This window comes from Kitasatospora sp. NPDC028055 (genome assembly GCF_040637885.1).
In the GTDB taxonomy this organism is placed as follows: Bacteria; Actinomycetota; Actinomycetes; order Streptomycetales; family Streptomycetaceae; genus Kitasatospora.
In genome coordinates this window covers 1-44,854 of sequence record NZ_JBEZXE010000061.1, presented here as the reverse complement: position 1 = coordinate 44,854, position 44,854 = coordinate 1, and the positions used below count along the sequence as shown (strand labels likewise).

The following is a 44,854-nucleotide window of genomic DNA, read 5'->3' as shown; positions in this document are numbered from 1 at the left end:
ACCTCGCCGCGTTGTCGTCGGTCGCCAATGCGCTGCATTGGGCTCCCTCCTCCGCCTTGCGATGCACGCACCCCAACGCCGCCCCGCCCGCCCTCCGGGCGAACGACGGGAGTTCGAAGACAGGCCTCAGGCCCAGGAGAGGTGCTCGCGGTTGTGGGCGAGCAGCCGGTCCGTGAGCCGGTCGGCGAGTTCGATCTGGCCGACCAGCGGGTGGGCGAGCAGGGCGTCGAAGGCCCGGTCGCGGCCGCCGCGCAGGGCGGCGTCGAGGGCGAGGTGCTCGTACGAGGTGACGGCGGCGATCAGCCCGGCGAACAGCGGCTCGACCGGTCGCTGCGGCAGCGGCCGCACGCCGCGGGCGTCCACCTCGGCGGGCACCTCGATGACGGCGTCGTCCGGCAGGAACGGCAGCACGCCGTCGTTACGGGTGTTGACGACCTGGACGGAGGTCCCGCCGCCGGTGCCGAGCAGGGCGGCGATCAGCTGGACGGCGGCCTCCGAGTAGAAGGCCCCGCCGCGCTGCCCGAGCAGCTCCGGCTTGGTGTCGAGGGCCGGGTCGGCGTACAGCTCCAGCAACTGCCGTTCGATCTCGGCGACCTGGGCGGCCCGTGAGCCCTGCGCCCTGAGCTCCTCGACCACCGCGTCGTGCTGGTAGAAGTAGCGCAGGTAGTAGGAGGGCACCACGCCGAGCCGCTGCACGAAGGCCTGCGGCAGGTGCAGGTCCTCGGCGATCTCCTTGCCGAAGTCCCGCAGCAGCTCCGGCAGCACCTCGCGGCCGCCGGCGGCGCCCGGGCCGTCCAGCAGGGTGACCCCGCGCTCCCAGGTGAGGTGGTTGAGCCCGACGTGGTCCAGCCGGACCAGCTCCGGGTCCACCCCCAGGTGCCCGGCGAACTTGCGCTGGAAGCCGATGGCGACGTTGCACAGCCCGACGGCCTTGTGCCCGGCGCTCTGCAGGGCCCGGGTGACGATGCCGACCGGGTTGGTGAAGTCGACGATCCAGGCGTCCGGGTTGGCCCGGCGGACCTGCTCGGCGATGTCCAGGACGACCGGCACGGTGCGCAGCGCCTTGGCCAGCCCGCCCGCGCCGGTGGTCTCCTGGCCGACGCAGCCGCACTCCAGCGGCCAGGTCTCGTCCCGGTTCCGCGCGGCCTGGCCGCCGACCCGCAGCTGCAGCAGGACGGCGTCGGCGTCGGCGACGCCTGCCGTCAGGTCGGTGGTGACGGTGACGGTGGCGGAGTGCCCCTGCTTGGCGAAGATCCGCCGGGCCAGCCCGCCGATCAGCTCCAGCCGCTCGGCGGCCGGGTCGATCAGGACCAGTTCGCCGATCGGCAGGGTGTCGCGCAGCCGGGCGAAGCCGTCGATCAGCTCCGGGGTGTACGTCGACCCGCCGCCGACGATTGCCAACTTGAGTGCGGACATCAGCCCTTGACCCCTGTCAGTGTCACGCCTTCGATGAAGGCCTTCTGTGCGAAGAAGAAGAGGACGATCACCGGCGCCATCACCAGCAGGGTGGCGGCCATGGTGAGGTTCCAGTTGGTGTGGTGGGCGGCCTTGAACGACTCCAGGCCGTAACTGAGCGTCCAGGCGTCGTGGTTGTTGCTGGCGTAGATCTGCGGGCCGAAGTAGTCGTTCCAGCAGTAGAAGAACTGGAACAGGGCGACGGCGGCGATGGCCGGTTTGGCCATCGGCAGCACGACGCGCAGCAGGGTGCGCAGGTCGCCGCAGCCGTCGATCCGGGCGGCCTCCAGGTACTCCTTGGGGATGGTCAGCAGGAACTGGCGCAGCAGGAAGATGGAGAAGGCGTCGCCGAAGGCCATCGGGATGATCAGCGGCCAGAGCGAGCCGCCCAGGCCCAGCTGCTTGGCCCAGAACAGGTACATCGGGATGACGGTGACCTGCGGCGGCAGCATCATCATCGCGATGACGGCCATCAGGGCCAGGTTGCGGCCGCGGAAGCGGAACTTGGCGAGCGCGTAGGCGACCGGCAGGCTGGAGACGACGGTCAGCAGGGTGCCGGCGCCGGCGTACACCAGGGTGTTGCGCCACCAGGTGAGGAAGCCGGGGGTGTTCCAGACCTTGGCGTAGTTGCCCCAGTTCCAGGAGGTGGGCCAGTAGTCGGTGGTGAGCGCCTGCTGGTCGTTCATCACCGAGGTGAGGAGGACGAAGACGAAGGGCAGCAGGAAGAACAGTGCGGCGGCGATCGCCAGCGAGTGCACGGCGACCCAGTTGAGCAGGGCGCGGCGCCGGGCGGCCCGGGCCGCGGCGGTGCCCGCGGCGCTGCGGGTGGTCGGCTTGGTCAGGGTGGAGCTGAGAGTCATGTCGGAGTCCTCATCCGTCCGCTAGTCGTCGCTCGCCATGAAGCCGGACCGGCGGCGGAGCAGGACCGAGGTGACGGCCATCGAGATGGCGAACAGCACCAGGGCGACGACGCAGGCCGCGCCGTAGTTGAAGCGCTGGAAGCCGAGGTTGTAGACCATCTGCGGCAGGGTCCAGGTGGAGCCCTGGGGGAACCCGGGCTCGAACTGCTGGCCGGAGTTGCCGGCGATGCCGCTGGCGACCTTCCCGGCGACGTACGCCTGGGTGTAGTACTGCATGGTCTGGATGACCCCGGTGACCACCGCGAACATGATGATCGGGGAGATGTTCGGCAGCGTGACGTACCGGAACCGCTGGAACGGGCCGGCGCCGTCCAGTTCGGCCGCCTCGTACTGCTCCTTGGGGACGTCCAGCAGCGAGGCCATGAAGATGACCATCAGGTCGCCGATGCCCCACATGGCGAGCAGGGTGAGCGCGGGCTTGGACCAGTTCGGGTCGGCGAACCAGCCGGGCTGCGGCAGGCCGAGTTCGCCGAGCAGGTGGTTGAGCGGGCCGGTGCCGGGGTTGAGCAGGAAGGCGAAGGCCACGGTGGCGGCCACCGGCGGGGCCAGGTACGGCAGGTAGAAGGCGGTGCGGAAGAAGCCGGCGCCGGTCTTCACCTTGGTGATCAGCATGCCGATGCCGAGGCCGAAGGCGACCCGCAGGGTGACCATCACCAGCACGAGCCACAGGGTGTTGCGCAGGCCCTGCCAGAAGGTCGGCAGCTGGTTGAGGACGTAGTCCCAGTTCTTGAGGCCGTTGAAGGTCGGCGTGCCGAAGCCGTTGTACTGGGTGAAGGAGAAGTAGGCGGTGGAGACGAGCGGGTAGACGAAGAAGACGCTGAACCCGATCAGCCAGGGGGAGAGGAAGGCCAGGGTGCGGGCCGCCTCCCGGCGGCGCTTCCGGCGCAGCAGGTGCTGCGTGGAGGGCGCCGCCGGGTCGGCCGTCCCGGCCCCCTTGCGGGTGCCGAACGCGAGTGACATGGGGAGCTCCGTGGACCGTTCCCGTTACTTCGCCTGGGCGATGTCGGTGTCGATCTGCTTGGCGGTGGCGGCGAGGCCCGCCTTGAGGTCGGTCTGCTTGCCGGACTCGTAGTCGTAGCCCAGGTTCTGCAGCGAGACGATGTAGCCACCGCCGTTGACGCTGGCCGGGGTGGTGCCCGAGTTGGGGTTCTTGGCGACGTCCAGGAAGGTCTTGAAGTTCGGGTCGCTGACCAGCTTCGGCGAGTTCAGCGCGTCGAAGGTGCTCGGCACGTTGTGGATCGCGTTGGCGAAGTTGACCACGGCGTCGGTGTCGGTGGTCAGGAACTTCACGAACTCCCAGGCCGCGGCCTGCTTCCTGCTGGTGCTGGCGATGCCGACGATGGTGCCGGTCTGGTAGCCGCGGCCGTAGGTGTCGGCCTGGTCGTCCGGCACCGGGAAGGGCGCGGTGGCCCAGTCGAAGTCGGGCTTGTTCTCGGCGAGCGAGGCGGTCCGCCACTCACCGTCGATGGCCATCGCGACCTGGCCGGTGTGGAAGGGGTTCTTGGCGCTGAACTCCTCGCCGAAGGTGGCGCGGTACCGGTCCAGCTTGGTGTAGCCGCCGAGCTGGTCGACCATGCCCTTCTGCCAGTCGAGCATCGCGGCGACCTTGGGGTCGGCGGCGAGGTTCGACTTGCCGTCGGCGCCGAAGTAGGTGGCGCCGTACTGGCCGAGGAAGTGCTCGGTGGTGGACTCGTAGCCGTGGTACAGCGGCATGAAGCCGAGCTGCTTGTACGAGTCGCCGTCGGCGATCGTCAGCGCCTTGGCGTCGGCGGCGAACTCGCTGAAGGTCTTCGGCGGGGCGGAGATGCCGGCCGCGGCGAAGGCCTTCTTGTTGTAGTACAGGCCGTACGCGTCGCCGAGCAGCGGCAGCGAGCACTGGTTGCCCTGGAACTGGGTGTAGTTGAGCATCGCGGCCGGGAAGGTCTTGGCCGCGTCGATGCCGCTCTTCTGCAGCTGGGGCTTGAGGTCGACGAACGCCTTGGTCGAGCAGAACATGCCGACGTTGTTGGTGGTGAAGGAGGACACCACGTCCGGCGCGTCGTCCCCGCCGGCCCGCAGGGCCTGGCTGACCTTGTCGTCCGCGACGTTGCCGACCGGCTTGACGTGGATGTTGGGGTGGGCCTTCTCGAAGGCGGCGATGGTGTCGTTGATCGCCTTCACCTCGTTGTCCTGGCTCCAGCCGTGCCAGAAGGTGATGGTGACGTCCTTGCCGCTGGCGGAGTCGTCGGTGCCGCCGGACTCGCTGGAACCGGTGCAGGCGGAGGCGAGCAGGGCCAGGACGGCGCTGCCGGCGACGGCGGCGACGGTGCGGCGGCCTCTGCGGGAGGTGGTGGCGTGCACTTCGAGGTCCTCCTGGGGGTGCGCGGGCAGGCGTCATTGCCTCTGGGCCCGCGTAGGGGTTGGGGGAGAGGTGGGTGCAGGGCGTCTCAGGGAGCGGGGGAGCGCTAGTGGGTGGAGAAGACCGCCTCACGGGCGTCCGTGAGGGCGCGTTGCAGGGCGCCGAGCAGGACGGGCGAGCCGGACAGGGCACTGCTGCGGATCTCCGGCCGGGCGGGGCAGACCCGGGCCAGTTCGTCCTCGACGAGCGCGCGCAGGCGTTCGCCGCCCGCGCTCGGCACCGCGCCGGAGAGGACCACCAGCTGGGGGTCGACCACGGCGACGATCACGGACAGCCCGACGGCGAGCCGCCCGGCCAGTTCGGTGAGGAAGGCGTCGCCGGCACCCGGGGTCTCCAGGGCCTTGGCGACCGACTCCTCGGCGGTGGGCGCGCCGAGTCCGTGCTCGCGGGCCAGGGTCCGGACGGCGACCGCCCCGACCTGGTCCTGGAAGCCGCCGAACTTGCGGCGGCGGGCGTCCCACTCGACCGGTGAGCCGGGCACCGGCATGTAGCCGACCTCCCCGGCGCCGCCGGTGAAGCCGCGGTGCAGCCGTCCGGCGATCACGACCGCGGCGCCGACCCCCGACTCGGCCCAGAGCAGGACGAAGTCCTCGAAGCCGGCTGCCGCGCCGGAGGCCTGCTCGGCGACCGCGGCCAGGTTCACGTCGTTCTCGATCGACACCGGCGCACCGATCGCCCCGGTCAGCTCCTCGACCAGCCGGGGCGAGTGCCAGCCGGGCAGGTGGGAGGCGTAGCGCAGCTTGCCGGTGACCGGGTCGGGGGCGCCGCCGACACCGATCGCGACGGTGCGCAGGCACCCCTCGGGCAGCCCGGCGGCCCGCACCGCCTCGGCGACGGCGGCCGCCACTCTCGGCACGGTCTCGGCGGCCGGGACGCCTCTGGTCGACACGGTGTGCTCGGCCAGCGTGCCGCCGGTGATATCGGCGATCGCGACCCTGATCCCACTGTTGGTGACGTCCAGCCCGGCGACGTACCCGGCGGCCGGATTTACCTGGTACAGCTGGGCGTTGGGCCCCGGCCCACCCTCGGTGGTCCCGACCGGCACTACCAGCCCGGCCGCCTCCAGCCGGGCCAGCAGCTGCGAGGCGGTCGGCTTGGACAACCCGGTCAACGCGCCGATCTGGGTCCGGGACAACGGCCCGTTCTCCAGCAGCAGTTCCAGCGCGGCCCGGTCGTTGATGGCCCGCAGGAGGCTCGGAGTGCCGGCGAGGGGCGCCTTGGCAGTGCTCTTGGTCATGCCCGGAATCCTCCCCTCCCGACCGATCGACGTGAACTGTTAGGAAACTTTCCAGTCGCTTGGCACAGGACCGTACGGTCCCCGTCAGCGGAGTGTCAATGCCCCCTACCCCCTCGGATGCCGAAGCGTTACCGGTCGGCCCGCACGAAAGACGGGCGCGGCGACCTCCTCAGATGAGGAGGTCGCCGCCCCAAGGCCCAGCAGGCCACGTCCTGACGCCCGTCGCCGCTTCGGCACGGCCGAAGCGGCGACGGCATTTCCGAACCCTGTCCCTTGCGGCCCACTCGCGCCCGCTCCTCCTCGACAGGCGCGAGAGGAGGCCGGAGGTCAGGCGGCTTCGGCCCGGTCCAAACCGGCTGCGCCCGGTTGCGCGAGCCAGACCAGCTGCGAGGTGATCCCCGGTCGCCCGGCGAAGTGGCGCAAGGCTCGTTCGGGAGACGCGAGGGTCATCCGCGCCCGCCCGTCGATGCCGATCACGTGTGTCGGCCCGTCTCGGTCGACGAGCCCCCAGGCCACGACCCACCCGTCGGCATCTGCGAGGCCCGATCCGCACACCTGGACGACGGCGAACAGCCGGGGTGCGGTGTCGAGCACGAGCTCGCACAGCTCCTGGTCGAAGGTCGGGCCAGCCACCAGCCCAGGCGTGACCGGGTAGGGGTTTTGCGAGGGCGTAGCGGTCATGGAAGTCTCCTACGTAAACGGGAGTTGGACGCCGCGCTGCCGACACCACGGGTAGCGATCGTCCCTGACGCAGGATCAAAAGTAGCCAGTCGGTAGTATGTAGTCCACTGCATCTGAGGAATCCATATCACCGCCACTCCAATGGGTGACGGTACCGACGATGGCGATCGAGAGTGAGGAGGCAGCGAGTGCCGCCCAGCAAGATTCCGCCGAGCATCCGGCAGCGGCGACTCGGCGCGGAGCTGCGTCGGCTGCGCGAGCAAGCAGGGCTGTCGGTCACACGAGCCGGGGAATTGCATGGCACCCCGCAGTCCCGGATCAGCAACATCGAGTCCGGGGGATACCCGGTGAGCGCGGACCGGGTACGGGCCCTGGCGCGTCTTTACGGCTGCGCGGACGAAGCCCTGATCGACGCCCTGGCCCGCATGACCGGTGGCCGCACGCGGGGCTGGTGGGAGGAGTACCGCGAGATCCTTCCGGCCGGAGCGCTCGACCTGGCCGAACTCGAACACCACGCACAGTCGATGCGGATCGCCTCAGCTATTCACATCCCCGGACTTCTTCAGACCCCGGAACACGCTCGCGCGCTCTTCCGGGATGTTGTCCCCTCCTTCTCGCCGCCGGAAGTGGAACACCTCGTCTCCCACCGCATCAAACGGCAGGCGGTGCTCTACGGCCAGCAGCCGATCCCGCTGTCGGCCGTTGTTCACGAGGCTGCCTTGCGAATGGGCTTCGGCGGTCCGAAGGTTTCCCGGGAGCAGCTGGAATGCCTGCTGACTGCCAGCGAGCAACCTCACATCGACCTGAGGGTGATCCCGTTCGGTACCGGCAGCTACCCGAGCTCCGGCGCCGGGATCGTGTACTTCAACGCCGAGGTCGCGCGATTGGACAGTGTTCAGGTGGACGGAGACAGGTCCGAGTTCATCGACACCGAGCCGCAGTTGATCAAATATCGAGCTGTGATGGACCGGTTGGAGATGAGCGCGCTCAAGCCTGACGCATCCCGCGACCTCATCCGCCGTATCGCCCAGAGCATCTGAGACAGGACCGAGCATGGCCGTTCACAACTGGCAGAAGTCCTCATTCAGCGGCGACGCCGCCAACTGCATATACGTTGCAGCAACCGCCGACCGCGCCATCAAGGTCCGCGAGAGCGACGACCCCGACACTGTCCTCACCACCACGCCCGACGCACTCCACGTCCTCCTGCGCGGCATCAAGGAAGGCGAGTTCGACCACCTGACAACGTAGTAGGGCGGGTGCATCGGTCCGGAGCCGAGTAGCGGGCTATCGGACCATGTAGCGGTACACCGGGGCCCCTTCCCAGGCCGGGGGCTTGGCGCCCAGGTCCCGGTAGCCGATGGCTTCGTACATCCTCATCGCAGCCTCCGCTTCGGGCCGGACCGCATGCGTCACACGCTCCACCCGGGCCCCTTCGAGTACGGCTGCGTGCAGTTCCCGGCCCAACCCCCGCCGGCGCTGCTCCGGAGCCACGGCGATCTCCCGGATCACGAACGTCCGGCTTCCGTCTTCGCGGGTGAAGCTCTCGTCCACGTCGAGGCCGTTCCACCAACGGCTGTCCGGCTGGAGCAGGACACCGAAGGCGAACCCGACCAACGCACCACCTGAGCGCGCCAGCACCAGTCGGAAGCCGGGCATGGTCCGGAACGCCTCGTATCCCTCCAGGAACCCCGCCAGGTCGCGGGGCCCCTCCAGGTAGGGCGGTTCCGCGAACACCCGCTCGTACAGCGGCGTGATCTCGTCCAGCACCCGGGCAGCGGCATCCGGATCCGTGAAGGTCTCGAGGACGGGTGTCTGCACGATTCTCCCCCCGAACTGTGCCGCGACGACCTCACGCCCGACGAGCGCCTGAGCTTCCGGAGCGCCTACGACGAGGGGCTGCCGGCCGTCCGCTACCTCATGCGCGAACTCGAACTCCTGCGTGAGCACTTCTCCCCGCACGGGGTGGAGCTGTTGGCCGACCTGCGCGACCAGACCGACCAGCTGTAGTGCCACGCTGAGCAGAGCCGAACGACGGAGGGTCACGTGCTTGATCACCTCATCACTCACGACGACAGCCTGCGGATGGTCCCCACCGACCGGAACGAGTTGACCACCGCGGTCGGCCAACTCCAGGAGGAACTGCGGGCCTTGCCCGAGGGGAGCGACCCCGCGCGTGCTCGGCTCCTGACCAGGTGGATCGGCATGGGCCAGATGTGCCTGGGCAACCACGAGGAGGCCCGTGCGTTCCTCCGGCAGTCGCTCGACCTGGCCGCGGCGATGGGCAACACCCGGGCCGTCGTCGCCACCGGTCTCAACCTCGCCGACGCGCACCGCTACGCCGGTGACGTGCAGACTGCGGACGCGCTCTACCGCAGCGCCCTGAACACCGCGCGGAGCCGACACCCGGAACTCGTTGACTTCGCGCTCCAGCACACCGGCAAGCACCTCATGGAGCGCGGCGACCTCGCGGGCGCCCGCACCTATCTCCAGGAGGCGCTGCGCCTGCGGCTCGCCAAGGAGGACGCCGAGCTGGTCGAGTCCACGCAGGCCGCACTCGCCCGGGTCGAGCTGCTGACCGGCCAGGCCGCACCATCAGCTGCAGGCAGCGCGGTGCCGCGCCAGTGGAGCGGCCAGTGGACCTCATGGCTCCAGTCCCGCACCACGGCGCGGACGCCGGCCCGATGGGCAGAGGATTTCCCCAACCTCCGGGACGCTGTGCGCGGGCTCACCGCACACCAGCGCGTTCACCCGAGCCTCCTGCGTGATCAGTCGTTCCCCGCTGAGCTGATCGCCGCCATGGCGGCGGAGGCCGATAAGGCCGTCGCCGCTGACGGATACCTCCACAACGGCAAGTGGAACGCGCCCGTCGGCGACGCCGCGAACCGCTTCGCCGCACAGGTCGATCTCGCCGCAGTCGTAGCACGCTCCACCGGCCTGGACGTCGAGCAGTCGCACACCGGCGTTTACATCGCCTACCTGGAGGAGGGGGAATTCCTCGACTTCCACATCGACGAGTTCGGCTTCGGCGAAGCCAACCTGATCCTCTGCCTCGAGCACGAACGCCCCATCGGCCGGTCCGGGGTCAGCACCACCGTCTTCATCACCGCCGACGGCTACCTCGAATGCGATCTCGCCGCAGGTGACTGTGTCGTATTCGACGGCGCGCTCACGCCGCACGGCCGGACGCCGCTCAGTCCCGGAGAGAGCGTCACCCTCATCAGCTTCGGCTTCCGCGCGCGTGATCAGGCCCTGCGCACGCTCACGAACCTCCCGCCGGTCCCTCGGTAGGGCGAGCGCCCCCGCCGGACCGCTACGGCTTGGTCAGGTCGTCCGTCGGTGGCTTCGGGAGGGGGATGGGCTCCGTGGCGCGGTAGCGGGGGGAGGTGGGGTCGGAGAGGGCGGAGGGCGGGGCGGGCTCCGCGGCGGTGATCGAGACGCCGGTGGCGACCGCGGCGGCCTCCTCCTTGACCTTGATCCCGGCCAGGTCGAAGGCCGTCTTGAGCCGCTGGCGCAGCGCCCGGGAGACCAGCGGCGCCTTGCCCGGCGCCGTGCGGGCCTCGATCCGGACCACCACCGAGTCGGCCGCCACCGACTCCACGCCGAGGATCGAGACCGGCGCCCAGATCAGTTCGTCGTACGGGGCCTCCTTGGACAGCCCCTCGGCGGTCTCCTGGATCAGGTCCTCGACCCGCTGCAGGTCCTCCTTGTACCCGACCTGCACGTCCACCGAGGCGGTCGCCCAGCCCTGGCTCATGTTGGCGATCCGCTTCACCTCGCCGTTGCGGATGTACCAGATCTCGCCGTTGGCCCCGCGCAGCTTGGTCACCCGCAGGCCGACCTCCAGCACGGTGCCGGTGGCCACCCCGGTGTCGATCTCGTCGCCGACGCCGTACTGGTCCTCCATGATCATGAAGACCCCGGACAGGAAGTCCGTGACCAGGTTGCGGGCGCCGAAACCGATCGCCACACCGGCCACACCGGCGCTCGCCAGCAGCGGCGCCAGGTTCATCCCGAGCGCGGAGAGCACCATCAGCGCGGCCGTGCCCAGAATGGTGAAGGAGGCCAGGCTGCGCAGCACCGAGCCGATCGCCTCCGAGCGCTGCTGCCTCCGCTCCGGGTTGACCACCCCGTGGTTGGCCAGCAGCCCGCCGAGCCGGCTCTCCTCCCGGTGCTGGTCGTGGCTGCGCGCCATCCGTGCTATCAGCTGGGTGATCAGCTTGTTCACCATGGCCCGCAGCACCAGGGCCAGCACGATGATGAGGACGATCCGCAGGCCCCCGGCCAGCCAGCCCTGCCAGTGGGTGTCGAACCAGCTGGCCGCCTGCTTGGTGGTGTCGGTGACCTCCTGCGCGCTGGTGGGAATGCGCAGGTCCGGCAGCTGCGGCGTGGTGGCGGAGGGGGCCGGCGTCGGGGTGGAGAGCGTCGAGGACGCGTCGGTCGGACCGGTGGCGCCGGAGCGGAACACGTGCGGGACCTTCCTTGCAGGGGGCGTGACCCGGTCCCGCGCCGCACGAGCGGCCCGCGGACCGTGCGCGCCAGCCTATCGGGCACCGAACACCAGCCCGGACACACCGACGGGCGCGCGGCCCGCCCCGGACGCCCCGTCAACGCCCCGGTGCGCTCCCTCCGGGCACCGCCCCGGCACCCTCCCGCCGCCACCCCCGACCACCCCCGCACCACCGGCCCCACCTCCCCGCACCACCCCGCACCACCGGCCCCACCTCCCCCGAACGGCCGCGCCCCGCCCGCCGTACGGCCCCCGGGGTTGCTCCGAGCGGCCGAGCCGCACTCCCCCCGGCGGTCCGCCCGCCCCGCCGCGCCCCGCCCCGGCAGCGCCGGGGTGCAAGTGGACCTTCCCCCGGGCATACCGGGTACTACGGGGTATGACGGAGACCACACCCGGAGTTCACGTCAGGTCCGTTACACAGGAGTGGTGGCGCCGTACGAAGGCGTAAGGCGACACTGGGGGAGATCACGCACTCGTTGCGCGATCCAACCGCTCGTCCCGGCGCGAGCCACGCGCCGCAGGCGTCCAAGGAGGCATCCGTGCCGCATGTCCTGGTCCTCAACGCGTCCTACGAGCCACTCGGCGTCGTATCGATGCGCCGCGCACTCATCCTGGTCCTCAACCACAAGGCGGTCAGCCTGGAGGACTCGGGAGTCACTCTGCACAGCGCCACCAGCGCCCTTCCGGCGCCGTCCGTCGTCCGCCTGACCCGCTTCGTACGGGTCCCGTTCTGCGGGCCCGTCCCGCTCACCCGCCGGGCGCTGTTCGCCCGGGACCACGGCCGCTGCGTCTACTGCGGGGCCGCCGCAACCAGCGTCGACCACGTCATCCCGCGCAGCCGGGGCGGCCAGCACCGGTGGGACAACGTGGTGGCGGCCTGCCGCCGCTGCAACCACACCAAGGCCGACCGCCACCTGACCGAGCTCGGCTGGCGGATGAAACGCCCACCGGCACCGCCCAGCGGCCTCGCCTGGCGGATCATCGGCACCGGGATCAAGGACCCGCGCTGGCGGCCCTACCTGGAGCCGTACGGCGGCGGTGACCAGCTGCGCGCCCCCCAGTGGGGCGAGTACGAGCACCACGACCATACGGAGACCCACTCCGTCCCGATCGGCCGGGCGCACGTCGCCCACCCCGCCCCCGCCCGCCGCGGCGAGCAGCCCGAACCGCTCTCCGCCTGACCCCCGCACCACAAGGGCCCGCCCGTCACACCGTCGGTACGCGCCTCATGGGCCGCCGCGCCCCCCGCGAAGGGGAGCCCGGCGGCCCGCCGCGTTCACTGCCTGGAGGCGCCGCGGGGGTCCCCGGCTGCGCCCCGGGCGGTCACTGCTTGGGCGGCACCGCCGGCGTCCCCGGCTGCGCCCCGGGCTGGCCCGCCGGGGCCACCGGCGCGGTCGGCGGCTGCGGCGGAGCGGCCGGCGCCGTGACGGCGTACAGCTCGATCCCGTACAGCGAGTAGCCGAACTTGGTGGCCCGCGCCACGCCCTGCATCCGGACGTACCGGACGTTCGAGGCGTCGAAGCGCACCGTCTCGTCCCCGCCCTTGCCGTTGTCGACCGTCGCGGCGTCCGTCCAGCTGCTGCCGTCCGCGGAGACCTGGATCTTGTACGAGGAGGCGTACGCGGACTGCCAGTGCAGCACCGCCGCGCCCAGGTGGACGGCCTGCGGCAGTGCCAGCTGCACCCAGGCGTCGTCCTTGGCCGGCGAGGACCAGCGGGTCTTCGGGTCGCCGTCGGCGACCGCCGAGGCCGGGAAGTTCGGCGTCTCGTCGCCCGAGGAGGAGGCCTGGGAGCCGGGCGCCAGGTCCGGCCCGCCGGTCGGCGGCACCACGTGGACCTGCAGCACCTGCTTCACGGTGGTGCCGCCCGCCACGTAGGACACCGGCACCTGGTACGTCCCGGAGGGCGTGCCCGGTGCGGCGGTGACCAGCAGCGGCACGCCCACCCGGCCGCCGCGCGGCACGGTGACCGGGCCGGCCGGGGTGACGGAGAGCCCCTTGGCGGCGGCCGGCACCTCGACCCGCAGGTCGCCGGTGGTGCCCTCGGGGCGGCCGGCCTCCACGGTGGCCTGGGTCCTGGCGGGCGCGGCGGCGCCGGTGACCACGTCCAGGGCCGGGTCGGCGAGGCTCAGCCGGGCCGCCGGGGTGTCCGCGTACCAGGGGATGACCTGGTTGACCACCGGCGGGTCGCCGCCGGGCTTCCAGGTGATCCGGAACGCGTCGGCGACCTGCCCGCCGGCCGCCAGCTCGTTGTAGCCGGGCTGGACGACGCCGATGTCCGTCCAGCTGCCGTCGGCGCGGCGCACCGCGACGGTGGCGGAGGCGTGCACGTTGGGGTCCGTGAGGACGGTCAGCCGGTCCAGCGGGCGGGCCGCGCCGAGCTCGACGGTGAGCGGCTCGTCCTGCGCGGTGGGCGGCTTGGCGGCGCGGTACGCGGTGTCCGGGTTGCCGTCCAGGACGGCGGCGGCCGAGGAGCCGGGCAGCGCGGCGGGGCCGCCGGTGACGTTGGCCGGGGACTCGTCGGGAGCGGTGACGGTGAACTCGCGCACCGCGACGGCGGTCTTCTGGGCGGAGGTGGCCCGCAGCCGCACCGCCCGCACCACGGTGCCGGGCGGCAGCTGGGCGCTGACCGTCTTCTGGTTCTTCACCACGGCGAGCTGCTGCCAGCCGCCCGCGCCGGTGCTGTACTCCAGCACGCCGTCGCGGATGTAGTCGTCCACGGCGGTCCGGGCGTCGGGCCCGTTGCCCCAGCCGCCCATCAGCACGGTGACGCCGCTGATCGGCCGTCCGGCGCCGAGGTCGACGCCGACGGAGTCGCCGGGCTGCGGGGGAGCGGAGCTCCAGTAGAAGGTGTCGGCCTGGCCGTCGGTCATCAGCGCGGGCAGGTGGTCCTGCGCGGTGCCCATGCTGGTGGTGGGGGTGACCCCGCCGCTGACCACGCCGGACCAGTTGTCGGCGGCGCGCACGGCCCGGTCCAGGAAGGGCGCGAGCACCCCCGCGCCGATGGTCGCCGGGGCCTGGGCGAGCTGGGCACGCAGCCGGTTGAGCTGCACCCGGGCCTTCCAGGCGGCCGCGCCGTCGCCGCCGTGCTGGGCCAGCAGCATGTCGAGGGCGGCCTGCCCGGCCAGCCCGTAGTCGCGCAGCGGGCCGAGCCAGGGGCCGGCCTCGGCGGCCAGCTGGGCGGTGGCGTCGGTGCCGGCCAGGGTCTGCTGGGCGCCGGCCATGGCGGCGAAGGCGTCCCGCAGCGGGCCCGCGGCCGCTATCAGCTTGGCGAGGTCCGGGGCGGCGCCGGAGGTGGGTTCGGCGTTGGCCCAGAACTGGTCGAGCAGCGGCTGGAGGTAGCCGGACTCCTGCTTGGACAGCGGGGAGGAGGTGCTGTTGCCGGCCAGCGCCCGGACGGCGGCCAGGGCCGAGCCGGCGGGGGTGGCGTTGGCGCCGGTCGGCCCGGCCAGCGAGCGCACGGCCGCCTGCCAGGAGTCCTCGGGCTTGTAGCCGGTCGGGTTCCAGGCGAAGTCGCCGGCCGTGGCGAGGGCTATCCGGGAGGCCACCGGCTGCTGCATGGCGCCGGTCAGCAGCACCGCGGAGCGGGTCGCCACCTCGGGCTCGCGGCCGGTGTAGGCGCCGAGGAAGAGCCGGTCCGGGCTGGCGTCGTTGACCGGGTAGTTGTCCATGGTGACCAGCGGGTGCCCGTACAGGCTGCCGGTGTCGGAGGCCTGGGCGCCGGTGATCTTCTCCGGGATCGCCCCGCCGCCGCTCCAGGCGACCTGCACGCCGCCGGGCAGCGCGTCGGCCAGGGCCTTGCGGTAGGGCGTGGAGCCCTGCTTGTGGTACTCGGTGGGGACGATCGACAGCGGCGCCAGCCCGGGGTTCCTGGCGATCAGCCGGTCCTGGACCTTCCTGACCAGCGCGGCCTGCGCCTTGGCGGCGGCGGCCGGGCCACGGCCGTACTCGTCCTGGTCGTCGTCGCAGTGCCACTCGTCGTAGCTGACGTCCAGGAACTGGAGCTGGAACGCGGTGAAGCCGAGCTTGCGCAGCCCGTCCAGCTTGGCGACCAGGGCGTCGACGTCCTTGCCCGAACTGAAGCAGAGGGACTGCCCGGGGTCGATCGCGTAGCCGAGGGTGACGTGGTTCTGCCGGGCCCGGTCGCCGAGTTCGCGCAGCTCGGACTGCTGGTTGGCGGGGTAGGGGTCGCGCCAGCGGCTGAGCCGGAACGGGTCGTCGCCCGGGGCGTAGAGGTAGAAGTTCTGCTTGGAGCGGCCCAGGAAGTCCACCTGGTCGAGCCGCTGCTGGGCGGTCCACGGAGTGCCGTAGAAGGCCTCCGCGGTGCCGCGCACCGGCGCGCCGCTGGGCCAGTCCCGCAGGGTGATGCCGGGCAGGCCGAGTCCGGCCGCGCCCGGGCCCTGGCCCTGACCGGCCGGTACGGCGGCGAGCAGCTGGCGCAGGCTCTGCGCGGCGTAGAAGGTGCCGGTCGCGTCGGCGCCCGCGAGCACCACCGCGCCGTACGTGCCGCCGCCCTGGGCGGGCAGCTGGCCGACGGACAGCACGTAGCCGCCGGGCGGCATGCCCGCGGTGGACGGCGCGGCGCCGTCCTTGCCGCCGGCCGCGGCCGCGAGCTGGCGCAGCGTCCGGTCGGTCTCGCCCTCGGCGCCCTCGGCGGGCCCGCCGATGTACACCACCAGCGAGCCGGCGGCGGGGGTGCCGCCGTCGGCCTGCGGGGTCAGCGCGGTGGCCCCGGCGACGGTCATCACCTCACGGACGGCGTCCACCGCGCCCCGGTCCACCTTGGGCGCGGTCACCAGCGTCACGGCGCTCGGCACGGTGACGGCCCGTCCGGCCACGGTCTGCTCCTGCGGGCGCGGGAACACCTGGGGGTCCGTCACGCTGCCCAGCGGCGTCTGGGGCGCGCTGCTCACCACGTCCGGCCCGGGGGCCGCCGCGTACGCCACCGAGGGCATCGGCCCGGCCAGCAGCCCGCCGACCACCGCCGCGGTCACCACCCCGGCCGCGATCTGCATGGTCCGCCGCCCCGGCCGCCCGGCCGCGCGCTCCGCCCGCACCGACGCCAGCAGCGGCTCCGTCCCCTTGAGATCGGCGATCAGCCGGTCTGCGGTCCGCGGCACCAGCTGACGGCACGTCCGCGCCGTCGCCCGCCGGGCCGCCAGCGCCGTCGGATGGTCCAGCACCTCGCGCAGCACCGGACTCTGCTCCAACTGCTGACGCAGCCGCCGCCCGGCCACCACGGACACACGGGCTTGCACAGGGGCCTCCTCGCCAGGCCTGGACCACAATGCGAGCAACCCCACCAGCTACCCGAACCGGTGTCAACGTCACCGACTGGTATGACTGCTTTGCCCGGATTCATCCGCCTGTCGGCCCTGCCCCTGACAACAAACCGGGCCCGTCCCGCCAGGTGGCGGAACGGGCCCGAGGTGCGGCGATCAGGACACGGAGTCAGGAACGCGGGGGCGCGGGCAGCACCGCCGTCCGCAGGTTCGGGACGGACCACTGGTGGTTGGGCCCGAGCTGGTCGAGCTGGCAGTCCCAGAGCCCGAGCCGGGTGCCGTTGTCCGTGCGCCCGTTAGGGAGGTCGAGGCAGCGGCCGGACGCCGGGTGGTACAGCACCTCGTTCGCGAGCGGGATCCACTTCTGCGCCGCGGTGCCGTCACAGGTGCGGTACTCCATCGGCGTGCCGTTGCCCGTACCGGCGTTCGCCGGGGCCATGCACCCGTTCATGACCCGGACGGTGCCGTCACCGCCCAGCGAGAACTGCTGGGCGGTGCTGCCGTTGCAGTCGTACAGCTGGATCGCCGACCCGCTGGCGGCCACACCGCCGTTGAGGTCGACGCACTTGTTCGCGTCGACGCGCGAGCGGATGACACTCGCGGCGCCCGGCGCGGTGGGCGCCACCGCGAACGGGTAGGCCGCGGTGCTGCTGATGCTCCCGTCGAAGCTGTCCGTCGGCTTGGACTGGTACTTGTACCGGCCCAGCACGAACGGCCCCGAGGGCGGCGGGCTGGTGCTCGCCCGGTGGTAGCCGGTCGTGGCGAGCACGCCGTCCACGTACAGCGACATGGCGCCGGTGTCCGCGTTGTAGGAGGCGGTGAGCCGGGTCCACACGCCGGGCCGGAAGTAGGCGGAGGCGTTCCGGGTGTCCGTGTAGTCGTACGACCAGCTGTCGTCGTCACTGACCGACAGGGCGAAGGCCCAGAAGCCGTACTTGGCGTCGGCGTACAGGATGAAGTTGCTGCTGTGCACGGCGTCCTGGCTGGCGACGATGCCGCCCTTCGGGCCGGTCCTGGCCCAGGTGGAGACCGTGAAGCTCTTGCGGGCGTCCACCACCGGGCGCGACATCGTGACGGTCGAGCCGGCTCCGGGGCTGAAAGCGCCCACGGTGGCGGCGCGGCCGTCCACGGTGTCCTGGACCCAACTCACGCCCACGGCCGTGCCGTCGGCCTTCTTCTGGCCGTCCTTGACGGTGTTGCCGCCGTCGGGCGCGGCCAGCCAGTTGCCGATCGGGCGGTTGAGGTTGCCGAGCACGACCGGCGTGGTCTCCAGACCGGTCACGGTCGGGCCGCTGTTGACGTCCGCCGCCTTGGTGCCGACGCCGGCCCAGGCGACCAACTGGTTGTTGGTGTCGACGGCCCAGAGGTCCGGGACGCCGTCACCCGTCACGTCGCCGTTGGAGCCGACCTTCGGGTACAGCTTGGCGTCGACGCCGTTGGCCAGCCAGCCCTTGGTGGGTTCGGAGAACGCGGAGGCGTCAACCGCACGCCCATCACCCTGCCCGCGGTGTCCTTCCAGCCGCAGCAGATCGCCAACCGCGTGGCGGGCAAGATCGTCCGCCCGGACGGGCGGTCCGCACGCGCTGATGAAGTCCACCCGGACCGCCCCGGCCGGCACCGGGGTGACCTCGTACACCTACGACGCGGCCGGCAACACCACCGCGATCACGGACACCCCGGGCACCAGGACGCTGACCTGGAATGCCCAGGGCAAGCTCGACCAGATCACCGGCACCGGCGAGAACGGTGCCACCAGCTACCTGTACGACGTGTCGGGCAACCAGCTGATCCGCTGCGACGCCGGCAAGACCACGCTCAACCTGGGCGCGGACCAGATCACCCTGGACACCAACTCCGGAGTGGTCACCAACGTCCGCAGCTACCCGGCCTCCAACGGTCTGTCCATCACCCGTACCACCAGCAGTGGATCGTCGACGCTCGCCTACCAGAGCGCGGACCCGCACGGCACCAACGGCGTCCAGTTCGACGCGGGGACCCTCGCCCACGTCCGCCGTCCCACCGACCCGTTCGGCAACGACCGCGGCACCCAGCCCGCGGCAGGCGTCTGGGCCGGCGACAAGGGCTTCGTCGGCGGCACCAAGGAGAAGGCCACCGGCTTCACCCTCCTCGGCGCCCGCGAGTACGACCCCAAGACGGGCCGCTTCATCAGCCCCGACCCCATCACCGACCCCGGCGATCCGCAGCAGTGGAATGCCTACGCGTACGCCAACAACAGCCCCATCAACAAGTCCGACGCCAACGGCCTGCGCGTCGACTGCAACCAGGAAACGGAGTGCACCGGCTGGTACGGGGACTCCAACGGCAACCTCACCGACATCGACCACGTCGCCCCGAAGCGGAAGCTCCCCACGGCACCGCCCACCCCGGCGGAGCAGCACGCGAAGGACGCCCTCGACGATGCGAACAAGATCGTCAACGAGAACAAGCGCAAGCGCGATGAACTCGTGCACAAGGTGGTCGACATCGTCGGCGACCTGATCGGCTTCAACGACGCCCGCGACTGCTTCACCAAGGGCGACGTGATGGCCTGCATCAACACCGCCCTCAACACCCTGCCCTGGGGCAAGATCTTCAAGGCCATCAAGGTCGGCATCCAGGCCCTGAAGATCTACAAGGAGATCAACAGGATCTACGACGCCATCAGGGGCGGCGAACGCGCAGCGAAGGAAGCCGAAGCCGCCTATGTCACCGCCAAGACCGCCGCATCGGAGGCCCGAGCGGCCGAAGCGGCGGCAGCCAAGGCGGCCGAAGGAAAAGCAGCAAAAGAATCAGCGGCCGACGCGGCAAGCACCGAAGCCAAACCAGCCAAGGCCGAGGCGGATTCATCCCCGACTCCCGACAAGTGCAACAGCTTCCCGGCAGCGACCATGGTCCTGATGGCGGACGGCACCACGAAGGCCATCGGTGAAGTCCACGACGGTGACGTCGTCATGGCAACGGACCCCCAGACCGGCGAAACCCGTCCGGAAGCCGTCACCGCCACCATCACCACCCCCGACGACAAGGACTTCACCGACCTCACCCTCACCGACGACGCCAACCCCCGCGGCCCGCCGGCCGCCGACCAGTCGAAGATCACCTCCACCCACCACCACCCCTACTGGAGCGAGACCCGCAACCAGTGGGTCGACGCCGGCGACCTCACCCCGGGCGAACAGCTCCGCCAGCCCGACGGCACCACCCGGACCATCAAGTCCGTCCGCAACTACGCCTACGCCATCACCACCCACAACCTCACCGTCAGCCTGCTCCACACGTACTATGTGCAAGCAGGCGCCACCGCGGTCCTCGTGCATAACTGCGGGAACGGCGAGGAAGCGACCGCGGTCACCAAGGGTGCGGGTCGGGCGTCGTTGGACCCTGGTGAGCTACCCGACTTCGTGGCACCCGATTCGGGCGGCTACGCCCGTCCGGCGGGCACGAAGTTGACCGATGCGCAGGGGACGACCCGCCGAGCCAGCCAAGCGGTCGCAGACGAGGCGCAGACTCGCTCGTCGACGGTATCCAGGGCGCCTAGCAATGTCGAGCAGGTGCTCAACTCAACGCCTCACGGCGGCGCCGCTGCGGACGTCGCATCAGCAACAATCGCTGCGGGCATTACCCTTCACCGAGGGCTGAAGTTGATTAAGGGGTGGCGGAATGGGCGACGTTAGTATCGCCGCGAGGCTGATTCTTGAGGAGTTCGGCCGTAGTGGCACCTTGTCCGACGCGGCCGTGGCTCGGGCTGGATGGGAGGAACGACCGGAACGCGTCACGCCGGCGTTGGTACTGGTGTTCGCTGCCAAGATCCTGGTGCAACTTCGGGAAGAGGACGGTGAGACGTTTCCGGTCGACGCGCCTGCCGTGACGTCGCAGGGCCTCGGGGCGGACGACGTGGCGACGATGATCTCCGCACTGACAGGCGATCTGCACGCCGTCGAGGCCGGACGGCTGACCGGGCTGTTCTCGTTGCTGGGCATCGTCGCGGTCCTCGTGGCATTGACGGACGCGGAGAACATCCGAGGAGAGGATCTTGACCGTTTGATGGGGGCCGCGGAGGAAATCGCTAGCGACTTCGTGCGAATGGAGGATCCGTTTAGGCTGGTTGAGCGGGGTGTGGAGATCGGCCCTTGGGACGCGAGCGAGACCGGCTGGCAGGGTATTGACCTCATCGACCTCGGTGGCCTCAGGATCCCCCGAGAGCCGGGTCTCAAGATCCAGCTGAACGAGGGCAGAGGGTCCTCGGACCTGTTGGAAGCTGTTGTCCTCCGGGGGGCGACGGGAGTACAGCTCCAGGCCTTCCACGCGAGCCAGGATAGTGGGTGGGCCAGGGCTCGCGAGATCCTCGCGCAGCGGGTTCGCGGCCTGGGGGGTGAGGTCCGAGAGTGGGCCGGGCGCGCCGGCATCGAACTCAGGTGCGATGTCCCGGTGCAGCAGGACAGGGGTTTCCGGCGACTGCAGACCATCCGAATGCTCGGGTGTGACGGCCCGGGCTGGCTGCTGAGAGCGACTGTGACTGGCGAGGCGGCCACCTCGGGGAGCCACGACGACTGGGTCTACTCATACGTCGAGCGCGTCGTCGTGGTTCCCTTGTTCCAGTGCGCTATGTCCCTCCCGCTGTCGGCGACCGATTTCGGCTCCGGACGCCCCTGGGAGGATGGTCAGCCCATTCGGTTGCGCATGCCTGGCTGATATGCTGGCGGATGTTGTCGCGTCAGCTGGCTTGGGTGACTGGGGTGAGTTCGTGTCCCTGACCCCCTCCGAGGCTGCCATCACGCGGACATGGGTGATGGCAGCCCGGACGGCGTCGCTGAGCACCGTCACGTCGGCAGACGAGGATGGGGCTTCTCGGCAGGGGCCATCAGCCGATAGCTGACCCGAATACGCAAGATGGAATCTACGCTCGGGTACTGGCGAGTTGCGTGGTATAGCGGATGGGCATGGCAACGCACTTTGGCCGATCGATTAGCTACTCACGCATGGCGCCGGCGGGCAAGGCTCCGAGTCTGGGGACTGACCCACCAGCCGACGTGTCAGGGGACCCGGGCGGCAGCATACGATGCCGAGTAGGTCGTCCGCCTGCGGATGGAGGCAGCTCCAGAAGACGGGCAAGCAACTGGAAGTCGAGCGGCCGTCTGACCAAAGAACTTGAGAGGCGAGGCCAGGGCAGACCGCGGGCGCCCGTACATGCGGCGGACGGGTCGATGGGGCGAGCTGTTCAGAGTTTCTTTACTGGATCAAGGCGGCCCGCTGTCGCGGGCCGCGCGCGCTCCGGCCCGGCGGGGCCGCCGTCCGCTCCTGTCTCCGCCCCGCTCAGCGGCGCCCCCGCCCGTCCGGGCGCGCAACACCAGCGAGAGCAGCGCAGTCCGCAGAGCTCTACCTCACCCCAGGCCCTCCCTCCGAGGGGCCCGGGGGCCGAGCATTGGTGCGGCGCCGTCGTGGTGAGAGGTCGCGGGTCGCGGGGCGTGTCCCTCGCCGGCCGGTCCCCGGAGGCGTACCAGGAACCCCCGGGGGCCGCCAAGTCCGAGCGCAAGCGTCACCTGGTGAGCCTTGGCGGCCCCCGGAGAACCCTGGTCCGGCGAAGCTGCCCGACCGACGAGGGACCCGTCCCGCTCAGGCCCGCAGCCTGCCGGAAGCTCCGGTGCCGCGCCGTTCCCGGCAACCGCGTGCCCGACGCCGCGCGTGGCGGTGGGTCACCGTCTCGGGTGGGTATCTGCCCACAGAGCCCGGTCAGTTCGCCCACCAGGCGTACCGTGGCGCTGGAGGTGGTGAGCAGATGACGATGGAACTCGCGGACAACGTACGGAAGTACCGGCGCCGCTCCGGGATGAGCCAGGAAGAGCTTGCCCACGCAGGGGGCCTGTCCCCGGCGACTGTCCGGAAGGTCGAGCAGGGCGGAACGGTCCGCATGGAGACGCTTCACGCGCTGGCTCGCGCTCTGGGCATCCCCACGGCGGCACTCGTCGCGTCCGACGCACCGGAGCCCGTGGGACGGGCGGAGGAGCCGAACCGGCTCAACCTCATCCAGCTTCGCGCCGCGCTCACCCCGGCGGTGGGGCTCGTGGACCAGGACGCCCAGGCCGTGGGCGAGGAACCGAACCTGCGCGCCTACGCTCGAACGGTTCGAGACGCGAGGGTGCTGTACTTCTCCGACAGCTACAAGAGCGTCGCCGCCCAACTGCCCGGCCTGTTGCGGGACGCCGCGCGGGCCGTCGCCCACTACGACAGCGGCGAAGAACACCAACAAGCTCTGCTCGCCCGCGCCGAGGCGTTGCGCCTGGCCGGCACGTACCTCACGCAGGTGAGGCAGTACGACATTGCCTACACGGCCCTGCGAGGTGCTATCGCGGACGCCCGGGAGGGCGGGGACCTGCTCGCGGCCGGTTCCGGAGTCGGCTGCATGTGCTGGCTGCTGGTGCGGCAGGGCCGGCTGGAGGAGGCGGAGCGGATCGCCGCCCAGAGCATGGACGTGGTGGAGCCGAAGATCACCGGCGCCGAGCCCGACCACTACGCGGTGTGGGGAGGGCTGGCCATGGAGGCCGCAGCCGCGGCGGCACGCAACAACCGCCCAAACGAGGCCAAGGAGTACCGCAAGGCGGCACGGGTGGCGGCAACCGCCGTCGGCACAGCGCACCGCAACGTCTCCCGCCACTGGTCCGTCTTCGGACCGGTGACCGCCGCCATCAAGGCCCTCGAAGACTCCATGGTCATCGGCGACGCCCGCACGGTGGTGCGCAAGGCGGGTGAAGAGGTGGAGCTGTCGCCGAAGGCGTGGAAGCGACTGGGCAGGCCCAGCACGAATGACGGGAACCGCTTCACCCTGGACGTGGCGCGCGCCCACACCCGAACCGGAGACCTTTCGGCGGCCATGGACGAGCTGACCCGCGCTCGGGAAGCCGCCCCCGAGTGGCTGAGGCACCAGAACTCGGCGGCCGAGACCATGCAGGAGATCCTGAGCAAGCGCAAGCGCACCCTGACCAGCGATATGCGCGAGATGGCCGGCTACCTGGGCGTCGTCGGATAGCTGCTACGTAGCGTGGCAGTTCGCTGACCTTGCGTTGTTATCTGCCCTGCTGGGTCCGTGGATTGACGTGCAGTCAGGTCGTTACGGTCGCCGTGTTCTGTTCCAGCGACCGAGGCCGGGGATCCACTGTGGGTATGCCGAGGAGCGACGCGGACCGTCTGCGTCGCAGGGAGTTGTACGAAGCGGCGTCGGGCATGGCGGGACCCCGCCTGCTGCCGTGGACCACCGAGGACGGGCGCCCCTGCTACCTGAGGACCGACGGCAAGGGCTACATCTCGACGCTCGCCGACGGCATCGAAACCGTGCAGCTCGGCATGGGTCAGGAGCTGCTGGAGTACGCCCGGGGCATCCTGGCCCCCGGAGCCAAGGCGCAGTCGGCCATCGAGTACCGCTGGCTCGCCTGCCGACTGACCGAGGCCCTGTCGGACGCGCTCAGGGTCGCCGAGTCGCGCGGAGAGCGTATCCCGGTGCCGCAGGAGGAGGGTGAGGCTGCGAACGCCAGCCCCCTTGATGGGCAGGGGGAAGGCTGATGGGCAAGGCCACCCGCTACCGCTTCCGCGACTACCACGTGACCACCGTGACCGACCCCATGGCGCTGCCGACCTTCGAGGCGATCTGCGTCACCGGCGAAGGGCAGGACTGTGCTGCCGCATCCGGCGAGCTGCACACCCCCGAGGAGTTGACCCGCTGGATCGCTGGACACTGCGCGCAGACCGGCCACCAGTCGTACGAGCAAACCACGCGCGCCGTCGTCCGCGCCAAGCCCGGAGCGTGGCAGTAGGATCACGCGCGCGGCGGACAACAGCACGACTGGTCTATACCTCTGACGGCAGTAGCGACGGCAACAACCACGGACTTCAGCGCACATCCACGGACCTCGACGGACCGTCAAACCATCGTTGACTCGCGAAAATGCAGGTGGAGAGGGGCCGCGTAGCACACGTACTATGTGCTGGCAGGCGCGACGCCAGTACTTGTTCATAACTGCCCCGAGGGGCACGCGGACGCCTATTTCGATGATGTCGAGGGGCACGCCTCGATCGCGGTTACGCATGAAGGAAATACGGTCCACAGCGATGCTGGCTGGAGGGCAAATTCTGGAGACCACCTTGTTGCTGCCATCCGTCCTGAAGGCGCCTCGCATGCGCCTGGAACAATTGTTGTCAGGGTTCCGCTTCCAAATGCCGAAAGGGCGCAACATGCCCAGAGGGCCATGGATGACTTCAGTCTGGGGCCCTATGACAGGAATACAAACAATTGCGTGACCTACTGTGCTCGAATCCTTGAGATTGGCGGATTCAAGGTGCCCACAGAGGATTCGCAGAATATTGCAGGATGGCTGCTAAATTCTTCGTATCCACAGAGGAGGCTGTAGATTTGGCTGCTAGCGGTTGGGAATCGCTCAAAGGAAAGCCAATGAAGTGGGAAGCTCCGGATAGGCTGCGGTCTCCAACGGCTTCGGCGACGATTAATCTCGCTGTTCAGATGATGGGCAGCAATATGATCGGCAACGAACTCATTGAAGTTGTTGCAGGATTTGTCTCCGCCAAGGCGCGAGTTGAACTGTGGGCGAGTCGCAGTCGGCCGCCGCTGACGCTTGAGCAGAACTTTGCTGTGGGGCAGGCCGCCTCGGATGCGCTGCGAATCGTCTATGAATCTTGGGTTGTATATGAGCGGGCATACAATTCGACTGGTGGGAAGATCTTTCGGCCGGAGAAGGAGGCGAGTGCTCTCATTCTTGCGCTTCGGGAGGCTACGGCCATTCTCACCCGGGTGAGGGAAGAGGGTGGCGGAGATGCAGTGCCTGAGTAAGGCGTATGCAGGAGAAGGTGAGCCGGGAATCCGATGCGGGATCATGTCCACGGTGCATGTGGGCGATACGCCCAAGGGTGATCACGGTGCACCTGCCTCCCCTTGCAACGCATGCTGGCGGGTGATGGATGGCTTGGGGGTGAATTACTAGTGAGCGGCGAACCTGCGGACTTTACCTCCCGATTGAATCCGGCAACGGTTTCTTGCCCTGCGGCTGGTCGGCTGGTACCCCGGGCGACATGTCGACGTGTCCTCCGATACCCAGTCCCTGGAGGCACAGGGGGTACATCCCGAGTCCAGTGGCAATCGACTTTCTCGAATCCTTCCGTGGCCTCAAGGTTGGACCAGCCCGTGAGGACGGTCCAAAATTCATCAACGGTAAACCGTTTTCGGTCGACGCCGTGGGGGTCGGCAGCAGGCATGAGGAAGAATCCTTGGCGATCGGCTCAGCCATCGGCGGCACCTGGTTTTCCTGTCGGCTGATGGCTCAGCTATTCGCATATCTTCATGCGGCAGGACGGCGCTCTGGCTGCTTACGCGAATGGCCTGATCTGGAGTATCGGAAACACCTTACGAGGGCTTGGGCCTCATGGTGAGTGTGGATCGCCCGCTGATCTGCGTTCATGCGCCTAGGGGGGATGAAGCCGTGGCCCAAGTAAGACTCACGTCCCACTGCCGCTCGGCGAGTTGGCCTGATGTGCGGCGTCGCGGCTGCTCCCAGCCTTCGAGTTCTTCTTCTTCAAGATCTCCAGGAGACGAAAACCAAGTTCCGGTACTGGCAGTTCTACGGGGAATTTTCTAAAAGCGCTAGCGGCCCCGCCGGAGTCGTCCGGTGGGGCCGCTGGGGTGTTTGACGGCAGTAGTTGACGGCAACGTCAGTGGACGGGTGCTGCACAAAATGGTGGCAGGCAAGGGGTGGGAGTTCTCGGCAAGATGCGAAGGGAGCTGGCTGGCTGATGCCGGATGATGAGGGGATAGGAGAACGAAGTGAAGGAACCGATGGAGGAAGATCACGAATTCCTTCCGGCAGGCGAACCGCTCCGTCAGGCGGTGAGGGGTGTCGATGTCGGACCGTGGGACGTAACGGAAAAGGATCGGTGGGAAGCGGATCTCATCGACCTCGGTGGCTTGATGATTCCTCGCGAGCCAGGTGTCACGATCGAATTCAGTAGCGTGCCGTCCAGAGGTCTGGTCGGAGTTGCTGCCAGAAAAGGGCGTGAGGTGGCGCTGCAGCTTCAGGCCTTCCATGTCACCGCGCAGGATCCGTGGGCAAGGTCTCGCGATCAGTTTGAGGCCAACGTGCGGCAGCTCGGCGGACAGTCGCGGGCCTGGACGGGTCGAGCCGGGATCGAACTCAGGTGTGAGGTTCCGGTGAGAGAGCCGTCCGGTCGGGCTGGAACGCAGACCATTCGCGTACTCGGCTGCGGTGGGCCGGGCTGGCTGCTGCGGGGAATCGTGAGCGGGAAGGGTGCCAGGGCGGAGAGTCGCGACGGGTGGGCCTATGACTTCTTCGAGCGGACTGTGGTGGTTCCGTCGTACGGGCAGGTGTCTGCGGCGATGTTGTCTCCGGCTGGGTTCGCCGGTCTGAGGCCGACTGCCGACGACCAGCCGATCCCGCTGCGCAGGCCCGACTGACGACAGGCCCGCACTCGTGTCGCACAGCGTGATCGAGGCGTCACCCGGGTAGGACTGGGCTGTCCTACCCGGGCGTTGCCGAGACATCGCAGGAGCCGCGAGTGGCCGCTTACCACGACAGTGACGGAGCCGACGGACGGAAGGTGCCGGCGCAGGACGCGCCGCCGCCGCCCGCCGAACTGGTCGCGCTGGCACGGGCGTACGGGGTGGACACCCGGTACCCGGGGGCCGGTGGGCAGACGGTGGGGGCGCGGACGCTGGTGGCCGTGCTGGGGGCGCTGGGGGTGGCGGCCGGGTCGCCGGAGGAGGTGCGGGAGGCCCTGGAGCGCCACCGGGCCGAGCAGCGGGAGCGGTTGCTGCCGCCGTGCGTCGTGGTCCGGCAGGGCCGCCGCACCGCGCTGGACGTGCCGGCCGACGCCCGGCTGCACGTGGAGCTGGAGGACGGCGGCAGTTGGGAGCTGTCGCGCGGTCACTCGCACTGGCTGCCCGCCGACCTGCCGCTCGGTCGGCACACCCTCACGGCGGAGAGCAACAGCAGGAAGGAGCGGTCCGCGCTGATCGTCGCCCCCCAGCAGCTGCCCCGACTCCCCGGCCGCAGCTGGGGGTTCCTCACCCAGCTGTACTCCGTGCTGTCCGACCGCTCCTGGGGCATGGGCGACCTCGGGGACCTCGCCGAACTCGCCCAGTGGGCCGGCGCAGAACTCGGTGCGGGCTTCGTGCAGCTCAACCCGCTGCACCAGGCCCTGCCCGCGACGCCCGGCACCCCCTCCGACCCGTCCCCGTACCGCCCCTCCTCCCGCCGCTTCGCCGACCCGGTGCACCTGCGGATCGAGGCCGTCCCCGAGTACGCCTACCTGACGGCAGCACAACGGACGGAAACGGACGACCTCACCCGCCGCGCCGCCCGGCTGCGCGACGAGGTCCTCGCCCACGACGGCCTGGTCGACCGGGACGCCGTCTGGGCCCTCAAACGCGAGGCCCTCCAGCTCCTCCACGAAGTCCCGCGCGGCCCCGGCCGCCAGGCCGGCTACGAGGCGTTCCAGCGCCGCGAGGGGGAGTGGCTGCGCCGCCACGCCCTCTGGAACGCGATCGCCGAGGTGCACGGCGCCGACTGGCACCACTGGCCGAAGGGCCTGCGTCACCCGAACGGCCCACAGATCGACCAGGCCGCCAAGGAACTCGAACCGAGCGTCGAGTTCCACCGCTGGCTCGCCTGGCAGGTCGACCAGCAGCTCGCCGCCGCCCAGCGCGCCGCCCGCGACGCGGGCATGCCGGTCGGCCTGATCCACGACCTCGCCGTCGGCGTCCACCCGGACGGCGCCGACGCCTGGGCGCTCCAGGACGTGCTGGCCGGCGGCATCTCGACCGGCGCCCCGCCGGACGCCTTCAACGCCCACGGCCAGGACTGGGGCCTGCCGCCCTGGCGCCCGGACGCCCTGGCGAAGGCCGGCTACGCCCCGTACGCGGAACTCCTGCGCGCCGCCACCCGCCACGCGGGCGCGCTCCGCATCGACCACGTGATGGGCCTGTTCCGCCTCTGGTGGGTGCCCGAGGGCCATCCCCCCACCGAGGGCGCCTACGTCCGCTACGACGCCGAGGCGATGCTCGGCGTGCTGGCCCTGGAGGCGCACCGGGCCGGCACCGCCGTGATCGGCGAGGACCTGGGCACGGTCGAGCCCGGCGTACGGGAGGAACTGGCGGCCCGGGGCATCCTCGGCACCTCCGTGCTCTGGTTCGAACGGGACTGGCAGTCCGACGGCGGCATCCTGCCCCCCGACCGCTGGCGCCCCGGCTGCCTGGCCACCCTCACCACTCACGACCTGCCCAGCACCGCCGCCCGGCTCTCCGGCGAGCACGTCGAGCTGCGCCACCGCCTGGGCCTGCTGGCCCGCCCGCTCGCGGAGGAGCAGCAGGAGGCCGCCGACGAGCTGGCGGCCTGGCGGGCCGAACTGACCGCCCTCGGCCTGCTCGCCCCCGACGAGCCGCTCTCCGTGCCCGCCCTGTACCGCTTCCTCGGCCGGACCCCGGCCGAGCTGGTCGGCGTCTGGCTGCCGGACCTGGTCGGCGACCCGCGCCCGCAGAACCTGCCCGGCACCTGGGACCAGTACCCGAACTGGCGCCTGCCGGTCGCCGACGGCACGGGCGCCCCGGTCACCCTGGAACGCCTCGCCGCGGCCCCCACCGCCCGCCTGCTCGGCCGGCTGTTGGCCGCCGCCCAGCCCCCCAGCCCCCCGACCGCCAGGACCCCCTGACCAGGAACCCGGATCCCGCAAGCGGAACCCCCAGCACCACCCCGACGCGCGCCCTCCCGTAAGCGGCGGGTAAGTTGGAATCGTGGACAAGAGGAACGCTTTGCGAGCCGGCGCGGTCTCCGCAACGGTCACGCTGATGATGCTGCTGTCGTCGCCCGCCATGGCCCTCACCAGGGACGACGGCGACGACCCGGGTACCGGCCTGAGCGCCGGCCAGACCATCGGCCTGTACGTGCTGATCCCGCTCGCCGTGTTCGTCGTCATCGCGGCCTTCGCGGGTCTGCCGTACGGCAAGAAGAAGAAGTAACCGCGAGGAACCGCCGCGTCCACCGAGGACAGGCAACAGGTCCATCAGGACCCGCAGGAACCCGAAGGGGCGCCGGACGATCCGTCCGGCGCCCCTTCGGGCATTCGTCACCGAGCAGCAGGCCCCGGCCTCAGCGCGCCCCGGCCTCAGCGGGCCCCGGCCGCCTTGTCGACCGCCTGGGCCTTGAGCGCGCGCTCGATCCCGGCCCGCGACTCGACGACCTGACGGCGCAGCGCGGGCGCCGGCTCGGCCGAGGCCAGCCAGGCGTCCGTGGCGGCGAGCGTCTCCTCCGACACCTGGAGCGCCGGGTACAGCCCGACGATGATCTGCTGCGAGATCTCGTGGCTGCGGGTCTCCCAGATGCCCTTCACCGCGGCGAAGTACTTCTCCGCGTACGGCGCCAGCAGCTCCCGCTGGTCCGACTGCTGGAAGCCCGCGATCACGGCCTCCTGCACGTAGTTGGTGAGCTTGTCCGACTCCACCACCGAGGCCCAGGCCGCGGCCTTGGCCTCCGCGGTCGGGCGGGCGGAGCGGCAGCTGGCCGCGTGCTCCTGGCCGGCCGCGGTGTTGTCCCGCTCCAGCTCCGCGACGATCGCGGCCTCGTCGGCGCGGCCGGTGGCGGACAGCCGGGCGAGCAGCGCCCAGCGCAGCTCGGTGTCCACGGCGAGGCCCTTGAGCTCGACCGAGCCGTCCAGCAGCCCGGCCAGCAGGTCGAGCTGAGCGTCCGTACGGGCGACCGAGGCGAAGGTGCGGGCCCAGGCCAGCTGGTGGTCGCTGCCGGGCGCGGCGGCGCGCAGGTGCTCCTCGGCGGCGGCGGCCCAGCGGAGCAGGCCCTGCTCGCGCCAGTCCGGGTCGGTGTAGGAGTCCAGGGCCAGCTTGACCTGGCGCTGCACGGACTGGACGACGCCGATGTCGCTCTCCCGGCCGATGCCGGACAGGGCCAGCGACAGGTAGTCACGGGCGGCCAGTTCGCCGTCGCGGGTCATGTCCCAGGCGGAGGCCCAGCACAGCGCGCGCGGCAGCGACTCGGTGAAGCCGCCGAGGTGCTCGGTGACGACGGCCATCGAGTCCTCGTCCAGCCGGATCTTGGCGTACGACAGGTCGTCGTCGTTGAGCAGCACGACGGCCGGGCGGTGGCGGCCGACCAGCTCCGGCACCTCGGTGCGCGGGCCGTCGACGTCCAGCTCGATCCGGTCCGTGCGCACCAGCGAACCGTCGACCAGCTCGTAGAACCCGATCGCGATCCGGTGCGGCCGCAGTACGGCCTCGCCCTTGGCGCCGGCCGGCAGCGCGGGCGCCTCCTGCAGCACGGTGAAGGACTCGATCTCACCGTCCGTGTTCAGCACCACCGACGGGCGCAGCACGTTGATGCCGGCGGTCTCCAGCCAGGACTTGGACCAGGCCTTGAGGTCACGCCCGCTGGCCTCCTCCAGCGCCCCGAGCAGGTCACTCAGACGCGTGTTGCCCCAGGCGTGCCGCTTGAAGTAGGCGCGCACGCCCTCGAAGAAGGCGTCCTGGCCGACGTACGCCACCAGCTGCTTGAGCACCGAGGCGCCCTTGGCGTAGGTGATGCCGTCGAAGTTGACCTGGACGTCCTCCAGGTCGTTGATGTCCGCCATGATCGGGTGGGTCGAGGGCAGCTGGTCCTGCCGGTAGGCCCAGGTCTTCATCTGGTTGGCGAAGGTGGTCCAGGACTGCGGCCACTTGGAGCCGGGGGCCTCGGCCTGGCAGACGGCCTCGGCGAAGGTCGCGAAGGACTCGTTGAGCCAGAGGTCGTTCCACCACTCCATGGTGACGAGGTCGCCGAACCACATGTGGGCGAGCTCGTGCAGGATCGTCGCGGCGCGCGCCTCGTACGCGGCGTCGGTGACCTTGGAGCGGAACACGTACTGGTCGCGCAGGGTGACGGCGCCCGCGTTCTCCATCGCGCCGGCGTTGAACTCCGGGACGAAGAGCTGGTCGTACTTGGGGAACGGGTACGGGAAGTCGAACTTCGCCTGGAAGTAGTCGAAGCCCTGCTTGGTGACCTCGAAGATCGCCTCGGCGTCCAGGAACTCGCGCAGCGAGGGGCGGCAGTACACGGCCAGCGGCACGCGCTGCTCGCCGTTCTCGTAGGTGTCGAAGACCCCGACGTACGGGCCGGCCACGAGCGCGGTGATGTAGCTGGAGATCCGGCCGGTGGGCTCGAACTCCCAGACCTGGGTGGCGCCTTCGCCGACCGGCTCGGGGGTGGGCGAGTTGGACACCACGACCCAGCCGGTGGGGGCCGTCACGGTGAACCTGAACGTGGCCTTGAGGTCGGGCTGTTCGAAGTTCGCGTAGACCCGCCGGGCGTCCGGCACCTCGAACTGGGTGTAGAGGTAGGTCTCGCCGTCGACCGGGTCGACGAACCGGTGCAGGCCCTCGCCGGTGTTGCTGTAGGCGCAGTCGGCGACGACCCGCAGCTCGTTCTCGGCCGCCAGGCCGGGCAGCGGGATGCGGCTGTCGGCGAAGCTCGCCGGGTCGAGGGCCGTGCCGTTGAGGGTGATCTCCTCGACGCTCGGGGCGACGAGGTCGATGAAGCTGTCGGCGCCGGGGGTCGTCGCGGAGAACCGGACCACGGTCGTGGACCGGAAGGTACCGCCCTCGCGGGCCGAGCCGAGGTCGAGCTCGATGTCGTACGCGTCCACCCGGATGAGGTCGGCCCGGGTGCGGGCCTCGTCGCGGGTCAGGTTGGTGCCGGGCACTCGCTGCGCTCCTTCGTCAGGCTGATGGACCGAATCCTCGCATGCCCGACGAGCGGCCCGACCGGAAATCCGGACCGGAAATCCCGACCGCAGAACGGGGGCGGGGCGGGCCCGGGCCCACCGGCCCCGACTCGCCCCGCCCCGCCCTCACCGACCGGAGCGCGTCACTTCCGCCACTTGGTCAGCGGACCGTCGGTGTTGGTGTACCGGCGGAACGCGTACACCGCGTTGCCGTCGCCCGAGACGAAGTACACCGAGGTGCTCATGCTGATGTCGAACTTCCCGTTCGCGTTCGCGACGGTGCCGATGTCGGTCATCGACCCGTCGGTCGGCGAGAGCGTCACCAGCCGGGACGGCTTGTCGTAGCCCTGCGAGACCAGGGCGCGCACCTTGCCGGCCTTGTCGGTGCCGGTGACGAGCCGGATGTCGCTGCCGCTGCCCGAACCGGGGCTGGCCGCCCACAGGCGCTTGCCGGTGTTCAGGTCGTAGGCGTTGATGGCCGGCTTGGTCGGGTTGACCTGGACGTACAGGGTGCTGCCGCTCACCACGTTGCGGGTGAAGGCGGTGTCCTGGCCGGAGAGGCGCAGGCTGTCCGAGCCGGCCTCCTTGACGGACATCTGGTTGCCCGGCTTGTTGTCCTTGTCGAACGGCAGGATGTAGTCGCCGTTCGGGCCGTTGGTGATCAGCAGGACCAGCGGCTTGTCCTGGATGACCGAGTCGACCTCCTCGATCGTGCCGGTCAGGGTGACCGGGGAGCTCACGGTCTTGCCGGAGTCGGCGTTCACGATGACCAGTTGCGACTTCGGGCCGCTGGTCATGTAGCAGCGGTCGCTGATCGCGATCTGGTCGCCGGCCGCGCGGGCCCGCATGGTGCAGTCCTTGTCCCGGGGCTGGTACTGCCAGGCGGGCTGGCCGTTGGAGATGTTCAGCCCGGCCACCGCGTTGCCGCCGACGGCGACGACGTTCTCGGTGACGCTCAGGGTCGGCTGGGACAGCCGGTCGGCGGTGGCCTTGACGGTCCACAGCAGCTTGCCCGAGGTGAGGTCCACGGCGCCGATGGTGGAGCAGTCGTAGTCACCGGTGTTGAAGGCGACGGCGGCGACGTTCTTGGAGTTGGAGGAGTACGAGGCGCTGCACACCTCCTTGCTGCCGGACGGCACCGGGATGTTCCAGGCCTGCTTGCCGTCGGTCAGGTTGTAGGCCTTGACGCCGTCGCTGTCGACGCGGACGGCGTACTTGTCGGTGCCCCAGATGCCGAGCAGCTGGTTGGTGGCATCGGTGTTGGAGGGCGTCGGGGCGTTCCAGGCGACGTTGAACGTGGCCTTGCCGTCCGGCGCGGGCACCGGCGCGACGCTGTTCCCGCCGTTGTCGCCGTTGTCGCCGCCGACGGTGCTGGTGCCGCCCGAGTTCGCCACCGGGCCGGGGCCCGGGTCCGGCTTGGGGTCGGGCTTGAGCAGCACGACCAGCCCGATCACGATGGCGATCGCCAGCACACCGCCGATGATCCCGCCCCAGAGCATGACGGGGTTGCGCTGCTTCGGAGGCGCCGGCACCGGCGCACCGGGGTAGTAGCCCGGCTGCTGCTGGTAGTTGTAGCCGCCGCCGTAGCCCTGCCCCGCGTCCGCCCCGGGGTAGCCCCCACCGGGCACCGGGTCGTACGGGCCGACCGGCGCACCCGCCGGAGGCTGGGCCGGCATCCCGGCCGCCGTCGGCGCGTACGCGGCGTAGTCGGCTCCACCCGCGGGGGGCTGGGCCGGGGGCGCCGGGGGTGCCGGGGGCATCGGAGGCTGGGCCGGCGGCCCGCCCTGCCCCGGAACCGCCGAGCCGTCGAGCTGGGTCATCTGGTCCGCGACGGCGGCGGGGTCCACACCGCCCGCCGGCCGCCCGAACGAAACGCCCCGATTGCCCTGCGGGCCGCTGCCGGATGCATCGCCTGCACCCGGCGTAGGGTGATCCCCTGCCATCTGATTCCCCGTCATGTCTGGATGCGTCCCCCTGCCGGTACCGACCGCGGCCCGGTGGGACGGGTGAGATTGGGCACCATGCTAGTGGCGGCCGGTTTTCGCCCGCTCCCAGGACCGCCCGATCCGGGCCCGCGCCCCCGCACCGCGCAACACCTTCACCCCCCGGTCACCCGGCCCCCACGCCCCCGGCCACCCCGGCCCCCACCCGGCACCCCCCACCCCGGCCCCCACCCGGCACCCCCCACCCGGCACCCCCCACCCGGCACCCCCCGACCCGTACCCTTCAGGAGTTGAAGGGGACACCCGGCGGAGGGTTCCCCACCCTGGGAGGGTGGATCATGTCGACGGACACACCGGGCTCACAGTCGTCCCTGCACCGGGCGAACCTGGAACGGGTGCTCCGTGCGGTACGGATGGCCGGTTCGCTCACCCAGGCCGAGATCGCCCGCGGCACCGGCCTCTCCGCGGCCACCGTCTCCAACATCGTGCGGGAACTGAAGGAGAGCGGCACCGTCGTGGTCGCCGACACCTCCTCCGGCGGCCGCCGCGCCCGCAGCGTCTCACTCAGCGGTGACGCGGGCATCGTGGTCGGCATTGACTTCGGCCACACCCACCTCCGGGTGGCCGTCGGCAACCTCGCCCACCGGGTGCTGGCCGAGGAGAGCGCCCCGATCGACGTGGACGTCTCGGCCGCGCAGGGCTTCGACCGCGCCGAGGCGATGGTGGCGCGCCTCCTCGCCCAGGCCGGCTTCCGGCCCGAGAAGGTGATCGGCGTGGGCCTCGGCGTCCCCGGCCCGATCGACGTGGAGACCGGCGCGCTGGGCTCGACCGCGATCCTGCCGGGCTGGACGGGCATCGCCCCGGGCCGGGAGCTGGGGGAGCGGCTCGGCATGCCGGTGCACGTGGACAACGACGCCAACCTGGGCGCGCTGGGCGAGCTGGTCTGGGGGGCCGGCCGCGGCCTGAGCGACCTCGCGTACATCAAGATCGCCAGCGGGGTCGGCGCCGGCCTGGTGGTCAACGGCCAGATCTACCGGGGGCCGGGCGGCACGGCGGGTGAGATCGGGCACATCACCCTGGACGAGGCGGGCCCGGTCTGCCGCTGCGGCAACCGGGGCTGCCTGGAGACCTTCGTCGGCTCCCGCTACCTGCTGTCGCTGCTCACCTCCACCCTCGGCCCGGACCTCACCCTGCCCCGGGTGGTGGAGCTGGCCCACCAGGGCGACCTGGGCTGCCGCCGGGTGATCGCCGACGCCGGCCGCCAGATCGGTACGGGCGTGGCGACCCTGTGCAACCTGCTCAACCCGCGCCGGGTGATCCTGGGCGGCGACCTCGCCGAGGCCGGTGAGCTGGTGCTGGCCCCGATCCGCGACTCGGTGGCCCGGTACGCGATCCCCAGCGCGGCCCGTCAGCTGTCGGTGGTCCCCGGCACCCTGGGCGGCCGCGCCGAGGTGCTGGGCGCGCTGGCCCTGGTGATGAGCGAGATGGGTGAGTCCGGGGCCCTCGGCCGGCACTGAGGCCGCCCGGCCCGGGGCCGGCACCGACCGCCGCCCGGCCCGTTCGCCCGCCCGGCCGCAACCGGCGGCGAACATCCGTTCGTCAATGAGGATTGACCCGCGTCCCCCGACCGACCTCCCGGAATGGCGGTAACCGGTCGACGGCACCGGGCGCGCCGCTCGGCGTCCGTGTAGCGGACATTAGACTCGACCGGTCGGTACCGGCCGCGACCACCGGCCTGCCGCCGGACCGGGCAGCGACGCCCGTCGGACCGTCCGTGGTCCGCGAACACTGAACGAGGAGGAACGGGTGGCCCTGCTGACCCGCATTCGGGGACCGCGCGATCTCGACCGGCTCACGCCCGGACAGCTGGCCGCACTGGCCCAGGAGATCCGGACCTTCCTGGTGACCGAGGTCTCCAAGACGGGCGGCCACCTCGGCCCCAACCTCGGCGTGGTCGAGCTGACCATGGCGCTGCACCGGGTCTTCGACTCCCCGCGCGACCGCATCCTCTTCGACACCGGCCACCAGAGCTACGTCCACAAGCTGCTCACCGGCCGCCAGGACTTCTCCCGGTTGAAGATGAGCGGCGGCCTGTCCGGCTACCCCTCGCGCGCCGAGTCCGAGCACGACGTGATCGAGAACTCGCACGCCTCCACGGTCCTCTCGTACGCGGACGGCCTGGCCAAGGCCAACAAGATCCAGGGCAGGACGGACCCGGTCGTCGCCGTGATCGGTGACGGCGCGCTCACCGGCGGCATGGCCTGGGAGGCGCTGAACAACATCGCCGACGCCAAGGACCTGCCCGTCGTCATCGTCGTCAACGACAACGAGCGCTCCTACTCGCCGACCATCGGTGGCCTCGCCAACCACCTCGCCACTCTGCGCACCACCCAGGGCTACGAGCGCTTCCTGTCCTGGGGCAAGGACGCCCTCCAGCGCACTCCGGTGGTCGGCCAGCAGCTGTTCGAGACGCTGCACGGCGCCAAGAAGGGCCTCAAGGACTTCATCGCCCCGCAGGGCATGTTCGAGGACCTCGGCCTCAAGTACATCGGCCCGATCGACGGCCACGACCTGACCGCCCTGGAGTCCGCGCTGACCAAGGCGCGCGGCTTCGGCGGCCCGGTGATCGTGCACTGCCTCACCGAGAAGGGCCGCGGCTACCACGCCGCCGAGAACAACGACGAGGACCGCTTCCACGCCGTCGGCGTGATCCACCCGGACACCGGCCTGCCGGTCAAGAACTCGGGCAAGGACTGGACCTCGGTCTTCGGCGAGGAGATGGTCGCGCTCGGCCACGAGCGCGAGGACATCGTGGCGATCACCGCCGCGATGCTCCACCCGGTCGGCCTGGCGCCGTTCGCCAAGGAGTTCCCGGACCGCATCTTCGACGTCGGCATCGCCGAACAGCACGCCGTCACCAGCGCCGCCGGCCTGGCCACCAACGGGCTGCACCCGGTGTTCGCGGTCTACGCGACCTTCCTGAACCGGGCCTTCGACCAGGTCCTGATGGACGTCGCGCTGCACAAGCTGGGCGTCACCTTCGTGCTGGACCGGGCCGGGGTCACCGGCACGGACGGCGCCTCGCACAACGGCATGTGGGACATGTCGATCCTCCAGGTCGTCCCGGGCCTGCGGCTGGCCGCCCCGCGCGACGCCGACCAGGTCCGCGCCCAGCTGCGCGAGGCCGTCCAGGTCAAGGACGCCCCGACGGTGGTGCGCTACTCCAAGGGCTCGGTCGGCCCCGCCGTCGCCGCGGTCGGCCGGGTCGGCGGCATGGACGTGCTGCGCGCCGCCGGGGAGCCCTCCGGCGCCCACCGCGCGGACGTGCTGATCGTCTCGGTCGGCGCGATGGCCCCGACCAGCCTGGAGGTGGCCGACCTGCTGGCCGCCCGGGGCGTCACCGCCACCGTGGTGGACCCGCGCTGGGTCAAGCCGGTGGACCCGGCCCTGCCGGGCCTGGCCGCCGAGCACCGGGTGGTCGTCACGATCGAGGACAACGGCCGGGTGGGCGGCGTCGGCGCGGCCGTCGCCCAGGCGCTGCGGGACGCGGACGTGGACCTGCCGGTGCGCGACTTCGGCATCCCGCAGGAGTTCCTGGACCACGCCAGCCGGAACGAGATCCTGGCCGAGATCGGCCTGACCGCCCCCGCCATCGCCGAGAAGGTGGGCGCCCTGGTCGCCAAGCTGGAGCCGGCACCGGTCGAGGCCTGAGACGCCCCCGGCGGAACGGGCCGGCCGCCCGCTGCCCCGTTCCGCCGACGACCGATCGTCGTACCGCCCGACGACCGATTGTCGTAACGACGTAACAGTTCGTCGCGGGACGAGCTGACAATCGCACTGAATGGCGGGACCGGCGCTCTCCGCGCCGTTCCCGCCCGGTAGGTTGTCAACCGTGCCCACCCCCACCCGCCTCCGCCTCGACGGACTGGTCGACCGCCTGCCCGCGCGCGCCCGTACCCACATCCGGCAGGGGTACTGGACGAGGCTGGTGCCGCTGCTCACCCTGGTCGCGGTGGCCACCCACATCCCGTCCTTCGCCCGGCCCGTCTGGAGCCCGGACGAGGGCTTCCTGGCCACCCAGGCCCGGATGCTCGCGGACGGCGGGGTGCTCTACGACACCGTGGTGGACCGCAAGCCGCCGCTGCTCCCCTGGCTCTACCAGGCCTGCTTCGCCGTCTTCGGCTCCGCCTCGCTGTGGCCGCTGCGCACCCTCGCGGTGGGGGCCCACCTGGTCACCGCGATCCTGCTGGCCTCGATCGCCCGCGGCCGCTGGGGCAACCGGGCCGGGGCCGGCGCCGGACTGCTCTACCTGCTGGTCTCCATCGGGCTCTCCCCGGAGGACACCCAGGCGGCGACCTTCGAGGTCTTCATGCTGCCCGCGATGGTGGCCGCCTTCCGGTACGCCGAGCGCCGCCGCTGGCTGGCCGCGGGCATCGCGGTCGCGCTCTGCTCGCTGACCAAGCAGACCGGCGGCGCGGTGCTGCTGCCGGTGCTCTGGATGCTCCTCCAGGACGCCCGCCGGCGCGGGGTGCGCTGGCCGCCCGCCCTGTTCAAGATCGGGTTCGGCTTCGCGGTGCCGATAGCGCTGGTGGCGGTCATCCTCACCAAGCCCAAGGGCTTCCTCTTCTGGGTGGTCACCGGCAGCGGGGACTACGCCTCCTTCGGCGGCGCCTGGCTGCAGATGCTCGGCCGGGCCTTCGGCAACCTCGGCATCCTGGCCGCGGCTGGCCTCGGCTTCCTGTTCCCGGTCGGCCGCCGGCTCTGGTTCAGGTACCGCCACCGCCCGCTGCCGGTGGCCGGCGAGGAGCACGGCTCGACCACCGACCTGTGGGTCTGGCTGCTCTCCTCGGCCGTCGCGGTCAGCGTGGGCTTCCACTTCTTCGGCCACTACTACCTCCAGCTGATGCCCCCGCTGGTGCTGCTGGGCACCGGGGCGGTCGCCACCTCGGCGATCCGCTGGAAGCCCGTCCTGGTGTACACCACGGCCGCCGCCACGGTCTTCTGGGGCCTGGCGCTGGCCTGGCCGGGGGAGCAGATGAGCCGCAACACCGAGGTCGCTACCGCGGTCGCCGCCCAGACCACCCCCAAGGACACCGTGCTGGTCTGGGGCATGCACCCCGAGCTGTACTGGCTGGCCGACCGCAAGCCCGCGAGCCGCTACCTGACCGCCGGCTTCCTCACCAACTACAGCGGCGGCAAGGACGGCAGCGGCAACGTCGGCGAGCAGTTCAGCGTCAACAACGCCTGGCAGACCTTCGACAAGGAGCTCGCCAACGGCCTGCCCGAGGTCTTCGTGGACGACTCCGGCGTCGCCCCGTACCAGCCGGTGCTGGTCCCGCGGATCGAGAACCTGCTGGACACCCACTACGAGATGATCGGCGTCATCGGCGACACCGTCGTCTACCGCCTCAAGCACTGAGGCCCGCCGCCGTCCACCGCCTTGCACCCGAGGCCAGGCACGCAACGCAGGAGCCCCCGGCGACCAGGTCGCCGGGGGCTCCGCTCGTACCGCTGCGCCTTACGCGGGCACCGAGGCCACGCCGGGGGCGAGGAACTTCTTGCCGTTCACCCGCTCCGAGACGCCCTCACGGTCCAGGTACGGGGTGATCCCGCCCAGGTGGAAGGGCCAGCCGGCACCGGTGATCATGCAGAGGTCGATGTCCTGGGCCTCGCCGACGACACCCTCCTCCAGCATCAGGCCGATCTCCTGGGCCACGGCCTCCAGGGAGCGGTTCAGGACCTGCTCCTCGGTGAGCACCGTGTCGCCGAAGGTCAGCAGCTCCAGCACCTCGGGGTCCAGCACCTGCTTGCCGTCCACCCAGGTGTAGAAGCCGCGCTTGCCGGCCTTGACCACCTTGCCGAGGTTCTCGGAGACGGTGAACCGCTCCGGGAAGGCGCCGGCCAGGGTCTCCGAGACGTGCAGGGCGATGGCCGGGCCGACCAGCTCCAGCAGCACGATCGGGGACATCGGCAGGCCGAGCGGCTCGACGGCCTTCTCGACGCTGGCGATCGGGGTGCCCTCGTCGATGATGTTCTGGATCTCGCCCATGAAGCGGGTCAGGATCCGGTTCACCACGAACGCCGGGGCGTCCTTGCAGAGCACCGAGGTCTTCTTGAGCTTCTTCGACACGGCGAAGGCGGTGGCCAGCGACGCGTCGTCGGTCCGCTCGCCGCGGACGATCTCCAGCAGCGGCAGGATCGCGACCGGGTTGAAGAAGTGGAAGCCGACGACCCGCTCGGGGTGCTGGAGCTTCGAGGCCATCTCGGTGACCGACAGCGAGGAGGTGTTGGTCGCCAGCACGCAGGTCGGCGAGACCACGGCCTCCAGGTCCGCGAAGACGGTCTGCTTGACGCCCATCTCCTCGAACACGGCCTCGATGACGAAGTCCGCGTCGCCGAAGGCCACGGCCTTGTCCAGCGAGCCGCTGACCAGGCCCTTGAGGCGGTTGGCCTTGTCCTGGCCGATCCGGCCCTTGCCGAGCAGCTTGTCGATCTCGGCGTGGACGTAGCCGACGCCCTTGTCGATGCGCTCCTGGTCGATGTCGGTGAGGACCACCGGCACCTCCAGACGGCGGGCGAACAGCAGTGCCAGCTGCGAGGCCATCAGGCCGGCACCGACGATGCCGACCTTGTTGACCGGGCGGGCCAGCGACTTGTCCGGCGCGCCGAACGGGCGCTTGGCCCGGCGCTGCACCAGGTTGAAGGCGTAGATGCCGCTGCGCAGCTCGCCGCTCATGATGAGGTCGGCCAGGGCCGCGTCCTCGGCGTCGAAGCCGGCCTGGAGGCTGGCCTTGTCGGCGAGGTCGGCGTCCTTGACGGCGGCGATGATGTCCAGCGCCTTGTAGGCGGCCGGGGCGGCGCCGTGCACCTTGCCGTCGGCGACCATGCGGCCCCAGAGGACGGCGTCGTCCCAGGCCTTGCCGCGGTCGATCGCCTCGCGCTCGACGACGACGTCGCCCTTGAGGACCTTGGCGGCCCACAGCAGCGACTGCTCCAGGAAGTCGGCCGGCTCGAAGATCGCGTCGGCGATCCCCAGCTCGAACACGTCCTTGCCCTTGAGCTGCTTGTTCTGGTTCATCGAGTTCTCGATGATGACCTTGACGGCCTTACCGGCACCGATCAGGTTCGGCAGGATGGTGCAGCCGCCCCAGCCGGGGACGAGGCCGAGGAAGACCTCGGGCAGCGAGAAGGCCGGAACGCCCGCGGACACCGTGCGGTAGTCGCAGTGCAGGCCGACCTCGACGCCGCCGCCCATGGCCGCGCCGTTGTAGAAGGCGAAGGTCGGGACGGGCAGCGCGGCGATCCGCTTGAAGACCTCGTGGCCGCCCTTGCCGATGGCCAGCGCGTCGGCGTGCTGCTTGAGCAGCTCGACGCCCTTGAGGTCGGCGCCCACGGCGAAGATGAACGGCTTGCCGGTGATCGCGGCGCCGACGATCTTGCCCTCGGCCGCCTCGGCCTCGACCTGGTCCAGCGCCTCGGACAGCTTGAGCAGCGAGCCCGGGCCGAAGGTGGTCGGCTTGGTGTGGTCGAAGCCGTTGTCGAGGGTGATCATGGCCAGCTTGCCGGCCTGCAGCGGCAGGTCCAGGTGGCGCACGTGCGCGGTCGTGACGACCTCGCCCGGGAACAGCTCGGCGCCCTGCTGGAGCAGCTCAGTGGTGTTGCTCATGCTCACTTACCACCCTCGACCTGAGACGACTTTTCCGCTCCGCTCCAATGCGGGTTCTCCCAGATGACGGTGCCGCCCATGCCGAAGCCGATGCACATGGTGGTCAGGCCGTAGCGGACGTCCGGGCGCTGCTCGAAGCGGCGGGCCAGCTGGTTCATCAGGCGCACGCCCGAGGAGGCCAGCGGGTGGCCGAAGGCGATCGCGCCGCCGAACGGGTTGACCCGCTCGTCGTCGTCCGCGATGCCGTAGTGGTCCAGGAAGGACAGCACCTGGACGGCGAAGGCCTCGTTGACCTCGAAGGCCTGGATGTCGTCGATGGTCAGACCGGCCTTGGCCAGCGCCTTCTCGGTGGCCGGCACCGGGCCGATGCCCATGACCTCGGGCTCGACGCCCGCGAAGGCGTAGGAGACCAGGCGCATCTTGACCGGGAGGCCGAGCTCCTCGGCGACGTCCTCGGCGGCCAGCAGCGAGGCGGTGGCACCGTCGTTCAGACCGGCCGAGTTGCCCGCGGTGATGTTGCCGTGCGGGCGGAACGGGGTCTTGAGGCCGGCCAGCGACTCCATCGTGGTGCCCGGGCGCAGCGGCTCGTCCACGGTGGCCAGGCCCCAGCCGGTCTCGCCGACCTCGGGGTTGGTGTTGCGGATCGTGATCGGCACCAGGTCGGGCTGGATGTCGCCGTTGGCGTACGCCTTGGCGGCCTTCTCCTGGGAGCGCACGGCGTAGGCGTCGCAGCGCTCCTTGGTGATGTGCGGGAAGCGGTCGTGCAGGTTCTCCGCGGTCATGCCCATGAACAGGGCGGACTCGTCGACCAGCTTCTCCGAGACGAAGCGCGGGTTCGGGTCCACGCCCTCGCCCATCGGGTGGCGGCCCATGTGCTCGACGCCGCCGGCCACGACCACGTCGTACGCGCCGAAGGCGATGCCGCCGGCGGTGGTGGTCACGGCGGTCAGGGCGCCGGCGCACATGCGGTCGATCGCGTAACCCGGGACGGACTTCGGCAGGCCGGACAGCAGGGCGGCGGTGCGCCCGATGGTCAGACCCTGGTCGCCGATCTGCGTGGTGGCCGCGATGGCGACCTCGTCGATGCGCTCGACGGGCAGGTTCGGGTTACGGCGCACGAGCTCCCGGATGCACTTGACGACGAGGTCGTCGGCGCGGGTCTCGTGGTAGATGCCCTTCGGGCCGGCCTTGCCGAACGGGGTGCGGACGCCATCGACGAAGACGACGTCCCTCGCGGTACGAGGCACGGGGGCTCTCCTCCCAGGGACCAACATTTCGGGTGTGCAGGCTGCCGCCGGAAGATCCCGAGCGGCGCCGCGTCAGAGTCATGCTACCGGTCGGTAACCAACCTGCCCAGGCCCCTCGGAGGGTTCTGACCATGTGTCCCGCGACACGTCCGGCACCACTGCGACCAGGAAGGCTCCCCGGGAACGCGGTGAGGGGGCGCCGTCCGTGCGGACGGCGCCCCCTCACGGGAGACGGCGGCAGAGCCGGGGCCGCGCGGGCGGGCCCGGGCGCTCCGGCCGGATCAGGCCTCGGCGGTGGCGGCCGTGGCGGCGGTGGCGAAGGCGGCGGCCACCACCGGTGCCACCAGGTCGACCTGCCACTGCCGGGCGCCGAGCCGGCGCAGCGCGGCGGCCACGCCGTCGGCGCTCAGGTCGGCCGGCGGCTCCCAGGAGACCCGGCGCACCAGGTCCGGGGTGATCAGGTTCTCGGCGGGCAGGCGGTGGCGCTCGGCCAGCTCGCTGACCGCGGCGCGGGCACCGGAGAGCCGGGCGGCCGCGACCGGGTCCTTCTCCGCCCAGGCCCGCGGCGGCGGCGGCCCGTCGTGCGGGGCGGCGGCCGGGGGCAGCTGGTTCTCCGGGACCTCCCGGCCGCGCTGCACGGCCGCCAGCCACTGGTCCAGCTGGCGCCGGTGCAGCCGCGGGCCGAAGCCCTGGACGGCCTGGAGCGCGGCGATGTTCAGCGGCATGGCCAGCGCGGCGTTGACGATCGCGGCGTCCGAGAGCACCCGGCCGGGGGAGACGTCGCGCTCCTGGGCCATCCGGTCGCGGGTCAGCCACAGCTCGCGCACCACGGCCAGCTGGCGGCGCCGGCGGACCTTGTGCAGCTGCGAGGTGCGCCGCCACGGGTCGGTGCGCGGGGCCGGGCGGGGCGCGGCGGCGATCGCGGCGAACTCCTCCAGGGCCCAGTCGAGCTTGCCCTGGGCGTCCAGCTCCTGTTCGAGTGCGTCACGCAGCTCGACCAGCACCTCGACGTCCAGAGCGGCGTAGCGCAGCCAGGGCTCGGGCAGCGGGCGGGTGGACCAGTCGACCGCCGAGTGCTCCTTGGCCAGGCTCAGCCCGAGCACGTTCTCGGTCATCGGCCCCAGGCCGACCCGGGCGAAGCCGGCGATCCGCCCGGCCAGCTCGGTGTCGAACAGACGGGTCGGTCTCATGCCCACCTCGGCGAGGCAGGGCAGGTCCTGGGTCGCGGCGTGCACCACCCACTCGGCGTCCGCGATGGCGGCGCCCAGTCCGCTGAGGTCGGGGCAGGCGATCGGGTCGATCAGCGCCGAGCCGGCGCCCGCGCGGCGCAGCTGGATGAGGTACGCCCGTTGCCCGTAGCGATAACCGGAGGCGCGCTCGGCGTCGACGGCGACAGGTCCGGTGCCCGCGGCGAAGGCGGCGACGACGGCTGCCAGCGCCTGCTCGTCCGCCACGACGGGCGGGATCCCCTCCTTCGGTTCGAGGAGCGGGACCGGGGCTGCTTCTTCTGGGATGGCTGCTACGGCGTCGGTCACCCACCAAGGGTACGACGGTCACCGGAACTGGGAGTGTTGTCGGACTGGTCAGACTGCTGATCGCCCGCCCGCCCAGTCGTCCGCCCAGCCACCCGCCCGGCCACCCGACCGGCTGCCCGGGCGCCCGGCTGACGGACCGCCGGGCCCGGCACCCGGGTGCCGCCGGACGAGCGTGCGGCGGCCCAGGAGGAACGTTCCTCCTGGG

General features: G+C 71.0%; 31 protein-coding genes. 16 read left to right on the top strand and 15 right to left on the bottom strand.

Annotated features, from left to right (window positions below; translation table 11 throughout):
* Positions 1 to 126 precede the first annotated feature (126 nt).
* From AB0F71_RS35745 to AB0F71_RS35720, 6 genes are all read right to left on the bottom strand, one after another.
* The gene (locus AB0F71_RS35745; protein ID WP_360243984.1) at positions 127 to 1,416 is read right to left on the bottom strand and encodes a 6-phospho-beta-glucosidase; all 1,290 of its coding nucleotides are present in this window, start codon (positions 1,414 to 1,416) and stop codon (positions 127 to 129) included.
* Positions 1,416 to 2,315 carry a carbohydrate ABC transporter permease gene (locus AB0F71_RS35740; RefSeq protein WP_360243981.1) on the bottom strand — a complete coding sequence of 300 codons (900 nt, stop codon included), beginning with the start codon at positions 2,313 to 2,315 and terminating at the stop codon, positions 1,416 to 1,418. The genes AB0F71_RS35745 and AB0F71_RS35740 overlap by 1 nt, the downstream gene beginning before the upstream one ends.
* 21 nt (positions 2,316 to 2,336) lie before the next feature.
* On the bottom strand, positions 2,337 to 3,335 hold the full coding sequence (locus AB0F71_RS35735; RefSeq protein WP_360243978.1) for a sugar ABC transporter permease: 999 nt from the start codon (positions 3,333 to 3,335) through the stop codon (positions 2,337 to 2,339).
* 24 nt (positions 3,336 to 3,359) lie between these two features.
* The gene (locus tag AB0F71_RS35730; RefSeq protein WP_360243975.1) at positions 3,360 to 4,715 is read right to left on the bottom strand and encodes an ABC transporter substrate-binding protein; all 1,356 of its coding nucleotides are present in this window, start codon (positions 4,713 to 4,715) and stop codon (positions 3,360 to 3,362) included.
* Positions 4,716 to 4,819: 104 nt separating this feature from the next.
* Positions 4,820 to 6,010, bottom strand: coding sequence for an ROK family transcriptional regulator (locus AB0F71_RS35725; protein ID WP_360243972.1), 1,191 nt, complete (start codon positions 6,008 to 6,010; stop codon positions 4,820 to 4,822).
* 327 nt (positions 6,011 to 6,337) lie between these two features.
* On the bottom strand, positions 6,338 to 6,691 hold the full coding sequence (locus tag AB0F71_RS35720) for a hypothetical protein (protein ID WP_360243969.1): 354 nt from the start codon (positions 6,689 to 6,691) through the stop codon (positions 6,338 to 6,340).
* A gap of 188 nt (positions 6,692 to 6,879) precedes the next feature.
* Here AB0F71_RS35720 and AB0F71_RS35715 point away from each other — a divergent pair, with 188 nt between their 5' ends.
* Together AB0F71_RS35715 and AB0F71_RS35710 are read left to right on the top strand one after the other, a co-directional pair.
* Positions 6,880 to 7,731: a helix-turn-helix transcriptional regulator gene (locus AB0F71_RS35715; protein WP_360243967.1), complete on the top strand. Its 852-nt coding sequence runs from the start codon at positions 6,880 to 6,882 to the stop codon at positions 7,729 to 7,731.
* A 13-nt stretch (positions 7,732 to 7,744) separates the two neighbouring features.
* On the top strand, positions 7,745 to 7,942 hold the full coding sequence (locus AB0F71_RS35710) for a DUF397 domain-containing protein (protein ID WP_360243964.1): 198 nt from the start codon (positions 7,745 to 7,747) through the stop codon (positions 7,940 to 7,942).
* A gap of 36 nt (positions 7,943 to 7,978) precedes the next feature.
* Here the strand turns inward: AB0F71_RS35710 and AB0F71_RS35705 are convergent, their stop codons facing one another.
* Positions 7,979 to 8,761 carry a GNAT family N-acetyltransferase gene (locus AB0F71_RS35705; RefSeq protein WP_360243961.1) on the bottom strand — a complete coding sequence of 261 codons (783 nt, stop codon included), beginning with the start codon at positions 8,759 to 8,761 and terminating at the stop codon, positions 7,979 to 7,981.
* A gap of 15 nt (positions 8,762 to 8,776) precedes the next feature.
* Between AB0F71_RS35705 and AB0F71_RS35700 the strand changes: the two genes are divergently transcribed.
* On the top strand, positions 8,777 to 9,982 hold the full coding sequence (locus tag AB0F71_RS35700) for a tetratricopeptide repeat protein (protein WP_360243958.1): 1,206 nt from the start codon (positions 8,777 to 8,779) through the stop codon (positions 9,980 to 9,982).
* 22 nt (positions 9,983 to 10,004) lie between these two features.
* Here AB0F71_RS35700 and AB0F71_RS35695 read toward each other — a convergent pair whose 3' ends face one another.
* A complete protein-coding gene (locus AB0F71_RS35695) occupies positions 10,005 to 11,159 on the bottom strand; it encodes a mechanosensitive ion channel family protein (RefSeq protein WP_360243955.1) in 1,155 nt (384 codons plus the stop codon).
* A 581-nt stretch (positions 11,160 to 11,740) separates the two neighbouring features.
* On the opposite strand from AB0F71_RS35695, the gene AB0F71_RS35690 reads away from it, so the two are divergent.
* A complete protein-coding gene (locus tag AB0F71_RS35690; RefSeq protein WP_360243952.1) occupies positions 11,741 to 12,382 on the top strand; it encodes an HNH endonuclease in 642 nt (213 codons plus the stop codon).
* Between the two features lie 142 nt (positions 12,383 to 12,524).
* On the opposite strand, the gene AB0F71_RS35685 is transcribed toward AB0F71_RS35690, so the two are convergent.
* Both AB0F71_RS35685 and AB0F71_RS35680 read right to left on the bottom strand, forming a co-directional pair.
* The gene (locus AB0F71_RS35685) at positions 12,525 to 16,457 is read right to left on the bottom strand and encodes a beta-N-acetylglucosaminidase domain-containing protein (RefSeq protein WP_360243949.1); all 3,933 of its coding nucleotides are present in this window, start codon (positions 16,455 to 16,457) and stop codon (positions 12,525 to 12,527) included.
* Between the two features lie 193 nt (positions 16,458 to 16,650).
* On the bottom strand, positions 16,651 to 18,078 hold the full coding sequence (locus AB0F71_RS35680; RefSeq protein WP_360243946.1) for a ricin-type beta-trefoil lectin domain protein: 1,428 nt from the start codon (positions 18,076 to 18,078) through the stop codon (positions 16,651 to 16,653).
* Here AB0F71_RS35680 and AB0F71_RS35675 point away from each other — a divergent pair.
* The 9 genes from AB0F71_RS35675 to AB0F71_RS35635 all read left to right on the top strand — a co-directional run bounded on the left by AB0F71_RS35675 (position 18,068) and on the right by AB0F71_RS35635 (position 29,511).
* The gene (locus AB0F71_RS35675) at positions 18,068 to 20,155 is read left to right on the top strand and encodes an RHS repeat-associated core domain-containing protein (RefSeq protein WP_360243943.1); all 2,088 of its coding nucleotides are present in this window, start codon (positions 18,068 to 18,070) and stop codon (positions 20,153 to 20,155) included. The genes AB0F71_RS35680 and AB0F71_RS35675 overlap by 11 nt on opposite strands.
* Positions 20,142 to 21,173 (top strand): DUF3710 domain-containing protein, encoded by a 1,032-nt coding sequence (locus tag AB0F71_RS35670; protein ID WP_360243940.1) that lies wholly within the window; start codon positions 20,142 to 20,144, stop codon positions 21,171 to 21,173. Before AB0F71_RS35675 ends, AB0F71_RS35670 begins: the two co-directional genes overlap by 14 nt.
* A 1,084-nt stretch (positions 21,174 to 22,257) precedes the next feature.
* Positions 22,258 to 23,505: a helix-turn-helix domain-containing protein gene (locus AB0F71_RS35665; protein WP_360243937.1), complete on the top strand. Its 1,248-nt coding sequence runs from the start codon at positions 22,258 to 22,260 to the stop codon at positions 23,503 to 23,505.
* Positions 23,506 to 23,639: 134 nt separating this feature from the next.
* A complete protein-coding gene (locus AB0F71_RS35660) occupies positions 23,640 to 24,035 on the top strand; it encodes a hypothetical protein (RefSeq protein ID WP_360243934.1) in 396 nt (131 codons plus the stop codon).
* Positions 24,035 to 24,286 carry a hypothetical protein gene (locus tag AB0F71_RS35655; protein WP_360243931.1) on the top strand — a complete coding sequence of 84 codons (252 nt, stop codon included), beginning with the start codon at positions 24,035 to 24,037 and terminating at the stop codon, positions 24,284 to 24,286. Before AB0F71_RS35660 ends, AB0F71_RS35655 begins: the two co-directional genes overlap by 1 nt.
* Positions 24,287 to 24,840: 554 nt before the next feature.
* Complete coding sequence (locus AB0F71_RS35650; protein WP_360243928.1) at positions 24,841 to 25,317, top strand: hypothetical protein; 477 nt, start codon at positions 24,841 to 24,843, stop codon at positions 25,315 to 25,317.
* 987 nt (positions 25,318 to 26,304) lie between these two features.
* On the top strand, positions 26,305 to 26,952 hold the full coding sequence (locus AB0F71_RS35645; RefSeq protein ID WP_360243925.1) for a DUF3710 domain-containing protein: 648 nt from the start codon (positions 26,305 to 26,307) through the stop codon (positions 26,950 to 26,952).
* Between the two features lie 143 nt (positions 26,953 to 27,095).
* Positions 27,096 to 29,204, top strand: a complete 2,109-nt coding sequence (gene malQ, locus AB0F71_RS35640; protein WP_360243987.1) for a 4-alpha-glucanotransferase — start codon at positions 27,096 to 27,098, stop codon at positions 29,202 to 29,204.
* A gap of 82 nt (positions 29,205 to 29,286) precedes the next feature.
* Complete coding sequence (locus AB0F71_RS35635; RefSeq protein ID WP_360243922.1) at positions 29,287 to 29,511, top strand: hypothetical protein; 225 nt, start codon at positions 29,287 to 29,289, stop codon at positions 29,509 to 29,511.
* A 146-nt stretch (positions 29,512 to 29,657) separates the two neighbouring features.
* Here AB0F71_RS35635 and pepN read toward each other — a convergent pair whose 3' ends face one another.
* The gene (gene pepN / locus AB0F71_RS35630) at positions 29,658 to 32,237 is read right to left on the bottom strand and encodes an aminopeptidase N (protein WP_360243920.1); all 2,580 of its coding nucleotides are present in this window, start codon (positions 32,235 to 32,237) and stop codon (positions 29,658 to 29,660) included.
* Positions 32,238 to 32,401: 164 nt separating this feature from the next.
* Positions 32,402 to 34,105, bottom strand: a complete 1,704-nt coding sequence (locus tag AB0F71_RS35625; protein WP_360243917.1) for a PQQ-binding-like beta-propeller repeat protein — start codon at positions 34,103 to 34,105, stop codon at positions 32,402 to 32,404.
* 434 nt (positions 34,106 to 34,539) lie between these two features.
* Between AB0F71_RS35625 and AB0F71_RS35620 the strand changes: the two genes are divergently transcribed.
* The 3 genes from AB0F71_RS35620 (at position 34,540) to AB0F71_RS35610 (ending at position 39,620) form a co-directional block, all read left to right on the top strand.
* Complete coding sequence (locus AB0F71_RS35620; RefSeq protein WP_360243914.1) at positions 34,540 to 35,718, top strand: ROK family transcriptional regulator; 1,179 nt, start codon at positions 34,540 to 34,542, stop codon at positions 35,716 to 35,718.
* Positions 35,719 to 36,007: 289 nt separating this feature from the next.
* Complete coding sequence (gene dxs, locus AB0F71_RS35615; protein WP_360243911.1) at positions 36,008 to 37,912, top strand: 1-deoxy-D-xylulose-5-phosphate synthase; 1,905 nt, start codon at positions 36,008 to 36,010, stop codon at positions 37,910 to 37,912.
* A gap of 181 nt (positions 37,913 to 38,093) precedes the next feature.
* Positions 38,094 to 39,620 (top strand): glycosyltransferase family 39 protein, encoded by a 1,527-nt coding sequence (locus AB0F71_RS35610; RefSeq protein WP_360243908.1) that lies wholly within the window; start codon positions 38,094 to 38,096, stop codon positions 39,618 to 39,620.
* Positions 39,621 to 39,719: 99 nt separating this feature from the next.
* Here AB0F71_RS35610 and AB0F71_RS35605 read toward each other — a convergent pair whose 3' ends face one another.
* The 3 genes from AB0F71_RS35605 to AB0F71_RS35595 all read right to left on the bottom strand — a co-directional run bounded on the left by AB0F71_RS35605 (position 39,720) and on the right by AB0F71_RS35595 (position 44,649).
* The gene (locus AB0F71_RS35605) at positions 39,720 to 41,867 is read right to left on the bottom strand and encodes a 3-hydroxyacyl-CoA dehydrogenase NAD-binding domain-containing protein (RefSeq protein ID WP_360243905.1); all 2,148 of its coding nucleotides are present in this window, start codon (positions 41,865 to 41,867) and stop codon (positions 39,720 to 39,722) included.
* 2 nt (positions 41,868 to 41,869) lie between these two features.
* The gene (locus tag AB0F71_RS35600; protein WP_360243902.1) at positions 41,870 to 43,114 is read right to left on the bottom strand and encodes an acetyl-CoA C-acyltransferase; all 1,245 of its coding nucleotides are present in this window, start codon (positions 43,112 to 43,114) and stop codon (positions 41,870 to 41,872) included.
* A gap of 281 nt (positions 43,115 to 43,395) precedes the next feature.
* Positions 43,396 to 44,649 carry a ribonuclease D gene (locus AB0F71_RS35595; RefSeq protein WP_360243899.1) on the bottom strand — a complete coding sequence of 418 codons (1,254 nt, stop codon included), beginning with the start codon at positions 44,647 to 44,649 and terminating at the stop codon, positions 43,396 to 43,398.
* Positions 44,650 to 44,854: the final 205 nt, after the last annotated feature.

Coding starts and splice junctions, on each gene's coding strand:
- AB0F71_RS35720 (WP_360243969.1), bottom strand. CDS start 6,691: ATGACCGCTACGCCCTCGCAAAACCCCTACCCGGTCACGCCTGGGCTG.
- AB0F71_RS35740 (WP_360243981.1), bottom strand. CDS start 2,315: ATGACTCTCAGCTCCACCCTGACCAAGCCGACCACCCGCAGCGCCGCG.
- AB0F71_RS35660 (WP_360243934.1), top strand. CDS start 23,640: ATGCCGAGGAGCGACGCGGACCGTCTGCGTCGCAGGGAGTTGTACGAA.
- AB0F71_RS35620 (WP_360243914.1), top strand. CDS start 34,540: ATGTCGACGGACACACCGGGCTCACAGTCGTCCCTGCACCGGGCGAAC.
- AB0F71_RS35670 (WP_360243940.1), top strand. CDS start 20,142: ATGGGCGACGTTAGTATCGCCGCGAGGCTGATTCTTGAGGAGTTCGGC.
- AB0F71_RS35665 (WP_360243937.1), top strand. CDS start 22,258: ATGACGATGGAACTCGCGGACAACGTACGGAAGTACCGGCGCCGCTCC.
- AB0F71_RS35650 (WP_360243928.1), top strand. CDS start 24,841: ATGGCTGCTAAATTCTTCGTATCCACAGAGGAGGCTGTAGATTTGGCT.
- AB0F71_RS35700 (WP_360243958.1), top strand. CDS start 8,777: ATGGTCCCCACCGACCGGAACGAGTTGACCACCGCGGTCGGCCAACTC.
- AB0F71_RS35655 (WP_360243931.1), top strand. CDS start 24,035: ATGGGCAAGGCCACCCGCTACCGCTTCCGCGACTACCACGTGACCACC.
- AB0F71_RS35725 (WP_360243972.1), bottom strand. CDS start 6,010: ATGACCAAGAGCACTGCCAAGGCGCCCCTCGCCGGCACTCCGAGCCTC.
- AB0F71_RS35745 (WP_360243984.1), bottom strand. CDS start 1,416: ATGTCCGCACTCAAGTTGGCAATCGTCGGCGGCGGGTCGACGTACACC.
- AB0F71_RS35675 (WP_360243943.1), top strand. CDS start 18,068: ATGAAGTCCACCCGGACCGCCCCGGCCGGCACCGGGGTGACCTCGTAC.
- AB0F71_RS35710 (WP_360243964.1), top strand. CDS start 7,745: ATGGCCGTTCACAACTGGCAGAAGTCCTCATTCAGCGGCGACGCCGCC.
- AB0F71_RS35605 (WP_360243905.1), bottom strand. CDS start 41,867: ATGAGCAACACCACTGAGCTGCTCCAGCAGGGCGCCGAGCTGTTCCCG.
- AB0F71_RS35735 (WP_360243978.1), bottom strand. CDS start 3,335: ATGTCACTCGCGTTCGGCACCCGCAAGGGGGCCGGGACGGCCGACCCG.